Origin of the sequence: Proteus sp. G2300, from assembly GCF_009915965.1 — a bacterium.
In the GTDB taxonomy this organism is placed as follows: Bacteria; Pseudomonadota; Gammaproteobacteria; order Enterobacterales; family Enterobacteriaceae; genus Proteus; species Proteus vulgaris.
Window position 1 is genome coordinate 57,672 of sequence record NZ_JAABNK010000006.1, and the last position, 57,671, is coordinate 115,342.

The following is a 57,671-nucleotide window of genomic DNA, read 5'->3' on the forward strand; positions in this document are numbered from 1 at the left end:
TTTGAGCAACGCCAGGGATAGCAAGTCCATGCTCATCTTCTATCGTCAACCCTTCAAATAAATCACGTTGCACCTGAGCTTCAGTTAAACCAACGGCATTAATAGGATCAAGCGACGCTGGTTCATCTTTTAAATGTCGAACCACTTCTTGTTTTTTATCGAGTATCGTTCCTGCGGGTACTACCGCTGCATTTACCTGCAATAGGAGTAATCCTTGAACGACAAGTGCACATGAGATGACGAATATTTTGCGCATGTCTGTTTCGTCCTGTAATCTGTATGAGAATGAACTGCATAATTATAAGAGCCTGATAAAAAGGCACAATCACTGTTTACAAATATTTTATAAATTTTTATGTTTTTCGTAGTTACTATGTCAATAGTGACAAATTTTAATAATGGTTAAGCATTAACAAGATTTTTCGTTAATAATTTAGTATTAATAACAATTAGTCTGACAACTAATAAAGGAGAACAACAATGGCACATCAAGTTACTTTACAAGGAAATGCAGTGACTCTAGCGGGTAAATTCCCAACAGTAGGTCAAAAAGCAGCTGATTTCTCTCTCGTTGGTAAAGATCTTAATGATGTTTCTTTAGCGAATTTTACAGGTAAACGTAAAGTTCTAAACATTTTCCCAAGCGTAGACACCGGTGTTTGTGCTGCGAGTGTTCGCCAATTTAATAAAGTTGCAAATGAATTAAATAACACGGTTGTTTTATGTATTTCAGCTGACTTGCCTTTTGCCCAAGCACGTTTTTGTGGCGCTGAGGGGTTAGATAATGTTGTCACATTATCTACAATGCGCGGTGCTGAATTCAAAGAAAACTATGGTGTTGCAATTACATCAGGTCCATTAGCAGGCTTAACTAGTCGTGCAGTGGTTGTTTTAGATGAAAATAACACCGTTATCTATACCCAATTAGTTGATGAAATAACAACTGAACCAAATTATGATAATGCATTAAATGCATTGAAATAATATTGAGCATAAAAAAATAGACGAGCATTACGCTCGTCTATTTTTTATGCGGCAAATTTGATGACCAAATTAATCATCCGGCTTTTCATTCTTTCTATTCGTGAGATTATATTCTCTTAGTTTATTAGCAATCGCTGTATGTGAAATTCCTAAACGTTTTGCGAGTTTACGTGTGCTTGGATAATCACGATATAAACGCGTCAAAATTGAAGCTTCAAAACGTTTCGTCATTTCATCTAATGAACCTTCTAATAGATTTTCATCAAATAGTGTTTCATCTGTATGCTCAGGTAGCGTAATATCTTGAATTCGTAGTGTATTTCCTACTAATTGCGCCATAGCTTGATAAACTGTATTTCTTAATTGCCGAACATTACCAGGCCATCCATATTGAGTTAAATAAACGGACAATTCAGGTGATATTATTGGCTTGGTTGTTTGTTGTTCAATACAATATTGATTAATAAAATGCATCGCCAACGGCATAATATCAGCTTTTCTTTCACGTAATGGCGGTAATGTCAGTGTTAATACATTCAGCCGATAATAAAGATCTTCTCTAAATAATCCTTTTTGAACGAGTTCCCATAAATTCTTTTGTGTCGCACAAATAATACGAACATCAACATTAACTTCACGCTCTTCACCCACTCGACGAAACGTGCCATCATTTAAAAACCGTAAGAGTTTTATTTGCATTTGTGGAGACATTTCACCAATTTCATCAAGTAAAACGGTTCCTCTATTAGCCTGCTCGAAAAAGCCTTTTTTTCCTTCGATTGCATTAGGATAAGCGCCAGCAGCATAGCCAAATAATTCACTTTCGACTACATCATCAGGCATTGAAGCACAATTTAACCCTAAAAAAGGGTTTCTAGCACGAGAACTAAGGAAATGACAAGCTTTAGCAAATAAATCTTTCCCTGTACCTGTATCACCTACTAATAACAATGGTGCATCCATTTTTGCCATTTTTTTTGCACGTTCAACTAACTGCTTCATTTGAGAACTAACAGCAATAATTTTCTCAAATTCATGATTATCACTGACAATTAATTTTGAATGGTCATGAACAACATCACGATATTTCAATAAAATAAGCGCACCAACACAATGATTTGACTGATTATCATCAGCAAGTTTTATTGGCACTATTTCCATATCAAAATTTTGTTTTTTTAAATTAATGGGAATAATTTCAGCAATAGGATCTTTTTGTTCTAACCAACGATGAATATTGAAATTAGGAATAAGTTGATTGAATGATTTTTCACTATTATCGTTATCATCTAATTCAAATAAATGACGAGTTGCCGGATTTTGTAACTTTATTTGGCCTTTAATATTAATAGAAAAAACAGGTACTGGCACAGATTCCAGCAGTGTCCACATTGCTTTATGCTCTTGCTCTGATGGCATAAACGCAACAGTACGTACATCAATAACACCATGTATTCGACGTATTTCAGCCATTAATGGCTGAAAGATATCAAAATCAATCTGTGAAAAATTCAGGTAAATAAGACCTATTGGGAATATCTCAATTCCACGTAAATCAATATTTTTTAATACTAGCAGATCTAATAATTCACGGGTTAACCCGATGCGATCTTCACAAGTGATCTCTAAACGCATTATAAACCTTCTTAATACTGAGTGACCCTGAACTAATTCTAGATATTATACATAAATATCAACGAAATAAAGGGTCTTGTCAGCAAAGGTTGACAGTATTAACATTTATTTTTACACAGATGAATTAATTTCCTGAACGATAACTAAAATTATTTATGCTTTAAAAAAGTCCAATAACGAAAATGAAGAGGTTTTTATTATTTTTTTCAATTCAAAATCGATAAGATATTCGATGTCTTTTATCAAAGGACTTAATTCTTGGCTAATCATTTTTTTGATGGTTTTACACCCGTTATCAAAACAAAAAAGTAGATATTCTAATGCGTTTATTGCCTTTTCTTTCTTGTCTAACTCAGTGAGATACTCAAAAAATTGTGATACCTCCTTTATTTGAAATCGCTTAGGCTGTTTTTGATGTTGCCTCTTTTTAATCTCATCTATCGTTTCACTAAGTATAGGAATTAAAATACTTATTTGGTTATCAATATTTGAGACACTAAATGCAGAATTCAGATAGAGTTTACGTCTTTGTTTAGAAAGTTTCTTTATTACTGACATTTGTATTTCTTTCATTTTTTAACCTTTTTAGAAGAATTATTTATTACCTATTTTTCTATTTTTTATAAATAAAAAATCGTCTCTATTTATTAAATAACGAATAACTTACAAATTAGATATTTGAAAAGTATTGATAGAATAGATCTGAGATACTCTTTATACAGTGACATTTAACGCTATTTATCATAATAAACTCAATACTATTTTCTTTCAAAAAAGAAATATTATCATTAAAATTACAAATATACCACTGGAAATGCAGTAATTAACCTTTAAATACAATTAGTTACAAATCATCTTTTTTCCATAAGAACTTACTCTTTTTAAAATTTTTTATCACAATAGTTTCTTATTAAAACAATCACCTCATTACCAATAAAATAATAAAAACACTTTATATTATTTTATGCCTTATTTTAAAATAATATCTTATTACTTCCTTCATTATGGTTATTTTATATAAACAATACTTTTGCCAATTTTTTATACAAAAAAACCGCAGAAAAGCTTCTACGGTTTTATTTAAAATTGCTAAAAGGTAAGAATAATAATTTATTCCTTTTTCTTACCACCAATTGTAGTTTTTAATTTTCCTATTAGCTCTTTTCTAAAGTCGCCTAGCTTAGGTTTATTATCATCAATCCATGGTAAAGGGCGACATAATTCCATTGCCTTTATTCCTAAGCGTGCCGTTAATAATCCCGCCCCAATACCTTGAGCTGCTCTTGTTGATAATCGTGCTGCAAGATCTTGAGAAAGCCAATCCATTCCTACTTCTCTGACTAATTCAGTTGCCCCTGCAAATGCAATATTGACTAAAACAAGACGAAAGAGTTTTAGACGGCTATAGTAACCCAACTCTATACCATAAATTTCAGCAATACGATTAATTAAACGAATATTACGCCAACCAATAAAAGCCATATCAACCATCGCTAGCGGGCTAACAGCGATCATTAAAGTTGATTCAGCAGCAGAACGGCTAATTTCAGCTCTTGCTTGTTTATCTAAAATAGGTTGAACAAGTTGGCTATAAAGTTCTAATACTTCTTTATCATTGTGCGTATCATGTAATGCACTTTGCCAACGAATTAATGCTGGATGCTGTGGGCTAATACCGGCTTGTTTCGCGAGTTTTTCGCAAAATGGTCGGCCATTTCCCATCGCATGGCTATAAAGTAATTCTTTTGCTTTATCTCTTTCATCTGCACGTTGACGTAAACGATAAATACGACGCCACTCTGTTATAACTGATCCTATTCCAGCAACAACAATTAAGCCACCTGCACTGGCTGCACCCAACGCAATCCAGTCAGAATTTATCCATGAGTCATAAATCCATTGTCCAGTTTGGGCAATAACACTAATCCCTAAAATAGTACTCGCAATCGTTAATAAACGTTTCCAGACACTTTTTTTAGGTTTTAAAATTGATTGAACATCGCCTTCTAATTGCCCTTCATTTTCTTCATCTAATCGAGGATCAATAGGTAGAAATTGTTCACTCTCTTGAAAATCAATCCCTTTTTTTAAGTTAACTTCATCTTGAACTATGGGTTCTTGAAAATCAATTCGTGATTTTAATGGTTCATTCATTTTAATTTATCCCCTAACAAGAACTCCATGGCACTATCCATGCGAATATGAGGTACTGCACTATCTCTTGATATTTGTTGTGGTCTAAAAGACTCAAAACTAAATCCTTGTTTTTCCCAAAATTCTTTTTCAGGTAAGCGCTTAGGCACTTCACCTGGGAAATACACCAAAGGCTTATTATCACTTAAACGAAAACCTTTTAATGCTGGAATTTTTTCACCATGATGATCAACAATGCCACTTTCCGTTGCTGCAATAGAGGCAAGGCCCATGCAATCAATACTGATCCCTTCAAAAATAGCATTTTGTTTAGCATCTTGAATAAGCTGTTGAAGCAATGAAACTAAATTTTCGTGTTGATCAACTGTAATATGATCAGCTTTAGTGGCCGCAAATAACAACTTATCAATACAAGGTGAAAATAAACGTCTGAGTAATGTTCTTTTACCATAATGAAAACTGCGCATTAATTGTGTTAAAGCCTGTCGCATATCATTAAAAACATCTGCACCTTGATTAAGGGGTTGCAAACAATCCACTAAAACAATTTGTCTATCAAAGCCTTGGAAATGATCCCGATAAAACCCTTTTACCACATGCTGACCATAATATTCATAACGTTGCTTTAACATGCCAATATTTGTACGTTTATCGGCATTCTTTAGTTTAGCGATATCGTGCTGTTGTAAATCAGGCCATGGAAAAAATTGCAAAACAGGCGCACCGGCTAATTCACCAGGCAAAACAAAACGACCCGGTTGAATAAAATGCAGTCCTTCTTTTTTACATGCTAATAAATATTCTGTATAAGCTGAGGCTATATCCGCTAATAATGTTTCATCAGCCGGAGCAAAAGGATCGCATTTTTTAAATTGTGTTTGCCAATGTTGTTCTGGCAATATTCTTTGTCGATTTACCTTATTCATTTGCTCTGACCATTCAAAATAGTCTTGCTCAAGCATAGGTAAATCCAATAACCATTCACCAGGGTAATCCACAATTTCTAAATACAGAGACGATGTTTCTTTGATAAAACGTGTTAATGACTCATTTGAGCGATAACGCAGTTGTAAACGAATTTCACTTACCCCTTTAGTCGGAACAGGCCAACTTGGGGGAGTATGATAAAGTGACTCCATTCCTTCATCATAAGTAAAACGGGGGATATTTAAATTATGTTGAGGAATGCGTTTTACACCCAATAATTGTTTATTTCGTGCAGCTGAAAATAACGGTAAACGCGCCCCTGTATGCACATTAATAAGTTGATTAACTAAAGAGGTAATAAATGCCGTTTTACCACTTCGACTTAATCCAGTGACCGCTAAGCGAAGATGCCTATCAACACCACGATTAATAAAAGCTGTAAGTTCATTTTGTAGGCGTTTCATGTTTCTCCCAAGACATTTGACGCGATAGCTTATTTAAGCCTGCCTTGATAACAGGCTCCGCTATCAATAGAACCAACCAACGTAACGGTTTACTGCTTACACGTTTTAATATACCGCCAGTGATTGCGGCTGGCCCAAATAAAGTCAATAACATTAACCCAAATGTTAACCCTTTTTTGGCAAATTGGGTGAGTTTATTTGTTTTTAAAGAAACGAATACTTGATTGGAATTCACAATACACTCCTCAATCAGTAATTGAACTTTTTCACTATACTGGCGTTGAAAAAGATAAAGATGCTTAACGAAAGACGCTCCTAAATCGGAGCGTCTTATCGGACTAAATGGCGAAAATATTACAAATCGCGAAAACGTTTATTTAACTGATAACTAGAAGAGGTAATATAACGTTCCATTTGTTGTAAACGTTTTTCACCTTGCATTAATTGATTATCAACACCGCTTAAAATTTCTTTTAAACTTTCTTGTTGCTTGTCACCTTGTTGGTAATTAGCAGGCGCGGGTTCCATAAAGAAACTTAAAACAAGATAAGCAACAATCGTTAAGCCAAAAAATCCCGCAAAGAGTGCAATCACCGCAATAACCCTGACAAGTAAAACAGGAATATTAAAATAATGGGCAAGGCCTGCACATACGCCACGGATCACGCCCTCTTGTGGCAAGCGATACAATTGTTTGCTTTGCACCGTCATTATGATTGCCTCCAGTTAGGATGTTCTGCATCAAGTATTTGTTCTAGCGTCTTAATGCGCTCCTGCATTTGCTGAGCTTTATCCACCAGCGCGCTCAGTCGCTGCATTTCTTGTTGGGTTAACTGAACATTCCCACCACCTTTCTGATTGCTGTAATGCAACCACAGCCAGATAGGGAGAACAAATAAAATAAAAATGGTCAGTGGTATTCCCAGAAATATATAGCCCATTACATATCCTTTATAAGATGGTTATTACGCTTGCTGTTACTCTTTATTGATATTGATTTTAGCTTTTAATGCAGCTAATTGCGCGCTAATTTCATCATCCGCTTTCAATTCAGCAAACTGTTGGTCTAATGATTTCTCTTTACCTAACCCGTAGCTTTGCGCTTCACCTTCCATATGATCAATACGGCGTTCAAATTGTTCAAAGCGTGCCATTGCTGCATCCATTTTACCGCTGTCTAATTGGCGACGAACTTGACGAGATGAATTTGCCGCTTGATGACGAACAACTAAAGATTGTTGTTTAGCGCGAGTTTCTGTCAATTTATTTTCTAATTCACTGATTTCACCTTTCAAACGAGTCAAGGTTTCATCAATGATGATCAACTCATGTTTTAACGTATCATTGACTGAAGCAACACGTTGTTTTTCAATTAATGCCGCACGCGCTAAATCTTCTTTGTCTTTAATCAGCGCTAACTCAGCTTTATCTTGCCAATCTTTAATCTGTTTTTCCGCTTGTTCGATACGACGCTCCAATCCTTTCTTTTCCGCTAAAGTGCGTGCAGACGTTGTACGGATCTCAACTAACATATCTTCCATTTCTTGGATCATTAAACGGATCATTTTTTCAGGATCTTCCGCTTTATCTAATAAAGAAGCAATGTTGGCATTAATAATGTCAGCAAAACGTGAAAATATACCCATGATGTTATCCTTAATAGCTATGCTAATTAGTAACGTTAAATATTAATGGCGTCATCAGTCATAACGCCTGGCTTACTTTAGTTAATACAACTTTTGTGCCAACTTTGATTATTTACATAACTTATTAATAATAAACATTTTTATTTTATTCACTCATTTTTCGCCCATCTGATAAAATGGTAAAAAATACCTCAATATGGTGAATTTGACCAATGAATGAGAATTTAGAAACAATAATTGGTGTTGATAATCAATTTATTGATGTCTTAGAACAAACTTCAGCACTTGCCCAATTAAAAAAACCCGTGCTAATTATTGGCGAGCGAGGGACTGGGAAAGAGCTTATTGCGCATCGATTACATTACCTTGCACCTTGGTGGCAAGGCCCTTTTATTTCCATCAACTGCTCCGCGCTTAATGATAACCTACTTGATTCTGAACTTTTTGGTCATGAAGCGGGAGCTTTTACAGGTGCTAAAAATCGTCATCAAGGGCGTTTTGAACGAGCGGATGGAGGCTCTCTTTTTCTTGATGAGCTGGCAACAGCACCAATGCTTGTACAAGAAAAATTACTGCGTGTTATTGAGTATGGTCATTTAGAACGTGTTGGTGGCAGTCAATCCCTGCATGTTGATGTCAGACTTATCTGTGCTACAAACGCAGATTTGCCTGCAATGGCTGAAGAAGGTAAATTTCGTGCTGATTTGCTAGATAGATTAGCTTTTGATGTCATTAGATTGCCCTCATTAAGAGAACGTCGTGCAGATATTATGTTACTTGCTGAGAACTTTGCGATTTCGATGTGCCAAGAATTAGGACTGCCTTTTTTCCCCGGATTTAGTGATAATGCACGCCAAATTCTTTTAAGCTATTCATGGCCGGGTAATATCCGTGAGCTAAAAAATGTTGTAGAACGTTCAGTCTATCGCCACGGGACTAGCGATAGTTCGTTAGATAATATTATTATTAATCCTTTTGCGGGCCTGCAAACATCAATATCAAAAAAATCATCTCTAGAAAAAAAGATTTCTTCTTTTTCACCACCCGATTTACCTCTCGATTTACGACAATGGCAAAATGAAATAGAAAAAATATTAGTCAATAATGCATTAAAAGAGAGTTTGTATAATCAAAAAGAGGCTGCTGAAAAACTGAAGTTAAGTTACGATCAATTTAGAGGACTAATTAAAAAACATCAGATTACAACATAACTTTATGATGATGAATAATTTTTGAGTTATCGAGTGATGGCTTTGGAGAAGAAATAAAAAAAAAGCCAGCACCCGAGCTGGCTAGTAAAAAATACTGGAAGCAATGTGAGCAATGTCGTGCCCTCTGCGGAAAACCTCTTACCGCTGAAGGACAATACGGATGATAATCTTTATCATTAGCATTTGTAAAGCTTTTTATTGAGAATTTTTCTCACTTTGCTTTTTGACTATTTGGGGATAGAAAGTTTTTTAAGTTACAATAGCAAAATCGTTTCTCTAAAAGACATTATTATGCGCCTTATTTTACTTATTAGTACTTTGCTACTGAGCTTAACAAGTGTAACTTGTATCGCAAATGTAGCGCCACAAACACAAGCGCTATCTAAAATACTTGAGCCAACTCCAATTAATCAAAATGGCTTTGTTTATTGTGTTGATGGCAGTGTAAATACTTTTAATCCGCAATTATCAAGCAGTGGATTAATTATCGATCCCCTTGCTGCACAACTTTATGATCGTCTTTTAGATGTTGATCCTTACACTTATCGGCTTATCCCAGAAATAGCTGCACGATGGGAATCGCTAGATAATGGTGCAACATATCGCTTTTATTTACGTAAAAATGTCTCTTTCCAGCAAACATCTTGGTTTACACCTACGCGAAAACTTACAGCAGATGATGTGATTTTTAGTTTTGAACGGATGATCAACCCGAAAAATCCTTACAATCAAATTAATGGAGGGAAATATCCTTATTTTGATAGCTTAAGTTTTGCTGACAATATCCAATCAATTAAAAAACTGGGCCAATATACGGTAGAATTTAGCTTAAAAGAGCCTGACGCCTCTTTTCTATGGCATTTAGCAACACATTACGCCCCTGTTCTTTCCGCTGAATATGCACAAAACTTAGAGAAATCAGGTAATCAGACACAGCTTGATTGGAAACCTGTAGGCACAGGGCCTTTCTACCTTGATGAATATCAACCAGGCCAATTTGTTCGCTTATTTAGAAATGAAAATTATTGGAAAGGCCAGCCTAAAATGCAACAAGTTGTTATTGATATGGGTGCCGGAGGTACGGGCCGTATATCTAAATTATTAACGGGTGAATGTGATGTTTTGGCCTACCCTGCAGCGAGCCAATTAAAAGTTTTACGTGATGACCCTCGGCTAAGACTAACGCTTCGTTCAGGTATGAATATCGCTTATTTAGCCTTTAATACGAGCAAACCTCCCTTAAATGACCTTAAAGTGCGCCAAGCCATCGCGTATGCCATAAACAATGAACGTTTGATGGAATCGATTTATTACGGTACTGCTGAAACAGCGGCGTCAGTACTTCCTCGCGCATCTTGGGCCTATGATAATCGTGCAAAAATTACAGAATACAATCCTGAAAAATCAAAACAAATTCTAAAAGAGCTTGGACTTGATGGCCTTAATTTAAATCTTTGGGTCCCTAGCGCATCGCAATCTTACAACCCTAGCCCATTGAAAATGGCCGAGCTCATTCAAGCAGACTTAGCCCAAGTGGGTATTCAAATGAACATTCGTCCAATTGAGGGGCGATACCAAGAAAAAAGTCTGATGGATCGGACTCATGATATGACACTATCAGGCTGGTCAACAGACAGTAATGATCCTGATAGTTTTTTCCGTCCACTCTTTAGTTGTGCGGCAATCGGCTCTCAAACTAACTTGAGCCATTGGTGCTTACCTAACTTTGATGAAATATTGAAAAAGGCGCTTTATAGTCAACAGCTTGCTTCAAGAATGGACTATTATCATGAAGCACAAAATATTCTTGCTCAAGAATTACCCGTACTGCCTCTAGCTAACTCTTTACGTATGCAAGCATATCGCTATGATATTAAAGGGCTAGTATTAAGTACCTTCGGTAATGCGTCTTTTGCTGGTGTTTATCGAGAAACAGAAGTGGAAGAACACAATCACAAGAAAGAGGCTATCAAATAATCTATGATTATTTATTCAATACGTCGATTACTTTTATTACTTGTGACACTGTTCTTTTTGTCACTAGTGAGTTTTAGCTTGAGCTATTACACACCAAATGGCCCATTAAGTGGGGCATCACTAACCGATGCCTACTTTTTTTATGCCCACAATATGATCCATTTCGATTTTGGCATTTCCTCTATTAATGGAGAACCTATTAAAACGCAATTAATCGAAGCTCTGCCGGCCACAATGGAACTTTGCACATTAGCTTTTCTTTTCGCTCTAATAGTGGGCATTCCCGCGGGGATTATTGCGGGTGTTTGGCGTAATAAATCCGCTGATATTATTATCAGCAACTTTGCTCTATTAGGCTTTTCTGTGCCAGTGTTTGGACTTGCGTTATTATTAACACTTTTCTTCTCGTTAAAATTAGGTTGGCTTCCTGTTTCAGGTCGTATTGATTTACTTTATAACTTGCAGCCTATTACGGGTATTGCATTAGTTGATGCTTGGCTATCTGATTCACCTTATCGCCAACAAATGATAATGAATGTATTACACCATCTGATTTTACCTGTAACAACACTTGCTATTGCCCCCACAACCGAAGTTATTCGATTAATGCGCAATAGTACGGAAGAAATTATGTCAGAAAACTACGTAAAGGCAGCCGCAACTCGAGGCCTCTCACGTTTTACAATTATTCGTCGTCATATTCTTCATAATGCTTTACCCCCCATCATCCCTAAATTAGGCTTACAATTCTCCACCATGCTTACACTGACCATGGTGACAGAAATCGTATTTAACTGGCCGGGACTCGGTCGCTGGTTAGTCACTGCAATCCGCCAACAAGACTACTCTGCTATTTCTGCAGGTGTAATGTTAGTGGGTTCAATGGTTATTATTGTCAACGTCTTATCAGATATTGTAGGCGCAATGAGTAACCCAATGAAACACAAGGTGGGATATGCCTTTAGATAGCCAATTTTATAAAGAGAAAAAAACACCGACACCCGCGGCTGTGATTTGGCAGTGTTTTTCTAAAGATGTTATCTCAATGGTAGGGTTTTATGGTGTTCTTTTTCTCTTAATATTAAGTATCGTAGGCCCTTATATTGCGCCTTATGCTCTTGACCAACAGTTTTTTGGTCATCAATTAACACCACCATCTTGGTATCAAAATGGGAACGTTTCTTATTTTTTTGGTACAGACGACTTAGGCCGAGATGTTTTTAGTCGAATTTTAATTGGGACAAGTATGACCTTTGGCGGTGCATTTATTGTCACCTTTGCTGCAACGTTAATGGGATTAATCATCGGCTGTTTTGCGGGAATGACCCATGGTTTAAAATCAGCCATTCTCAATCATATATTAGATACATTATTATCGATTCCATCACTACTTCTGGCTATTATTGTTGTCGCTTTTGTGGGAACAAGCCTTGGTCATGCCATGATAGCAATTTGGTTAGCATTGTTGCCGCGCTTAGTTAGAATGATTTATTCTGCGGTTAATGATGAATTAAATAAAGAATATGTCATTGCATCTCGCCTTGATGGTGCATCAAATATTTCAATTTTATGGTATACCGTACTACCTAATATTACGCCTGTATTGGTTTCTGAATTAACACGTGCTTTCTCGATTGCTATTCTTGATATTACCGCATTAGGCTTCCTCAATTTAGGTGCTCAGCTCCCTTCTCCTGAATGGGGCGCAATGTTAGGTGATTCATTAGAGTTAATTTATGTCGCGCCTTGGACAGTCTTAATTCCAGGCGCCACTATTATGATAAGCGTTTTACTGGTGAACCTTTTAGGTGATGGTTTACAGCGTGCAATAAATGAGGGAGTTGAATAATGCCTTTATTAGATATACGCAATTTAACCATTGAATTTATGACGCCTGATGGCCCAGTAAAAGCCGTAGACCGTGTTTCTATTACCTTAAATGAAAGTGAAGTCAGAGGGCTTGTTGGCGAGTCTGGATCGGGTAAAAGCTTAATTGCGAAAGCTATTTGCGGTGTTACGAAGGATAATATCAGTGTAACAGCAGACCGCTTCCGCTTTGATGATATTGATTTACTTAAATTATCGCCAAGAGCTCGACGCCGTGTCATCGGTCATAATATTTCAATGATTTTCCAAGAGCCACAATCCTGTCTTGATCCGGCGACGAAGATTGAACAACAACTAATACAAGCCATTCCTGGTTGGACATTTAAGGGGCATTGGTGGCAACGCTTTCATTGGCGAAAACGTCGTGCAATTGAACTATTGCATCGTGTGGGTATTAAAGATCACAAAGATATTATGCGCAGTTACCCTTATGAATTGACAGAAGGTGAATGCCAAAAAGTAATGATTGCTATTGCCATTGCAAATCAGCCTCGATTGCTGATTGCCGATGAACCCACTAACGCAATGGAACCCGCAACACAAACACAAATCTTTCGTTTACTCACTCGACTCAATCAAAATAATAATATGACTATTCTTTTGATTAGTCATGATTTGCAATGGATGAGTAAATTAGCGAACAAAATTACAGTTATGTATTGTGGTCAAACTGTTGAAACAGCCTCTCCTGATGAGCTATTAGTGACACCTTATCACCCTTATACTCAAGCATTGATACGCTCTATTCCCGATTTTACCAATTCATTGGCACATAAGAGCCGTTTAAATACATTACCTGGAGCAATACCTTCGCTTGAACATCTGCCTGTAGGTTGTCGTTTAGGCCCTCGTTGCCCATATGCACAGCGCCAATGCATTGAAGCACCTCGGTTACGTTTATTTAAAAACCATGCCGTGGCTTGTCATTTCCCGTTAAATGTGGAGCCAACAGATGTTCGATAAACTACTTGAGGTAAAAAATCTTTCAAAAACATTTCGCTATCGCACGGGATTGTTTCGACGACAGCAATTAGAAGCCGTAAAACCTGTTAGTTTTACACTTGAACCCAAACAAACTTTAGCCATTATTGGTGCGAATGGTTCAGGAAAATCTACATTAGCAAGAATGTTGTCGGGTGTGACAGAACCTACAGGCGGGGATATTTTTATTAATGGCCATCAACTGCATTTTGGTGATTATCCTTATCGTAGTCAACGAATTAGAATGATATTTCAAGATCCCACTAATTCATTAAATCCTCGGCAACGTATAGGTCAAACATTAGATATCCCTTTACGACTGAATACCAACTTAAGTGCAATTGAACGTGAAAAACGCATTTATCAAACATTACGACAAGTGGGGCTTTTACCTGAACATGCAAACTATTATCCCCATATGTTTGCATCCGGTCAGCGTCAACGAATTGCGCTTGCAAGAGCATTAATTTTACAACCTCAAGTGATTATTGCAGATGAAGCAATAGCATCACTAGATATGTCTTTGCGCTCACAAATTATAAACTTAATGTTAGAACTGCAAGAGACACATGATATTGCCTATATTTATGTAACACAAAATTTAGGTATGACTAAACATATTAGCGATAAAGTTATTGTGATGGATAATGGTGAAGTCGTTGAACGTGGTAACACAGCAGAAGTCCTCGCATCACCTTTGCATGAAGTCACGCGAAGATTGGTTGCAAGTCATTTTGGTGAAGCCTTAACAGCCGAAGCTTGGCGTCAAGATTTGACTTAAGTATAAACAATATAATCCTAATATTAATTGAACATTATTTCGCCCTTTCCCTTAACTCCTCGGAGGTGCTAGGGAAATTAAACAAATTTACAAATGTCGTGGTAGAATCAGCCACGTTTATTAACAATAAGCGTGATAACCTAACAGATAAATAAAACTGTGAATGATGTTATTATCGCGATTTACGAAAAAACAAGGATACAGCTATGGGCTTTATGACCGGCAAACGCATTCTTATTACTGGTGTTGCTAGTAAATTATCAATTGCTTATGGTATTGCCAAAGCTATGCGTGACCAAGGTGCAGAACTTGCATTTACTTACCAAAATGAAAAACTGAAACCACGCGTTGAAGAATTTGCAGCATCATTAGACTCCAATATTGTATTAGAGTGTGATGTGTCAAAAGACGAAAGCATCGATACCATGTATGCAGAACTTGCAAAAGTTTGGCCGAAATACGATGGTTTTGTTCACTCTATCGGTTTTGCTCCTGCTGACCAATTAGATGGCGACTATGTTAATGCTGTAACTCGTGAAGGTTTTAAAATTGCTCACGATATTAGTGCATATAGCTTTGTTGCGATGGCAAAAGCAAGCCGTGAAATGCTAAATCCAAACTCTGCACTGTTAACTCTGACTTATTTAGGCGCTGAACGTGCAATTCCTAACTATAACGTTATGGGTCTGGCGAAAGCGTCTTTAGAAGCTAACGTACGTTACATGGCAAACGCCATGGGGCCTGAAGGTATTCGTGTTAACGGTATCTCTGCTGGTCCAATCCGTACATTAGCGGCATCTGGTATCAAAGACTTCCGTAAAATGTTAAGCCATTGCGAATCAGTAACCCCTCTGCGTCGCACTGTAACAACCGAAGATGTAGGTAATACTGCAGCATTCTTATGCTCTGACTTATCAGGCGGTATTACGGGTGAAATCGTCCACGTTGATGGTGGCTTTAGCATCGCAGCAATGAATGAATTAGAACTAAAATAATTCTATCGTTTAAATAATAAAAGCCAGCCTAAAATCATTAAGGCTGGCTTTTTTATGAGAATAACATTCCTGCGTATATTCATTTCATCCTCCTTGTTAGATCTTTTTTAAGCTTTTTCTATATTTAATTATTTTGCTCTTTTATTGATGAATACCCACATTTCATCTTGTTTTCACTCTTTTTGAATTTTATATTTAGATCAATTACTTTTTAGATAAATTTAACTTTTGTTTTTTAGTTAATTCCTATAATCTTCTTTCTCATTACAGATACAATAATCACATATTAATAAAAGGATTTAATGTATGAAGAAATTTAAATTCCTATTTTATCTTTTTGCCATTATTGGCGTGGTTATTTTTGTCGTCGCTTTATTTGTTATTAAATCAGAATTACATTTAGTAAGAAATGGGATAGAAACAACGGGCGTTGTTATTGAGCTAAGTATTAATAAATCTTCCAATGATAGAAGCATTTATCATCCTATTATTCAATTTACTACTAAGGATAATAGAGAAATCATCTTTCGTTCACTAGAAGGAAGTAATCCATCACGTTTTCATCTTGGTGAAAACATTAGTATTATTTATCTTCCTGATGATCCTCAAAAGGCAACAATTAACAACTTTTTAGGCTTATATGGCGCAGGCACTATATTAGGTGTTTTTGGACTGATATTTGCCACAATAGGTCTTATCCCTTTGTATTTTATGCGAAGAAGAGCCAATAGAGATCAACGATTGATACGTGATGGTATGCCCATTAATGTGAAAATATCTGAGATTATTATTAATAATAATATTCGTATTAATCACCGTTCTCCTTATCAAATCATTGCAGATTACCATGATACATTAAACAATCGTTTAATTCGTTATAAAAGTGGCTATCTCTTTTTTGATCCCACGCCTTATATTAATAAAGAGCTGATTACAGTCTATGTAGACAAAAGAAACCCCAAGATTTATTACCTTGATATTTCTTTTCTACCATCATTTGAAGAATGATAATTAAATAAGCTTATATAGACTTAATATAAAGAAAAATTATTTTCTGATAATTTCATCAATTATCAGCCTTGTTCACAGATTTACAAAAGCCTTTTCCATTCGCATCATTTGAGTTTGCTAATTTCTTAGAACACCTTATTATCTTATTTTAATGAAGATATTTATTGATATCCGTAAGTCATTATCACCACTCATTGATAGGGAGCTATTCAATATGAAATTGTACTACGCGCCGGGTAGTTGCTCACTTTCCCCTCATATCGTTTTACGTGAAACGGGCCTAGATTTCTCTATTGAGCGCATCGATTTACGTGCAAAAAAAACAGAGTCAGGTAAAGATTTTCTAACCATCAACCCTAAAGGACAGGTCCCTGTTCTTCAGTTAGATAATGGTGATATTCTGACTGAAGGTGTTGCTATTGTTCAATACCTTGCAGATTTAAAGCCAGATAGAAATTTAATTGCAGCGCCAAAAACGTTAGAACGTTATCACCAAATAGAATGGTTAAACTTTCTTGCAAGTGAAGTTCATAAAGGCTATAGCCCACTATTTTCACCTGATACACCTGAAAACTACGTGCCCGTGGTTAAAACCAAATTAAAAAGTAAATTTGCTTATATTAATGATGTATTGAGCAAACAGAAATGTGCATGTGGTGAGTATTTTACTGTTGTTGATGCCTATTTATTTACATTAAGCCAATGGGCACCGCATGTCGGCTTAGATTTAACTGATTTAACACATCTGCAAGATTACCTAAAGCGTATTGCACAACGCCCTAATGTTCATAGCGCACTCGTCACTGAAGGTTTAATTAAAGAGTAATCCTTGATCCTTTTAAATTAAAATAGCTCAAGTAAAATCAATTTGCCTGAGCTATTTTCTTTTAAACACACAGAAAATAAATGTGGTTATCTAAAGTAATACACTTTCATATCTGTATCTAAAAAGTACTCAAGGAAATTACGTTACTGAATAATGGGATATTGCATGCTTCAAGTTTCAACTTACTTAAAAATAAAAGATAATTTTATTAATATCAATGAATATAATGGTTTATTAAAAGATAGTTTTTATATTGAAGGTGCCATAGAATTATCTATTTATAATACCAAAGTAATCGATATAGGCATGTGGGATTATGTTGACCAATTATGGAGCTATCTAATCGAAGGTTTAGTTAAAATAAATGAAAACAAAGAATTTAAAGCAAATTTTCCTGACCAACCTATTGAAATAAAATTTCAGCCTATCAATGACAATGTGCTGATTACTATCACCGCTAACGAACCCCAAAAAGCTTTTATTAAAAAAGAGCTGTTTATAAAGACAATGGCATTACATGCACAAGACTTCTTTAATAAGTTGGTAACCTTTAAAGGTATTGTGCTTAATGATTATGCTATTGATTTTCAAAATATAAAAAACTTACTAAAAAACGGAAACTATTAAGCCTCCGTTCTTATTCTAATCAAATGTGTTTTATTGCAATTAATCTATCTGTGTTGCGCAGAATCGATGTGTTGGATGTACCATTTGATCTTGAGCAGCAACGAGTTGCAGTTCGTACTCATTCATTTCTTTTGTTTTTAGCATCACTTCATAAACCGCTGCTGCAACATGCTCTAATGCGGTTTGTAACTCAACACCTTTAAGTAAATCCACCAACATTAAACCACTTGTTAAATCACCGACACCGACAGGCTGACGCTCACCAAAATCGACTAACGGACGACTAACATGCCAGCTATGTTCTGCAGTGACTAACAGCATTTCAAAACGATCATGTCGATAACCCGCTCGTGATAAATGTTTTACTAATACAATTTTAGGACCTTGATTACATAAACCACGAGCCGCATTTACACACTCATCAACGCTATTAAGTGTTTTACCACCACTCAAGGTTTCAAGCTCTAATAAATTAGGTGCAATGATATCACTAATAGGCAATGCTTCTTCACACAGTACACCGGAAACGGCAGGCGGTACAATACAACCTTTTTCAGGATGCCCCATTACAGGATCACAAAAATACCATGCGTCAGGATTAGCTTGTTTTACTTTTTTAACAATATCAACAATGCGTAAGCCTTGTTCGGCTGAACCTAAATAACCACTTAATACCGCATCACATTGTGAGAGTTTACCGATTGCAGCAATACCATCAACGATTTCAGTAATATGTTCTGCTGACATCACACAACCCGTCCATTTTTCTGGATATTGTGTGTGGTTTGAAAATTGCACAGTATTTAAAGGCCAAACGTTCACACCCATCCGACGCATTGGAAACTCAGAAGCACTGTTACCAGCATGACCGAATACAACATGTGATTGAATAGAGAGTATATTTTTCATGACATAAACCGATTATTGTGAATACACACAACACCCAAGCTTTATCATCATAGGCGAGGTATATACGTTATTTATTGTTATTAAGAAAAAGGGCAACTCACTGGCTGCCCTTTTTTACTGTCAATTATTTCCAGATAACAAGGCAGTAGTGTTTTTTACCGCGACGTAAAATAGAATAATGACCAAATAAGAAATCTTTTTCTTCAAAGACGTATTCAGGATTGTCTTGTTTTTCGCCGTTAATCGAAACAGCGTTAGAGCCAATCATTGTACGAGCCTGACCACGAGAAGGAACTAATTCTGCGTTAACCAGCGCTTGTTGCAAATCACTGCCTTTTTCTAACTCAATTGTTGGCATACCGTCTTGTGCTAATTGTTCAAGATCAGCTTGTGTTAAGTCAGCAATTGCACCAGAGAATAAGCTTTCTGTAATACGTTTAGCAGCAATTAAACCCTCTTCACCATGAACTAAGCGGGTTACTTGTTCTGCTAATACACGTTGCGCACGAGGTGCTTGACCGCTACTCTTATCTTCTTCTTCAAGCGCATTAATCTCTTCAATGCTCATGAATGTAAAGAATTTTAAGAAACGATAAACGTCAGCATCTGCGGTATTGATCCAGAACTGATAGAATTTGTATGGACTTGTTTTCTTAGGATCTAACCAAACCGCACCACCTTCTGTTTTACCAAATTTAGTTCCGTCAGACTTAGTAATTAAAGGTACGGTCATACCAAATACTTGTTTCTGATTGAAACGACGGGTTAAATCGATACCTGAAGTGATGTTACCCCATTGATCAGAACCACCGATCTGTAATTCAACACCTAAATGCGTATTTAATGACGCAAAGTCATAAGCTTGTAATAGGTTATAGGCGAATTCAGTAAAAGAGATACCCACATCGTCACGGTTTAAACGTTGTTTAACCGCTTCTTTGTTGATCATTTGGTTCACAGAGAAGTGTTTACCGATATCACGCAGGAATGTCAGCACATCCATTTGACCAAACCAGTCATAGTTGTTTGCTAATTCCGCACTGTTTTCACCACTGTCGAAATCTAAGAAAGGTGACACTTGTTTACGAATTTTTTCTACCCATTCGTGAACAGTATCTTGGGTATTCAGTTTGCGCTCGGTGGCTTTAAAACTAGGATCACCAATCAGACCCGTTGCACCACCCACCAACGCCACAGGCTTATGCCCGGCTAGTTGGAATCGTTTTAAACACAGCAAAGGAACCAAATGCCCCAAATGCAGGCTATCAGCGGTAGGATCGAAGCCACAATAGAGAGCGATAGGACCTTGCTCCAAACGCTCTACTAAAGCTGCCTCATCCGTGACCTGAGCGATTAGCCCACGCTCCTGCAATTGTGTGATTAGGTTCTTGCTAGACATCAATGACTCCATCGGTTTATTGTTTTTTGTCTATTTAAAATATAAGTTAAACATAAGTGGTATAGCATAAAGCGCCACTACATTAAGTACCAGTAGAAAAAGACTTTTTAGTGCAAAATTATCAGCGCATCATTAAGGCGCTAATCGCTCAATGTCCCATCCTTGTGGTGATTTTTGGTAGATAAAACGATCGTGTAGACGGTTTTCCCGTCCTTGCCAAAATTCAACAGACTCAAAGGTCACACGGTATCCCCCCCAGAAACTCGGTAATGGAACTTCCCCATTTTGAAATTTCTGCTTTAATTCCATAAATTTGCTTTCTAACACACCTCTTGCAGAGATGCGAGAAGACTGTTGAGAAGCCCAAGCCGCAATTTGACTGTCTTTAGGGCGACTATGGAAGTATTTCAGAACTTCAATAGGCGAAAGTTTTTCCGCTTTCCCTAAAAAACAGACTTGTCTTTCTAAGGGATACCAAGGGAATAATAAACTAACTCGTTGATTATGTTCTAAATGCGTTGCCTTACGACTGCCTAAGTTAGTGTAAAAGACTAATCCATGCTCATCAAAGTGTTTTAATAACACAATACGTTGATAAGGTTGTCCATTTTCATCGACAGTTGCAACACACATCGCTGTAGGATCACTTAAACGTGCTTCACAAGCCTGTTTTAGCCATTTTTCAAACAATACCAATGGCTGTTCTGTTAATTCATGACGTCGTAATCCACCTTTCATATATTCACGACGTAAATCAGCAACATCAATAAAATCAAGATCTGTCATTTTTCACTCTCTCTTTTGAGAAACTACGTTCAGCATATCACGCTTAACAAGGATTTGTAGGGTAAATCGCCCCTAAAACAGTTTCTCTTGATGCCCCTGTAACAGAAGGTAAATTTCCAGATTCATTTGCAATAGTTCTCGCAGCGAGCCAAGCAAAAGCAAGGGCTTCCATATCATCACCACTTAAACCATATTTATCTGTCGGTGCCACTTCTGTTCCCGGTAGTAATGACGCTAAACGATGCATAATTTGCCCGTTTCTAGCCCCACCGCCACAAACTAAAAGACGTTCGCATCCCCCATTTAATTGTATCTGTTGCACAATACTTATCGCGGTTAATTCAACTAAAGTGGCTTGTACATCTTCGGGAAAAACATTAGGTACTCTTGCTAAATGATAGTTTAGCCATTGTGTATTGAAATATTCCCGCCCTGTACTTTTAGGCGCTGAACGAGAAAAATAAGGATCAGACAGCATATCTTTTAATAATGCAGTATTCACTTTTCCTGTTGCTGCCCATTGTCCATTATCATCATAAGGCGTTTGATTATGTATCCAGTTCCAGCTATCTAACAACATATTGCCGGGACCTGTATCATAGCCTTTTACTGCAACACCCGGTAATAACAATGAAATATTGGCAATTCCACCAATATTTAAAATAATACGCTTCTCAATAGAATGTCCTAATACCGCAAGGTGAAAAGCAGGGACTAAAGGTGCACCTTGTCCACCATATGCAATATCTCGGCGACGGAAATCACCGACAGTGGTAATTCCTGTTAATGCAGCCACACGGTTGTTGTCGCCAATTTGCATAGTAAATGGCATATCACTTTCAGGTTCATGCCAGACCGTTTGTCCATGGCACCCTATTGCTGTAATGTCGCTTGCACTGAGTTTTACTTTTGCAAGTAATTCTCTAATTGCTTGAGCATAGAGTTCTCCTAGTTGTGCATCTAATAAGCCGAGTTCATGTAAAGTAGTCGGTTGTCCTTGGCAAACAGCTAGAATGCGTTGACGTAGAAGTTGTGGATAAGGCAGAAAATGAGTTTCTTGTTGTGCAACAAATTTATTGTTGATTGCAGCTAATACAACATCAACACCATCTAAGCTTGTGCCAGACATCACGCCAATGTACCGCCCTGCTCTCATGTTCTTTTCCTTATAATCAAGATGATGCAAATTTTTAACATATAATGTTATATTCTTTTTTTCAGAAAGCTCTTCTGTTTCTACTACCAGCCTTTACTATATAGTAAGCTATATATTATTAAAATCAGTGTCGACATAAGCAAAAAATAGTCTATAACTGATATTAGACAACATTGGTATAACCTGAACAATTTACCTCAGGTTTTCTTTAGGAGTAACTATGTTTAAGCATTTACTTATTGGTCTTTTTACAATGACTGTTCTTACTGGTTGTGTGAACACAAGCTCATTATCAGGTGACACTTACACTGCAAATCAAGCAAAACAAGCTCAAAATATTACATATGGTACGATTGTTTCAGTTCGTTCAGTTAATATTCAAGCAGGTAGCGATGAGAATATCTTAGGTGCCATTGGTGGTGCTGTTCTTGGTGGTATGTTAGGTAACACAATCGGGGGTGGTACAGGTCGTAACCTAGCAACAGCGGCTGGCGCAATCGCGGGAGGAATGGCTGGACAACAAGCACAAGGCGCATTAAACACAACGAAAGGTGTCCAAATCGAAGTTCGTTTAGATAGCGGTAAAACCGTCGCTATCGTTCAAAAAGCAGATAATACTGTTTATAGCCAAGGTCAACGTGTTGCTGTCATTGGTAATGGAAATAATTTAACTGTATCTCCTCGTTAATTGAGGATAAAAAACAGGCAACATTAGGTTGCCTGTTTTATTTCATGATCTAATAATAATGAATTTAAAGAGAGATTAAATATATAACCTACCTATTTATTATCACCATATGATAATTCATATAATAATTATTATTACAATAGTAATTAATCTTTATTTAAATAGATTATATATTAAATTTTAAATTATTAGTCATTTAATCTATTTATGTTTTTTTCCAATTTATGGATAGTGCCAATCAATGTTTCAATTTCATCTCGTCGAATATCACCCAATATTTCTCGTCTCGTTTGCTCTATAACAGCATAAACTTCACTAATAAAAGGTTCAGATTCTTTTGTTAATTTTATACGTTTTGCCCTACGATCATTTGCACATGTATGTCGACATATCAGTTTTTTTTCTTCCAGTTGATCTAATGTTCTCACTAACGAAGGTTGCTCTATTCCTATCGCCTTAGCCAATTGAATTTGTGACTGCTCTGGCGGTAATTGACTAATGTTATACAAGGTGACCCAATGAGTTTGGGTTAATTTTAATGGTTTGAGACGATGATCAATTAAAGCACGCCATAATCGAACTAAACGCGCTAAATCAGCTCCTAATGTTGATTCCACTTATCTCTCCTTAATTAGCATTTTCAGTCAACTCATTGCAAAGTTTAGATATTCATTTTTAATACAATATTTGCCTACTCTTTTTAATTGAAATATTTACCTTTAATAACTAATGTAGTTATATTCCTATTTATTAGATAAGTAATTATTTTCAAGACTTGATTAATCTATTTTCTTTCTGACAACGAAAGCCTATAAAGAATAACCTTGTTATAAAAACTAATCTATATTTTTTTACATAATAATTATTATTATTTCACAACGAATATCTCAAAAAGAAAAAATATTATTATTTTCATATAATTACAGGGAAATAATCATCAGATATCTTTTTAATCAATATAATTATATTAATAAAGAAAAAATAATAAACCAACTAACTATAATAAATAACAAAAATGAATAAAAATAATATTTAATTATTACTTTAATATTAAAAAATAAGTTGAATATTTAAAATAAATTAAGCTGTTCATTCTCTTTTTCTATTGTCAGTTTTGCCTTTTTTAACGTTCTTAAATAACGTTGTTGACAAAGGCGTAATATATTTCTTTTATCTTGTGCGCCCATTGTTGACCAATTAAATCGTTCTTGTCGATTACGATAACACCCTATGCAATAGCCTTGTGCATTCATTTCGCAACGTCCAATACAAGGGCTAGGAATATCAAAAAATTCTAATTGATCTTGCATTTGATTTTCCCCCCCTATTGTTTGTTACTATAGAGTATAGTTAATAGAGATATTATCTGCACAATACACCGATTGAACTGTTAACAGCGTAGTAAAATTGAACTTTAGGTCTCTAACGCGCTATAGTACTGCGCCATCAGTTTATCTGTGGGGTTTAATCATTAAAAAACACGAGAGGTTTATATGCGAGTACTTCATACCATGATTCGTGTAGGCGATTTACAGCGTTCTATCGATTTTTATACCAAAGTTTTAGGTATGCAACTTCTACGCACTAGCGAGAATGAGGAATATAAATACTCGTTAGCTTTTGTTGGTTATGGTGATGAGAGCACGGGTGCGGTTATTGAATTAACCTATAACTGGGGCGTAAATAGCTATGAAATGGGAACAGCTTTTGGGCACGTTGCACTTGGTGTTGATGATGTTGCTGCAACTTGTGAAGCTATTCGTCAAGCGGGCGGTAATGTTACCCGCGATGCAGGCCCAGTAAAAGGAGGTTCAACTATTATTGCCTTTGTTGAAGATCCTGATGGGTATAAAATCGAACTCATCGAAAATAAAAGTGCAAGTCACGCACTAGGTAACTAATTTTTATTTAAACCAGAGAGATAACTCATTTATCTTTCTGGTCCTTGCTTATTATTAATTTCCGATATTTTCTTTTTATCGGATAAGTACAATTTGATGCCTGAAATAAATAATCCCAATAAGCTTTGTAACCGTTTTCGAGGTTACTACCCTGTTGTTATTGATGTTGAGACAGGTGGATTTAATGCAAAAACAGATGGTTTACTTGAAATTGCCGCTATTACATTAAAAATGGATGAACAAGGTTGGTTAAAACCTGATAACACGCTACATTTTCATGTCGCTCCTTTTGATGGTGCTAATCTAGAACCTGCCGCCTTAGAATTTACAGGCATTGATCCAACAAATCCACTTCGTGGTGCAGTCAGTGAATATGAAGCCTTGCATGCAATTTTTAAGATGGTACGCAAAGGAATGAAAGATGCTGATTGCAACCGTGCTATTATTGTGGCGCATAATGCAAATTTTGATCACAGCTTTGTAATGGCCGCAGCAGAACGTGCAAAGTTGAAACGAAACCCTTTTCACCCTTTTGCCACTTTTGATACAGCAGCATTAAGTGGATTAGTATTAGGGCAAACTATTTTAGCTAAAGCATGCATCACCGCAGGAATACCTTTTGATAGCAAACTAGCACATGGTGCGCTGTATGATACTAATCGTACATCATTACTTTTTTGTGAATTAGTTAATCGCTGGAAAAAACTCGGTGGATGGCCACTTCCAACACCTTGAAACTTTCACAAATACCATATGAAGAACAGAAAAAAGCCAGTTCATTACTGAACTGGCTTTTCTTATTAAAACCTTAATAATTTTATACGTTCCACTAGGAAACAATAAAAATCAATTATTGTGCTTCTTCTTCACCACGGTATTTATCAGCAGTCTCTTTTAATAATTTTTGTAATTCACCACGCTGATACATTTCTAAAATGATGTCACATCCGCCGACTAATTCACCATCTACCCATAATTGTGGGAAGGTAGGCCAATGTGCATATTTAGGCAATTCTGCACGAATATCGGGATTTTGTAGGATATCAACATACGCAAAACGCTCACCACAAGCAGAGATAGCTTGAACTGCCTGAGCAGAAAAACCACAACTTGGTAATTTTGGTGAACCTTTCATGTATAAAATAATTGGGTTTTCATTGATCTGGCGTTCAATTTTTTCAATAGTCGTCATTCGTAAGTCCTTACAACCTTTTAAATTCGATATGCTTTATATGGGGAAAACATGGAAGAAGAATACCACTTTATATCGGAAAGCTCTATATAAGTTTAGTTATCAATATAAAACAATAGGTTGCTGTTAAATCACGATCCTGTTGATAAGAAAACATAAAATAAAACATAAAAAGCAAATTAATACGTTAAAGATATTTATGAATGTGTCTATCGCATAATTAATTCGATCATGCATAACAAAAATAAAAAGCTTCAGTGAAAAGGCTTTTTATTTCGATTGAGAAAATACTCAGTACTCGAATCGATGGTTTAATTACATGAATTGCTACCCTCCAAAAAGGATCTAATGTATATAAATGGGTTTGTTATAAATCCTAGTGAGTATTAATTATGGACATGATTTTGCTGTTTCTTTTAGTGGGTTGTATCACTGGCTTTTTTGCTGGACTACTTGGCATTGGAGGCGGTGCAATCATTGTTCCGGTGGTGATGTATGTGGTCAGTCAACAAGCTATCCCAACAGAGATGGTAATGAAAATTGCCTTATCTACCTCATTTTCTGTCATCATATTTTCCACAGCATCTTCTGCGTATTCTCATAACAAACACAAAGCTATTTTGTGGGAGCAATTTCCCTTATTATCTCTCGGCACGATCATAGGTATGCTTGCAGGCACTTTTCTGGTACAAAAAATGTCAAACACGCTCTTACAGATCGTGTTCTGTATTTTCATGATATATACCATTTATGGGTTATTAACTAAGAAGAAAGAATCTGAACGTATTGAAAATGTAAAAGATCCCATAGTTTCAAAACCAACCTTAACCCGTGGCGGCTCTTTAATTGGCTTTATATCCAGTTTTATTGGTATTGCTGGTGGCACGATTACCATTCCTCTTTTAAGCCATTGGGGATTTAATACACGTAAATGCATTGCAACTTCTTCTATGATTGGTGTCATTATTGCTTCAATAGGCACAACGATGGGGATTGTCTATGGCTGGAATAAAACAAATATTGATGATTATTACTTGGGTTTTATCTATTTACCTGCCTTTATCGGAATAAGCATTACTAGCGTACTCTTCGCACCAGTCGGTGTTAAAGTTGCTTATCGACTTCCCATACTAAGAGTTCGCCAAATATTTGCATTATTTCTATTTTTAGTCGTGGTGAAAATGATGTATACGCTTATTATAGAATAAGCAATTCAAAGAAATATTTTGAAAAAAGCAAAATTATTTTCTTTTATTACTGTCAATTTTTACTACTTTACGAGTCACCTCGCGGGATATACTCTTATGAGTATTACTAATCTATATGGCTTATAATTATAGATAAAAGATATTTAGCTGTTATTTCAGCAGATTTTTGTTAAAATAATTAGCAAAATAGTAACAACTTAGTAATTCATTTGCCTCATTTTATCAATTCAGATGATTATGATGAAATGATTTCAGGCACAAAACCCGAAATAGATAGTATAAAGGAGTACGCAATGTCTTTCGAATTACCAAAATTACCTTATGCGTTAGATGCTCTTGAGCCACACATCTCTAAAGAAACATTAGAATACCACTATGGTAAACATCACCAAACCTATGTAACCAACTTAAACAACTTGGTTAAAGGCACTGATTTAGAAAACAAATCTTTAGAAGAAATTATCAAATCTACAGATGGCGGGATCTTCAATAACGCAGCCCAAGTATGGAATCACACTTTCTATTGGAACTGTTTAGCACCAAATGCAGGTGGCGCACCAACAGGTAAAATTGCTGATGCTATCAACAAAGCATTTGGCTCTTTCGAAGAGTTCAAAAAGCAATTTAACGATGCAGCGGCGAAAAACTTCGGTTCTGGTTGGACTTGGTTAGTTAAAAAAGCTGACGGCTCTGTCGCTATTGTTAACACATCTAATGCAGCAACCCCCGTTTCAGGTGCAGATAAACCACTGTTAACTGTAGACGTATGGGAACATGCTTACTACATCGACTACCGCAATGCGCGTGTTAAATACTTAGAAGAGTTCTGGGCTCTGGTTAACTGGTCATTTGTTGAAGCTAACCTAGCTTAATTGAGCTTGATTATCAAAGGTGGGTGATTGCAATTCATTTTTGGTGACAAAATAACAAAGGGCCTTGGGCCCTTTGTTATATTCAGATATTCGATAATCTATTATTTAAATTGATCGGATATTTTATAAAACAGTGATTAGAACAACATAGTTGAAAATAAAACGATCATAACAAGCGCTGCGACTGCTGTGCTCAAACCAAATTTCAGATCCGTATCCATCTATATCTCCCTCAATATGATTATAATACACGTTATTAACCATAACCTTACCATGGTTAAATATTATCACATATCAAAATTTGCTAAAATAGCGACCAGTGCACAATTTATAACATTGATTAATACTTTCACTTTTGAGCTAGATCATACAAAATTCATAGCTAATCGCTAAATTATTGCCAGTGTTTGCCCTATGTATGACTATACTGGCAGTTAAACCACAAAATTAGATAAAAGAGACCAATGAAGGTCAGGAGTTTTCCACACCATGGCAACAATAAAAGACGTGGCAAAACGCGCAGGCGTATCAACCACGACTGTTTCTCATGTGATCAACAAAACACGTTTTGTTGCTGAGAACACACGGGCAGCAGTTTGGGCCGCTATAAAAGAATTAAATTATTCGCCTAGTGCCGTTGCGCGTAGTTTGAAAGTTAATCACACCAAATCCATTGGCCTGTTAGCCACGTCCAGTGAAGCTCCTTACTTTGCTGAGGTGATTGAAGCAGTTGAAAACAGTTGTTATAGCAAAGGCTATACACTGATTTTATGTAATTCACATAATAATCTTGATAAACAAAAAGCCTATTTAGCGATGTTGGCACAAAAACGCGTTGATGGATTATTAGTGATGTGTTCTGAATATCCCGATCACCTTCTGACTCTTTTAGAAGGCTATCGTAATATTCCCATGGTTGTCATGGATTGGGGTAAAGCTCGTGGCGACTTTACAGACACCATTATCGATAACGCTTTTCATGGTGGTTATATCGCAGGCCGTTACCTTATCGAACGAGGTCATCGTGATATTGGTATTATTCCTGGGCCATTAGAACGCAATACTGGTGGTGGTCGTCTACAAGGCTTTTTAAAAGCGATGGAAGAAGCCAAGATCACAGTAAAAGATGAATGGATTGTACAAGGTGACTTTGAGCCTGAGTCAGGTTATAAAGCGATGTATCAAATGTTAAATCAAAAACAACGCCCTACTGCTGTTTTTTGTGGCGGTGATGTTATGGCAATGGGCGCAATCTGTGCGGCTGATGAGCTAGGTTTACGTGTTCCTTTCGATATTTCAATTGTGGGTTACGATAATATTCGTAATGCACGTTATTTTACCCCAGCATTAACCACAGTCCACCAGCCCAAAGAACGCTTAGGTCAGATGGCCTTATCAATGTTACTTGATCGCATTGTTAACAAACGCGAAGACGCTCAAACAATCGAAGTACACCCTCGATTAGTCGAGCGCCGTTCAGTTGCTGATGGTCCTTTTATCGACTATCGTCGCTAAGACTTATTCAGAACGCCGATTTCTAGCGAAGCCATTCCTCATTTAAGGTTTGGCTATCTCCAAGATAATCTAACAGCCACGTTAAAGCGGGCGATTCACTCTTATCGACCCACGTCAGACAGCATGGGCTGTCTGGCAATGGCTGTGCGAGGGTTAAAGTAACTAGCTTACCCTGGGCTATCAATGGTTCAGCACGATGCCAAGGCACCATCCCTACACATAATCCCGCTAATAAACATTCAAGCCCCATATCCCAGGTTGGTACAACCATTCTACGTTGATTATTTAATGCCCAAGTATCCCGCTTGGGTAAACTGCGTGATGTATCCTCTAAACATAAACTAGGATAAGGTCGCATTTCGTCATCCGTTAATGGATGTTGTGCTTTAGCTAAAGGGTGATCAACGTGGCAAACACAGCGCCAAGGCATAAATCCCATATCCCTAAAACTATAACGTTCACCAATCGGTGAAGCTCTTGTCGCACCAATAGCTAAATCAACACGACCATTCACTAAAGAGTCCCACACTCCATTAAATACTTCTGGGTAGACATACAACTCAATATCAGGAAAATGGCGATAGAAATCGAGAATAAGTTGTTGTGTTCTTTCAGGTTTAACAATGCCATCAACTGCTATACTAAATTGACCGCGCCACCCATTAGAAACTTGTTGACAAAGATGTCGAGTGTCATTCATTTTTTTGATAACAGATCGCGCTTCTTTGATAAAAATTTTACCTGCATCAGTTAATTCCACATCACGATGACGACGCTCAAACAAAGGAACAGCAAGCCATTCCTCTAATTGTCGAACAGTGTAACTAACAGCGGAGGGCACTCTGTGCAATTCTTGAGCAGCGGAGCTAAAACTTCCCGTTCTGGCGACTGCATCAACAACTTCTAAAGAGTATTCTGACCACATAGCATTTATTCCTTTGAAAATTTTTCACAGCATTAACCAAATATTCCCGTTTCACAAGTAAAATAAGTCTTCGTTACAATACCTAAAATGTTCTACATCACATAGCATAGAAAACAAAATGAATTCTAAAACATCCACACAATCAAAAACACCTATGAGCTTTATGGTGTACCTAGCAGGTTTGAGTATGTTAGGTTACTTAGCTATTGATATGTATTTACCTGCATTTGGTATGATGCAACGTGAACTCTCTATCAGTGAAGGTGCTATTAGTAATAGCTTAAGTATCTTCTTATTTGGTTTTGCTGTTGCTCAATTACTTTGGGGACCACTTTCTGACAAAGTGGGTCGTAAACCTATTCTTCTTATCGGTTTAGGTCTTTTCGCTTTAGGCTGTCTTGGCATGCTGTGGGTTGAAAGTGCAACCGGCTTGCTTGCTATGCGCTTCCTACAAGCTTTCGGTGTCTGTTCTGCTGCTGTTATTTGGCAAGCACTTGTTATTGACCGTTTTGATGAATCTCGCGCTCAGCACGTTTTTGCTCTAATAATGCCACTCGTTGCATTATCACCAGCATTGGCGCCTTTAATCGGTGCATCGTTGTTAAATCATGGTGGCTGGCGCATGATTTTTATGCTGTTAATGGCGGTGACGCTGGTATTAATGCTACCTACATTAATGTTAAAAAACATTAAACAAAAATCAGTCACAGAAGCAAATCAATCTTCTGCTTCATTTATAACTTTACTAAAATCTCCGCTCTACACAGGTAACGTATTAGTTTACGCTTCTTGTAGTGCTGGTTTCTTTGCTTGGTTAGCTGGCTCACCAATCATTCTTGAGAAGATGGGTTATTCACCACAGGATATCGGTTTAAGCTATATTCCACAAACTATTGCATTTATGGTCGGCGGTTATGGTTGTCGTATTTTACTGTCAAAAATAACGGGTAAGACATTATTACCGCTTCTGTTAATAGGTTATGCCGTTAGCATGACTGCGTTATATCTTGTTGCTAAATTTACTGAGCCAACACTAACCACGATCTTAATTCCATTCTGTATTATGGCTGCAATGAATGGTGCATCTTATCCGATTGCCGTCTCTAATGCTTTATCGGCTTATCCTGAAATCAGTGGTAAAGCTGCCGCATTACAAAATGCGCTTCAACTGGGTCTTTGTAGCTTAGCAAGTTTTATCGTGTCTGCATTTATCAGCCAGCAACCTCTGATTAACACCACCGCAATTATGGCGTTAACGGCACTCCCAATGGCAGTTGGTTACTTTATTCAGCGTAATAAATCCGTTACCAAACACACAGTTCAAACAGTAGAATAATTACCTTCTCTATTTTAAGAATTATCTTAAAAGGGCCTTTTTATAAAAAATGGCCCTTTTATTTTCTAGAGAAAAACAATTCACATCTCTATACTTACCTGTACGTTGTAATAGCGTTTTATTTATTTTTCTTTCGGATTTTGAGGCATTAAACAGATTATTAGCTGATTATGTCAGATTAGTCGTCTTATTAATTCTATTCGTTCAATCACTATTGAACACAATATCATTTTAATACTGTCAATCTGTGCACATCCTTTCTTAACTTTATGCCTCAAAACCCGCTTAGTTTACGCCGGAGAGTATATGAGTACATCTTGTGTAGAAGAAGGCCGAAAGACCTCCAATGATCCTTACGAAAGGATCGCTATAGAACTATTAACTCACGCAGATATTCGAGTCAATGGCTCAGAACCTTATGATATTCAGGTTCACAATCAAAATTTTTATAAAAGAGTATTGCAACAAGGCTCATTAGGTCTCGGTGAAAGCTATATGGACGGCTGGTGGGATTGTGAACGACTTGATATATTCTTTCATAAAGTATTACGTGCAGGTCTTGAAAATAAACTTCCGCAAAACCTGCGTGATATCTTAAAAATTGCAACAGCCCGCCTTTTTAATTTACAAACACAAAAACGTGCATGGATGGTTGGTAAAGAGCATTACGATCTCGGTAATGATTTATTTACAGCTATGCTTGATCCAAATATGCAATATTCCTGTGGTTACTGGAAAGATGCAGATAACTTAGCGCAAGCTCAAGAACATAAATTAGATCTTATTTGCCGAAAATTAGATTTAAAACCTGGTATGACTTTACTCGATATCGGTTGTGGTTGGGGTGGACTTGCTGCTTACGCAGCAAAACATTTTGGTGTTTCTGTTACTGGTGTCACTATCTCTGTTGAACAACAGAAATTAGCGCAAGCACGATGTGAAGGACTTGATGTTAATATCATTTTAGAAGACTACCGCGATTTACATGAACAATTTGATCGCATCGTTTCTGTCGGCATGTTTGAACACGTTGGCCCCAAAAATTATGCAACTTACTTTGATGTCGTTCGTCGGAATTTAAAAGAAGATGGTCTGTTTTTACTCCATACCATTGGATCTAATCGCGATAAAGTGAATGTAGATAGTTGGATAAGTAAATATATCTTTCCTAATGGTTGCTTGCCGTCAATTCAAAAAATTGCACATGCCATGGAAAGTAAGTTTGTGATGGAAGATTGGCACAATTTTGGTGCGGATTACGATAAAACGTTAATGGCATGGTATCAGCGTTTTTTAGCCTGTTGGCCAGATATTGAATCAAATTACACACCGCGTTTTAAACGTATGTTTAGTTATTATCTGAATGCCTGTGCGGGTGCATTTCGAGCCAGAGATATTCAATTATGGCAAATCATGTTAAGCCCTAAAGGGCAAATTGGTGGTTTACAGATCCCTCGTTGATTTTTCTTAAAGACAAAAAAAGCCAGTTTAATAAATCAACTGGCTTTTTCTTTAATCTGAGTTAATGCAAATAATACTAATAATTAATAATGTGATTATTGCTCTTCATTTTCACTTTGCTGTGCTGCTAATAAAGCTTGTTGCTCTGCTTGTTGTGCCATAACACGCTCTACGGTATCCACAATCGCTTGAGTTTGAGGATCAAGTTCAATATTCACTTTATCGCCAAGACGTTTACGACCCAGTGTCGTTCTATCGCGAGTTTCTGGAATGAGGTGAACACAGAATCGATTATTAACAACATCACCAATAGTCAAACTAATGCCATCAATACCGATAAAGCCTTTATGCAAAATGTATTTCATCAACGATTTATCAAAGATACGAAACCAAATCTGTAAGTTATTTTCTGATGTAATAATTTTGGCAACTTCAGCGGTTGTGACGATATGACCAGACATCACATGTCCACCGATTTCATCACCGTACTTAGCTGCGCGTTCAATATTAACTTCAGAACCTACGTTTAATTCACCAAGGTTAGTAAGACGCAATGTCTCTTTCACTAAATCAAAGCTAATGTGCGTACCTTCAATTTTAGTGACCGTTAAACAGCAACCATTATTCGCAACAGAGGCACCTGTTTCTAAGTTACCGACTAACTCTTTCGGTAATTCAATGATATGGGTACGAAAATCGCCTTTATCTTCTATAGCAATAACTCGCCCTTTTCCCTGAACAATACCTGTAAACATCTTACATCTCCTTGGGTAGATAAACTGGTAAACTCAATTTAGGCTTATGCTAATTAGAATAACATAGCTCTTATTAATACAAAGGAACAATTATCGTGTTTATTCCTTGTTGATTATCGCCATTAAATATAACGTAAAAACACCTAATAAATTATCAAAATCCTGTGTTTAAAAAGCGAAGCTTCTTTCGTTGCTAATTAAACTTTTATCATTAGAATATGCGTTCTTGAGGATCTCTTTACGTCATTTAAACAATACGGCGTTTGTTCTCTTCCTTTCCTTCCTTTTTCTTATAATAAATAAAGGTGTATGCGTGCAGAAGTACATAAAAGAAGCGCGTAGCTTACTTGCTTTAGGTATCCCCGTGATCATCGCGCAATTTTCCCAAACGGCAATGGGTGTGGTTGATACTGTTATGGCGGGTGCGGTAAATGCGACAGAAATGTCCGCAGTAGCAGTAGGCACGTCTATTTGGTTACCAACGATTTTATTAGGTCAAGGAATATTAATGGCATTGACGCCAATCGTTGCACAATTAAATGGCTCTGGACAGCGAAAACATATTGCTAATCGTACTCAGCAAGGTTTTTGGCTCGCGACGTTCTTATCAATTATGGTTATAGCCATACTTTATAACAGTCGATTTATTATTGAAGCACAGCATGATATTGAACCAGAATTGGCGGAAAAAGCCATTGGCTTTATCCACGCCATTATGTGGGGTGCTCCAGGCTGTCTTTATTATCAAGTTTTACGAAGTCAATGTGAGGGATTATCCAAAACAAAACCGGGTATGATCATTGGTTTTATTGGCTTATTAATTAATATTCCTGTTAATTACGCCTTTATTTACGGTAAATTTGGGGCACCGCAATTAGGTGGTATTGGTTGTGGTGTTGCAACTGCCTCTGTTTTCTGGGCTATGTTCTTGATGATGCGTTATTACGTGCGCAGAGCACCAACACAGCGAGATGTAATGCCAGTAAAACGTATCGTGCTTCCAGAGTTTCATACGATAAAACGGATTACCTTTTTAGGTCTACCTGTTGGTTTGGCATTATTCTTTGAGGTAACACTATTCGCCGTTGTTGCATTATTAGTATCACCTTTAGGCGTTACTGCCGTTGCAAGTCATCAAATTGCACTAAACTTTAGTTCCTTGATGTTTATGTTCCCTCTCTCATTGGGAATTGCGGCAACTATCCGTGTCGGTTATAACTTAGGACAGCGCTCTACTGAACAGGCTCGTATTTCGGCGATTACTGCTCTTACGGTTGGTTTAATGCTGGCAAGTTGTACCGCCGTTTTCTCTATTATCTTTAGAGAAAAAATAGCCTTAATGTATAACGATAATATTGAAGTGGTAACATTGGCCTCTCACCTTATGTTATTTGCTGCGCTTTATCAGCTATCAGATTCAGTGCAAGTTATTGGTTCAGGTATATTACGAGGTTATAAAGACACTCGCTCTATCTTCTTTATTACCTTTATTGCCTACTGGGTCATTGGCCTACCCTCGGGTTATATATTGGGTCGTACGGATTACTTTGTTGAAGCAATGGGACCTGCTGGTTTTTGGATTGGCTTTATTCTTGGCTTAACTGCATCTGCAATTATGATGGGTTCTCGCATTTGGTGGATCCAACGCCAATCTGATGAAGTGGTGTTATTACGCTCAGAGCGTTAAACAAAACGGTTAATTTGGCAAGAGAATGACACAAATATCAACAAATAGCTTTAAATACGAGCAGTTGAATATAAATTTGTGTTTTTCCTCTTGCCAGAATGGAATCATCTCGTTAATATTCGTCCCCGTTGTTACCCAGAATAGATATTGCGTCCATAGCTCAGTTGGTTAGAGCACCACCTTGACATGGTGGGGGTCGGTGGTTCGAGTCCACTTGGACGCACCATTTATTTTCAACAACATCTCAATACAGTGCGTCCATAGCTCAGTTGGTTAGAGCACCACCTTGACATGGTGGGGGTCGGTGGTTCGAGTCCACTTGGACGCACCATTTCTCTATATTCCCTATTTTTTACTCATTTTACCTACCCTACAAAATAATTAATTCAACTTGCAAAAATTTATTGCGCAACAAAACGTTTAAAAAACAAGCAGTCAGTGCTGTATTTTGATCACATCACTTAAATTTACCTTTTTTCGATTTTCTTCATAGAAATTAACCTCTATAATACGCAACATAATTTTGTTGAAAGGTTTCAGCGTATTGATTTACGGGCATCTTTAGAAAACAGAACAAATGAATTGTGATAGACTATAATGTAAGATGTCTACCAACCTTTGATACAAAATAGTGACAAGATTTTTATGATGTTGCTGAACTATTAACATGTTGCGCAACTTATCTATTCGCGATGAGTTGGTATATTCCGTTTTGTGCCATTGATACTGTTATAGGAAACAGCGACATTTATCCTTATTCATCCATTACAAGACAACCATTAAATAGACTGCCATGAAAAAGACAAAAATTGTTTGCACCATCGGGCCAAAAACCGAATCTGAAGAAAAACTGAATCAATTACTGGACGCAGGCATGAATGTTATGCGTCTAAACTTCTCTCACGGTGACTATGAAGAGCATGGCAACCGTATCAAAAATCTGCGTAATGTTTGTGCCAAAACAGGCAAAAAAGCGGCTATCTTATTAGATACTAAAGGTCCTGAAATCCGTACCATCAAATTAGAAGGTGGCAACGATGTTTCTTTAGTTGCAGGTCAAACTTTTACTTTTACTACAGACAAAACTGTTGTAGGTAACAAAGATCGCGTAGCTGTAACTTATGAAGGTTTCGCAAAAGACTTAACCGTAGGTAACACCGTCTTAGTTGATGATGGTCTTATCGGTATGAAAGTCACTAAAGTGACTGATACTGAAGTTGTTTGTGAAGTCTTAAACAACGGTGACTTAGGTGAAAATAAAGGTGTTAACTTACCAGGCGTTTCTATCGGTTTACCTGCATTAGCAGAAAAAGATAAACAAGATCTTATCTTTGGTTGCGAACAAGGTGTTGACTTTGTTGCGGCCTCATTTATTCGTAAACGTTCTGATGTTGAAGAGATGCGTGCGCACTTAAATGCACACGGTGGCAAAAACATCATGATCATCTCAAAAATTGAGAACCAAGAAGGCTTAAATAATTTCGATGAGATTTTAGAAGCCTCTGACGGTATTATGGTTGCTCGTGGTGACTTAGGGGTTGAAATCCCGGTTGAAGAAGTTATCTTTGCACAAAAAATGATGATCGAAAAATGTAACGCTGCGCGTAAAGTGGTTATCACTGCAACGCAAATGTTAGACTCAATGATCAAAAACCCACGCCCGACTCGTGCTGAAGCAGGTGACGTTGCGAATGCTATCTTAGATGGTACTGATGCTGTTATGTTGTCAGGTGAAAGTGCGAAAGGTAAATATCCTGTAGAAGCAGTATCTATCATGGCAACAATCTGTGATCGTACAGATCGTATCATGCAATCTCGTCTTGATTACAAACAAACTGGCGCTAAATTACGCGTAACAGAAGCTGTTTGTCGTGGCGCTGTTGAAATGGCTGAAAATTTAGATGCGCCTCTGATTGTTGTTGCTACTTTCGGTGGTAAATCGGCCCGTTCTATCCGTAAATATTTCCCAACAGCACCAATCTTAGCACTAACAAACAACGAAGAAACTGCACGTCAGTTGCTGTTAGTTAAAGGTGTTACCACTCAGTTAGTTAATGAAATCGCGTCTACTGATGACTTCTACCGTATTGGTAAAGAAGCTGCATTAGCAAGTGGTTTAGCTCACGCTGGCGAGCGCGTTGTTATGGTAACCGGTGCTCTAGTTGATAGTGGTACAACAAACACTTCATCTGTTCACGTTCTGTAATTAATCGCTTTACAACTGAAAACACCACTTCACTATTTGAAGTGGTGTTTTTTTAATGCATTATTGATTAATGGCAATTCCCTTTGCCTATTATTTTTTGGTTACACGTTATTCTTATCTGTCTCTTCCCTATTTTTTAATAATAAATAATGTGTTGCACGAGCACGAGGATGAATAAAAAAATGCCCTGCTGGTGCATTGTGACTTTTGATATGAACTAAAGATATATTGTTAGCTGGTTTACCTTGTTTAGAACGACACGCATAAACAATAAATGGTAAAGCAAAGATAATAAGAAAGCCGACTATCAGCAACGTAACGTAAGTTTCATCACTTTTTGAGTTCGGTAAAGAGCTTGGTGGGAAAAAAGAAACCACAAACGCAATAATAGAGAGCAATAAACCCGCCATTGCAACAAGAAGTTTAACGTTTTTACCACCAGGAATACGAAACGCTCGCTTTTTATCGGCTTGTTTACAAGTAAGTTGCATATAACCTAAGAAAAGCATGAAATAACTACACAGATAAATAACGACCGTTAAGGCTAAAGCAATTAAGAACGACATATTACCGCCACCACCGGTATTAGTCAGAATAATGATCGCAATACTTGTTATCAATAATTGAGAAATCACTAAAGCAACAGGTACCCCATTTTTATTCACCTTCGCTAACGACTTCGGTAAAATACCTTTTTCAGCAGCAACATACATACCTCGAGAAGGTCCTACAATCCAAGACGCTATCTCTGCTAATACCCCTAACAATAATAAAGCAGCAATAATCCTAACGGCCCAATCAAGTGTATTACTGAAGTGAGAGACTAAAACACTGAACGTTTGTACGACACCTGCTGATAAGTTAATTTCATTATTAGGTATCACCGCAGCAACAGATAATCCCCCAATAGAACTTAAACAAATCGCCACTATCATTAGTAAGAACATGGCAATTGGATAATCTCGTCCCGGGTTTTTCATCTCGTTAACATGGGTTGCTGAAGCTTCTACGCCCATATAGCTTAAAATGAACGCAACAAAAACAACTAATGTCCCTATTTGGGTAAAATCAGGGAAAAAAGTTTTTGTGCTTATTTCAATCGCTAATGGCGCTCCGCTCATCAAATAACTGACAGCTAAAATAATTAAAATTAAAGCAGGTAATAAAATGCCAGCAAAAAAACCAAGTTTGGCAATAGATGCCGTGTATTTGGTGCCGCCAAATTGGGTAAATGCTAATACCCAAAGAATGATTAAAGCTGCAACGGTTTTAATTACTGGATCGGTATTTAATTCAGGCCAATTAAGAATATAAGAAAGTGCACCTAATACGAAGTAAAGCATCGGAATAAACCCAATAGCAATTTGCAGATAACCAAAAGAAATAGCTGCAAATCCCCAACGCTCACCTAATGTATTTGATACCCAAGCGAATACCCCTCCTTCTTGCCAACCTTCTACTGTCGCCATTTCAGCTGCACATAATGCAACAGGAATAAACCATAATAATCCACCTAAAAGTAAGAAGAAAACAAGACTAAAACCAGATGTTGCAAAAGTTGGATATTCATATACCGCCATTACCATCGAAGCGGTAATAGCAAAAAAACCGACTAATGTAAGTTGTTTGGGTGCTGAGTTTGTTGATGATGTAACCATACAATCCTCCTGAAATTTATTCAGAAAAATAATTACACTGTAATTATTATCTAGAAGGAGGTTGAGAATGGATAACGATCCTCAACCTCAAAATGAACAGAATTAACTATGGTTAAAACCACTACCATCTTCTGCTGATAAAGGATTGCTTACCGGGTGTTTATCAAAGTATTCTAGCGTACGTTTGAAATCATCAATTAATAATGAGGCAAGATCTAGGCTGACACCATGACGAACTAAAATACGTTGGATCACTAAATCTTCACGATTGGCAGGCATGGAATAAGCAGGAACTTGCCAACCGCGACTACGTAATTTATCTGCAATATCGTATAAAGAATAAGTGACTTTAGCGTCTTTTTTTAGTTTCCATGCTAATGCTGGGATACCTTCTTTACAATCACCACTAAATATCATTTCAAAAGGACCTAACTTTTCAATTTCCCTTGCTAAATATTGTGCTGTTGAGTAGCAAGCGTTATGAATTTTTGTATAACCTTCTCGGCCTAAACGTAAGAAGTTATAGTATTGAGCAATAATTTGCCCGCCAGGGCGTGAGAAATTCAGCGCAAAAGTAGGCATGTTACCGCCTAAGTAGTTCACATTAAAGATAAGCTCTTCAGGCAGATCTTTTGCTTCACGCCAAACAACCCAACCTGCACCTAATGGCGCCAAACCAAATTTATGCCCTGAAGCATTAATAGATTTTACTCGTGGTAAACGGAAATCCCATTCAATATCGGGTGCACAAAAAGGAGCCAAAAAGCCACCACTTGCGCCATCAACGTGAATTGGTATATCTAAACCTGTTTCTTTTTGCAGTTTATCTAATGCGTCATGAACCGCTTTAACAGGCTCATAGGTACAGGTAAAAGTAACTCCTAAAGTTGGTACAACCCCAATAGTATTTTCATCCACACGTTTAATGACCTCTTCTGGACTCATCATTAAACGATCTCCCTCTAAAGGGATCTCTCTTAATTCCACATCAAAATAACGAGCGAATTTATGCCAACAAATTTGAACAGGACCACAAATCAAGTTCGGTTTATCTGTTGGTTTTCCTTGTGCAATACGTTTTTTACGCCATTGCCATTTTAATGCTAGACCACCTAACATTGCAGCTTCTGATGAACCAATAGTAGAACAACCTAGCGTATTTAATGCATCAGGCGAAGACCACAAATCAGCTAACATATGAACACAACGATTTTCAATTTCAGCTGTTTGCGGATATTCATCTTTATCTATCATATTTTTATCAATAGAAAGATCCATTAAATCGCGTATTTCATCGTCAACCCAAGTTTGGCAAAATGTCGCTAAATTTTGTCTTGAGTTGCCATCTAACATTAATTCATCACGGACAGCATTAAAAACGTTACGTGGATTATTTTCTTTCTGCGGGATTTTTGTTTTAGGTAAGGATTGAGAAAGGTTGAGAGATGCATATATATCATCTAGTTCATTATAATTTGATGATTTGTTTTTCATATTAATACCCTACTAAAATAAATATAATAAGAAATGAATAGGTGTAACGCTTATTTATTAAAGATAGTCAACAATATAAAAAGTGAGAAATGAAATTCAAATTTAATTTTAGATCTGATAATTCACATGATACTTTGTTTCAATTTAAATCATTTTTTGGTACAATATGTTACCATAATGAAAATTATTGATATTAAAAATCAACACAAAAACACTTCATTATCATAAAAAAAACATTTACATAATAAAAAAACTCACCTTACTGAGCCAAAAAGATTCATTTTGTATTTACCTATTTTTCCTAAGATATTGATGTTTGGTTAAATATAAAAGTGACAATATATTAAAAAAATATTTTATGGAAATGGCTGTAATCAATAATCTGTATTATAACTGTATTTATACATGGATCTCATTTGTATCATACATACTGAATTAATTTATTAGGAATAAACTATGCCAGAAAATAACATTGATAATCGAGTATTCGCTTGTACCACGCTCGCGATTAAAGATAAGAAAAATCGCATTTATCACGGTAGAACAATGGAGTTTTCAGCAGATAAACCTGCTTCAATATTTGCATATTATCCTAAAGCTCACACATTCCAACAAAATGCTCCTGATGGTACACCAGGATTAAAATATGCCGTCAAATACCCTTTTATCGCCATTACAGCACCAATTAATTTAGAAGGAACAAAAGACGTGCTTGAGGGAGTCAATACACAAGGGCTCTCTTTTAGCTTGAATATGCTTCCTGATTCAAAGCTAGATGATATTCCTCCGCAAGATTACGCAACGTCCGTACCTATTGCGGCAATCGGTGAATGGGCTTTAGCACAATATGCAACCGTTGAAGAGTTAAGACAAGCCATTCCGAAAACAGCTTTTTGGTCACAAAAACTATTACTTTTACGCAATTTGCCCAGCCCTTTCCATTACGCTTTTTATGATAAAACGGGAGCGTGCATTGTTGTTGAGATTTCAAAAGGCACATTGCATATTTATGATAATCCAACTTATTGCATGACCAATGGTCCAATATTTCCATGGCATCTTACTAACTTAAATAATTATACTCACCTTTCTAATGTTAATATTTCCACCAACACATTGGGAAATATAAAGGTCAAACAACCAGATAGTGGGATTGCTTTAGCTTCCTTACCAAGCTCTGATACTTCTGTCGATAGATTTATTCGTGCGGTTTACTATACAACATATTATCACCAAGTTGCTGATCCAGACACACAACTTGTTGAATTAGCTCATATCATGAACCGTTTCGATCGCCCTAAAAATTCCACAATCGATCCATTACTAGGCCATGACACGTTGAAAGCGCTTCATACCAGTGAATTTTCAGTGTGGACAACGCTCACCGATTTAGAACGAGGAATACTCTTTTTTAGAGGGTATAACAATCTCAACTTCCGAAAATTTACGCTTGAAGCATTTAAAAATGAAGCAGAGCCCGTTTTCATAAAAGTAAATTTAGAAGGTGATTTATAGCTATAAACATGAGCAAGAATAAAACAGTACAGATAAAATGTTTTTCTATCAGACTTTTATGAATAAAAATCTTTTGTGAAATAACACGCATTTTTTGTACTGAATATTTGCCTTTTAGGTGTTATTTTTTCTATTGTTCAGTTAATGAGTAAGTAGAGTATGGTAAATAAATCCAGCATTTTCTTATATCTGTGCCATACTTATTAATGGCTTCATATAAATGCTACTTGTTCCTTTACACAAATTAATAATAGAGGTTGTAACTATGAAAGCGAAACTTGTACTAGGTGCAGTAATTCTGGCTTCAGGCTTATTAGCAGGTTGTTCTTCTAGTAATAATGCACAGTTAGATCAAATCTCTTCTGATGTAAGTAGCCTGAATTCTCAAGTTCAACAACTAAGTAGTGATGTACAATCTGCTCGTGCTGAAGCGAAATCAGCTTACGACGAAGCAGCTCGTGCAAATCAGCGTTTAGATAACCAAGTTACTACTTATAAAAAGTAAGTTGACTCACCACCAGCCTATAAGCTAAAACGCTTTAGGTCAGCATTAATAGCAAAGCCCTAACATTATGTTAGGGCTTTGGTTTTTATAAGGTTATTGCTTATTGGTAAATTTATCGGTATTAAGGGCTTTTATATGAGCAATTAAATTATAATTCGTTGCTAGGCTTGAGCCAACTTTGATATTTTTATTAGCTTGAATAAATAATTCCTTAAATGTATCTATAATTTTATTAACATATTTTTTTTGAGCTAATGTCAGCACAGTATAATCCATACCACTTATTTTTTTGAGTTCATTTTCTAGGATATTAAACAGCTCTGTCACTGATTTTGAAGATTTTGTGTAGGATATTCTAGAACTAGCCATATCCGGCAAAGCCTCTATTTCAATTAACTCATATTCCCTAGTTCCCTCTTTGGGAATGAATCGTTGAAGGATCTCATCGCACATTGATTGAATATTTTTACTTTTTAGCTTTTCATCTCCAATTAAAAACGCTTTACAGCTATTTTTCACCTGAGATAAATTATTAAATAGTCCACTTAAACCATCTCCAATGCTAGGAGTGATATTACGATTTTCTTTTATTATGTGTTCATTATTAACTGAAACTTTCATTAAACTCCCTTATTATCAATAGAAAACATTTTGATGGTAAGGTATTTTTAGCACTATTGATTTTATAAAGAAGTCTTTTTTTATTTTTTTGAAACCTAAAACAAAACAGCCGCCTAAAGCACCTGTTTTGTTTTTAATAGTATCATCCTCACTGACTAGTAAGCAGTAACCTCTACCGGAATACCCGAGCGTCGAATAAGCTCTGCATCAGCTTTATCTTTATTAACCTTGTCACTCTCATACCAAGCATTAAATTGCTTTGTGAATGTAAGAGGCATGGTTTGCGGATCGTCATCTTCATTACGTGATAGTGGCTGATGAACTTCAATAAACTGTCTACCGTCTGCGGTTTCAGTAAATTTAATCGGTTTATTGATAACCTGGACTCGACTCCCTTTAGGTACCACGTTAAATAAGGTCTCAATATCATTTGGGCGTAAACGGATACAGCCTGAGCTCACTCTTAAACCAATACCAAAATCAGCGTTAGTTCCATGAATAAGGTATTCGCCTCGACTATGCGCCAACCTTAATGCATAAGCCCCCATAGGGTTTTCAGGACCAGCAGGAACAACAGCAGGCAATGTTATCCCTTTTGCCGCATAATTTTTACGAATATTAGCCGTTGGTGTCCAAGTGGGATCTTTAATTAATTGAGAAATCGATGTCACCATCTCAGGTGTTTCTCGCCCTAATTGGCCAATTCCAATCGGGTAAACATCAACGGTTCCACCCTCTTTTGGATAATAATAAAGGCGCAGTTCAGCAAGATTAATAACAATGCCTTTATGTATGGTATCAGGCAAAATCATCTGCAATGGGATTGTTAAGGTTTTACCTGCATCAGGCAAAAGAGGATCAATACCAGGATTCGCTTCCATCATATTGAGCAATCCCACTTGGTATTCGGACGCAATAGCCTCTAATGAGCGTTTATCATCGGGAACTATATATGAAAAATTTTCACCAATAATACGCTGGCCATCAGCAGGTAGTAGATATTCTGTCGCATAAGATAAGTGACTACTCATCCCTAGTAGCGATGCACCCAAGAAAGTTAACCATTTTTTCATCGTTTATCCCGTGTGTTATAAATAAAATAAACTGACTATTATGATGATAACATTATCATTGTTATGTTATTCATATATCAGTCAGTTTAGATCATTAATCAGGATCCAGGTAATATTTACGCGACAGCGTATTCTGAAAAACGCTTAATCAACGTTGTTACCATCGCATGTAAACCTTGTGTTCGAGAAGGCGTTAAGTGACTATCCAGTGCTAAGGATGAGAAATAATGTTTTACATCTGTTGCTAACGCTTGCTCGATTGTTTTACCTTGAAATAGGATAATAACCAAAGCAACTAACCCTTTAACAATGCCAGCATCGCTATCACCAGCAAGAATAAGTTGCTTATTCTCATTAAGAGAAACTGCAATCCAAACTTGGCTTTGACAACCTTCAATAAAATTAGCTGAAATACGTTGTTCATCTGTTAAAGGAGGAAGGCGCTCACCTAGCTCCATCATATAAAGATAACGTTGTTCCCAATCCTGACAACGAGAGAAATTACGTAATAATTTTGCTTCATCTGGCAAATTAGCAACTGCCATGAATAACCTCTTTGTTTTAATCTTTAATCTAATAGCATTTCGACACGCAATAGCGCATTAACCAGTGCATCTATATCATTTTTATTGGTATATAACCCTAGAGATGCGCGACACATTGCAGGAACCTGATAATAATCCATAATTGGCATAGCACAATGATGCCCAGTACGGATAGCAATACCATAATTATCAAGAAAAGCCCCCACATCATAAGCGTGATGTTTCCCTAAATTAAAGGCTATTACACCTTGGCGAGAATCATTGCCATATAGCGTTAAGGACTTCACTTTTTGTAGCTGCTCTTGTGCATACTCCATTATACTATTTTCATATTCCGCAATATTTTTCATGCCCAAATTTGAAAGATAATCTAATGCTGCACCTAAGCCAATCATCCCCATAATGTTAGGCGTACCTGCTTCAAAACGCCAAGGCGCATCCGCATAGGTAATATCACCATTGATATGGACATGTTTTATCATTGCACCACCACCTTCCCAAGGTGGTAATTCATCGAGTACGGCTTTTTTACCGTATAACAAGCCAATTCCTGTGGGCCCATAAAGTTTATGTCCACTACAAACAAAGAAGTCACAATCAAGTTGTGAAACATTGATGGATTGATGCATTGCACTTTGCGCACCATCAAGCAATATATGTAATTCACCACCTTGCTCAATTGCATATTGACGAGCATCACGAATAATTTGAGCGACTGGATTCACTGTGCCCAATACATTTGATTGATGAGTTAGGCTGAGTAATTTGGTTCGCTCATCAATTAAGTGAGGCAATTGAGCAAAATCGAGCGTGCCGTCTTGCAACAACGGTAACACACGAACATTAAAGCCATACTGTTTTGCTAACATATACCACGGAACAATATTTGCGTGATGTTCCATTTCTGTGATGATGATATTATCACCATCATTCAAAAATCGTTGACTATAAACGTTCGCAATTAGGTTGATCCCTTCCGTTGTGCCTTTAACAAAGACTATCTCTTCTTCACTATTGGCACCTAAAAAATCACAGGCTTTTTTACGGACATTTTCAACTAACGTTGTCGCATTTGCACTTAATGTGTGAATGCCACGGTGAACCGCGGCATATTGTGTTAAGGCAAATTGTTTTTCATGTTCAATGACGCAAGCCGGTTTCTGAGCACTTGCGGCACTATCGAGATAAACCAAAGGTTTTCCTTTCACTTGTTGTGAAAGAATTGGAAAATCATCTCGCGCTTTTTCAATGGAATGCGTCATAATGCCTTATTTTACACCTCTAATAAGCGCTGATTAATCCTGTCTAATACAAGGGATTTAATCACGCTATTTTCTAGTGATTCAGTTAATTCGGCCGCAAACGCATGAATGATCATTTTACGGGCATCACTTAAAGAAATGCCACGCGAGCGCAGATAGAACAACTGTTCATCATCAATTCGACCTACAGTAGCACCATGGCTACATTTCACATCATCAGCATAAATTTCAAGTTGAGGTTTAGTATCGATTTGTGCTTTTTCGCCCAGCAACAGATTGTTATTAGTCATTTGACCATCTGTTTTTAATGCTTGAGGTGTTACCGTGATCATCCCGTTAAATACGGCTTTTCCTGCATCCATTGCAATGCTTTTATGCAGTTGGCGACTTTGGCAATTTTTCTCACCATGAACCAACCATGTACGGGTATCAGCAATTTCATCGGCTTTAGGTAATACAACACTATTCATCGAAAGCGCTGTATTTTCACCTTTTAGCGCAGAGCTAGTATGATGACGACTAAGTTTAGCCCCCAATAAGAAAGCATAACTATTAACTCGAGCATCACGACCTATTGTGAGATCGTTGTGTGCAAAGTGCTGACTTTCTGCATTTTCAAAACTTAATTTGATATGGTTAAAAGAGGCATTATCGCCGATCGTTGCCGTTAATCTTGCTCCTGTAAAATGACGGTTTTCACTCTCACTGCTAATATAGTGCTCTACCACTTGCATCTGGGTATTTGCACCAACATCAAGATGAAAACGATAATTTGCACTATTTACCTCAGCACTTTGATCCCCCTGAGTAATATTGAGGATATAAAGCGGTTTATCCGCAATAACACCGTTTTTCAGGGTAATAAGCAAAGGATGTGGCGCTAAACTTTCAACTAAATGCAGGAAGATTTCACTATTTACCGCTTTAGGTAATTCACTTTGGTTATCAAGTAAAGTGACTTGATAAGGACCAAAATCTTTACTGCTTTCTATTGGTGAAAATGTACCATTCACCATAACAATACGGTAGCAATCAAAAGATAATGCGTGTTTAGCTATTAAACTTTGCACCTCAAAAGGTGGCAACTGTTGATAGCGTTGGCTTAGCGTTTCTTCTAAAGGCGTATAATGCCAATCTTCATGGCGATAAGCAGGGAAACCTATTTTCTCAACTTGCAACCAATGATTACGAGCGTTGAGATTATCGTCACCTTTACGTTGATGATATAAAGACGAAAATACTTTTAATGCTTGTTGATTACGCTGTTCAACTTGACGCTGTTTTTCACGCTTTTCATTGAGGGTCAATAAGCCAGCCATAACCTTGTTCCTCCAATTTTTGCGCCAATGAAAAATCACCTGATTTAATGATTTTTCCCTGATAAAGCACATGCACAAAATCAGGTTTAATATAATCAAGAATACGTTGGTAGTGTGTTACAACGATAAATGCACGTTTACCATCACGCAGGCTGTTAACACCTTGAGACACGATTTTTAATGCGTCGATATCAAGGCCTGAGTCGGTTTCATCTAAAATACATAGTTCAGGCTCTAACGCAGCCATTTGCAAAATATCGTTACGTTTTTTCTCACCACCAGAAAATCCCACATTGACTGAGCGTGTTAATAAATCTTGTGGCATATCCAGCAACTTGATTTTATCTTCAATAAAATCTTCAAAATCAAAGCGATCTAATGGTTCTTGCCCACGATATTCTCTTACCGCATTCACTGAAGATTGCAAGAAAAACTGATTGCTAACACCGGGAATTTCAACAGGGTATTGAAACGCCATAAAAATACCTTCACCCGCACGATCTTCAGGTTCTAACTCTAATAAATCTTTATTTTTAAAAGTGATAGAACCTTCATCGACTTCATATTCTTCACGGCCAGCAAGTGTTGCTGATAAGGTGCTTTTACCTGAACCATTGGGTCCCATAATCGCATGAACCTCACCTGCACGCACTTGCAAATCTAGTCCTTTGAGGATTTTATTGCCTTCAACACTGACATGTAAATTTTTAATATCTAACATAATATATGCCTTCGGTATCTTTATACCCAGAATTTGGTTAATGCTTAACCAACGCTATGTTCTAAGCTGATTGCTAATAATTTTTGTGCTTCTACAGCAAATTCCAGCGGTAATTCTGAGAATACATCTTTACAAAATCCGTTTACAATCATTGAGATTGCATCATCTTCACTTAATCCACGCTGACGACAATAAAACAGTTGATCTTCACCAATGCGTGACGTTGTCGCTTCGTGTTCAAGCTGGGCAGAGTTATTCATTACCTCAACATATGGGAAGGTATGTGCACCACACTGCGTACCAATTAACATGGAATCACATTGTGTGAAGTTACGGGCATTTTTAGCACCAGGGAGCACTTTTACAAGTCCACGGTAACTATTTTGACTTTTACCCGCTGAGATACCTTTAGAGATAATGGTTGATTTGGTATTTTTACCAATATGGATCATTTTAGTGCCGGTATCTGCTTGTTGATTACCGTTAGTTAAGGCAACCGAGAAAAATTCAGCAGTAGAATTATCCCCTTTTAAAATTACACTTGGGTATTTCCATGTGATTGCAGAACCTGTTTCTGATTGCGTCCATGACATTTTGGCGTTTTCACCTTCGCAGATAGCACGCTTAGTCACAAAGTTAAGGATCCCCCCTTCACTATCGCCACCAGAGAACCAGTTTTGTACCGTAGAATATTTTACTTCGGCATCTTTATGGATAATGACTTCAACTACAGCGGCGTGAAGTTGATAACTGTCGCGAACGGGAGCTGAACAACCTTCGATATAACTGACATAACTGCCTTCATCAGCGACCAGAATAGTTCGTTCAAATTGACCTGTTTGTGCCGCATTGATACGGAAATAAGTCGATAACTCCATAGGGCAACGTACCCCTTTGGGAATATAGACAAAAGTACCATCAGACGCGACCGCGGCATTCAGTGCGGCAAAATAGTTATCATGACTTGAAACAACAGTCCCTAAATATTGGCGCACTAAATCAGGATATTCTTGAATAGCTTCACTAAATGAGCAGAAAATAATGCCATGTTCAGCAAGTTCTTCACGATATGTCGTTGAAACAGAAACCGAGTCAAAAATCGCATCAACGGCAACCGCTTGCCCTTCTCTTACAGGCACGCCTAGTTGATTGAAGGCATCTTCGACTTCTTTGGTTAAATAATCTTGTGCAACTTGTTTATCATCCGCCACCGCTTCATTTGTATCACTAGCACAACTACCATTAGCACAACATGAACTACAAGATGGTGCTGAATAATAACTATAATCCTGATAATTAAGTGCTGGATAATCCGCTTTTAACCAATGCGGTTCTTCCATTTCTAACCAATGGCGATAAGCATCTAAACGAAATTCCAGCATCCATTCTGGTTCATTTCTTTTTGCCGATATTGCACGCACAACCGCTTCATTTAACCCTTTTTCTAAGGCATCGGTTGAGATATCGGTATAAAAACCTTCTTTATAGTGATGATCACTTAGCCATCCCTGAACTTCATCACCAATTTCAACATTGCTCTGAGACATAATCTAACTTCACTATGTTATACCCCAAAGCTCTCACCACATCCGCAGACGTTTTGAGCTTTAGGATTATTAAATTTAAACATTTGATTAAGTCCTTCACGAACATAATCAACAACAAGCCCATCGATGAATGGCATTGCTTTCAATGAAACAAACAATTTTGCGCCATTATGTTCATAAACAATGTCGTCTTCACTGGGACCTGTAGCGAGTTCAATAACATAACCATACCCAGTACAACCAGAGGGTTTGATATTTAAGGAAAGCCCCTGTTTTTCAGGATTTTTCTCAACTAAATGACAAATATGTTTTGCTGCGTTATCTGTTAGTACAATACCTTGCCAAGCAGTCTCATTAAGAGAAAATGTTTCAACGTTGTTTGTCATTACTAACCTCATTTCGAAAGGAGATTGATATCTTTCCTGACACTAATGGTAATGATAACCCTTATCACTTCAACCATGTCTTTTGAAAGGATATTCTGTAAATGTGTATTTTTTGTTCTATTTTTGCACTTATTTTGTTAACAACATATGTTAACGCAATGTAATATAACACTTTTATATTTTTTCATTCTAAAAAATAAAACTTTTAATTTTTCTTATATTTCGCACAATACGCATATAAGTTGCAAAATAAATACACTTTATATGTTATCACTGAAATTTAGAGAAAAAAGCATAAAAGTGTGTTTTTACAACTAGCTTATTGAGCCTACTCACATTCATTTTTATGCTTTGATGAGGGATAAGATAGCACCACTTATGTGATGACCTCTTATTGGTTTGTGTGCTCTTCGATGTTATTTATTAATAGTGATAGTTTGAATATATTTGTCTGTACATTCAAGAGTTTGAATGTTTTTTTGTTTGTTCGATTGGCTATTGAAATTACTAATTAATTGCAGTTGCCATACTCGATTCGTTTTAAGATCTGCCGCTAAAATACCTTCATAGCTCACATTCTCTTTTGCATATTTTCCTTCAAAAAGGACATGTCGACTTTCAACATTTGAAATCGTTAATGGTTTTATTGATGTTAAAATTTCATTCATGCCATCTATTGCCGCAATATTATCAATGATGCCTTGTGCGCCAGCATCAACATCATAAGTCATTGCATCGATCATTTTAAAATAAACCAGACGAACCTCTGATAGATCACAAATAGGTTGTGATTTATAAACTATCATTTCTGTTGTAACGTCCTGCACATTATCAGGCAACATCTTAAAATAGTTTTCAGTATCTTCTCTGCTCATTGAAAATACTGTGGGATACGTCATATTAAAACCAGAAACAGTTTGTACAGGAATATTACTTATATTATTAGTTTCAGAGGCAGAATTATTATCACATCCGGTGAGTACTAAACCTGCGATTAATAATATTGTGGTGTTGAATTTTGAAATAGTTAACATTGTGAACATCTTTTCTTTTATTATGAAGATAATGATTATCATTAAAAATAAAATTTAAATAAAGAATAATTTTTATTTTCGTTCTCTATTTTTGTTCTTTTTTTTCACATTACCTATAAATACAAAAAACGCACAAAGCGAGTATTTCACTTTGTGCGTTTGACTTTTTACTTTCTTAAGAAATAACCGATGTGGTTAATCTTGAAATACATACTTGACGATTTTCATCATCAAATATTTCTATTGACCAAACTTGATGAGAACGACCTAAATGAATAGGTTTACATACTCCTCTCACCTTGCCTTCTCTGGCTGAACGAATATGGTTAGCATTAATTTCTAAACCCACAATTTTCTGTTCGCCTTCAGTACAAAGATACCCAGCAACTGATCCCAGTGTTTCAGCTAAAACAACGGAAGCACCACCATGTAAAAGCCCTAAAGGTTGTTTTGTACGATGATCAACTGGCATGGTACCTTCAAGATAATCATCACCAAGACATGTTAATTCAATACCTAAATAGCTCATCATATTGTTTTGCCCAATATGATTAAGATGCTCGATAGTCGTTTCACGTTTCCATATCATGGCATGATCTCCAAAAGTGCTTGTAATGGGTGTTTTAGCTCAATATTATCAATACGTTTTACCTGGCTACGACATGAATACCCGGTGCTTAAACAACGCATTGTTGGCAATGTTTTTAATGCATTACCCCATGAGAGTTGGTAAATACCCAACGAGTTTTCATAATTGTTCAGTTCATGTCCATAAGTACCCGCCATTCCACAACATCCCGTACTCACAAATTCGAGTTGTTGCCCATAACGTTGAAAAATAGCCTGCCACTGTTTCATGCTTTGTGGTAGAGCTGTCACTTCTGTACAGTGTCCGAAAAGATACCATTTTTCAGCATCATCACGAACTGATATTGGCTCAGAAACTAATTTACTTAACCATTCATGAACAAGTTGAACATTAAAATCACCACGCTTATCACCCAGTATTTCTCGATATTCATCGCGATAGCAAAGTACTAATGCGGGATCAACGCCCACCATTGGAATGCCTAGTTTTGCAATCCGATTAAGCATAGTTGACGTTTTTTGCGCTGTTTTACTAAATTTCTGTAAAAAACCTTTAATATGTTGTGCCTTACCATTAGGGGAAAATGGCAGTAAAACAGGTTTAAATCCAATCTTTTCAATTAGTTTAATAAAATCTGCAACCACTTTTGCATCGTAATAACTGGTAAAGGGATCTTGCACCACCAACACATAATGACTCCGTTGCTTATCCGATAAGCATTCTAAATCTTCTAACGTCATATCTAGAGCATGATGCCCAGCTAATAGCTGTTTTAATGTTGGCGATGACAGCAACGGTAAATCAATCATGCCTATCGTATGTTTACTCAATGACTGTACCAATGGTTGCTTCATAAAAAAGTTAAAGAACCCCGGCGCTTTAGCCATAATGGGTGTTGTTAGCTCAACATTCGCAACAATATGATCTTTTAATGGCCTTAAATAGCGCTGGTGATAAAGTTCAGTAAACTTAGAACGAAACGAGGGTACATCAATTTTAATCGGGCACTGAGTCGAACACGCTTTACAAGCCAAACAACCGTTCATTGCTGCTTTCACTTCATGTGAAAAATCATATTCCCCGCGTTTTGCTTTCCATGTATTACGTGTTTTCTCTATCAAACTTCTTAAACTAGATTTATTGTTCTCAAAACTAGATTCAAGTTGTTTTGGGCTAACACCTTGCTCGGTTAATAATCGTAACCATTCTCGTACAAGTGTGGCTCGCCCTTTAGGTGAATGAATGCGTTGTCCGCTAATTTTCATTGAAGGACACATAGGGCTCTTCGCATCAAAATTAAAACAAAGCCCATTGCCATTACAGTCTAAAGCTCCTTTAAAATCTTGACGGACAGATAAAGGGATAGTGCGATCAAACGTGCCTCGTTTAACAGTATCGACTTGTTTCATTGGTTCATCGACCTCTAACGGAGGGCAGATTTTTCCAGGATTAAGCCTATTTCGAGGATCGAACACCGTTTTTATTTGACGAAGTTCGTGATAGAGCGTTTCACCAAAAAATTCGGGGCTGTATTGCGCTCTAAAGCCTTTCCCGTGTTCACCCCAAAGCAAACCGCCATATTTAGCGGTTAACGTGACAATGTCATCTGAGATAGATTTCATCAATAATTCTTGTTGTGGATCGCACATATCAAGTGCAGGTCTTACGTGCAATACACCTGCATCAACGTGGCCAAACATGCCATAATGAAGCTGGTGCCTATCGAGCAATGCCCTAAACTCTGTAATATAATCAGCCAGATGTTCTGGTGGTACACAGGTATCTTCCACAAAAGGAATAGGTTTGGCTTGTCCTTTGGCATTACCTAATAAACCCACAGCCTTTTTACGCATGGCATAAATACGGTTAATATCCGCTAACTCATGACACACTTGATAACCAATAACTCCCCCTTGCCCTTCTTTCATTAATGAGTCTAATCGTTGGCATAATGATGTGACTTGAGAATGAATCAATACTTCATCGTCACCCGCAAATTCAACAATATTAAGCCCTTGCATATCTTTATTAGGTATATCGGTGATCAATTCTTTGACGGAGTGCCACACAATATCTTCACGAGCAAGATTTAATACTTTAGAATCAACGGTTTCAACAGAAAGTGCGTTGGCTTTAACTAAAAAAGGGGCATTACGCAATGCAGAATCAAAAGAGTCATATTTTACATTGACTAAACTACGCTGTTTAGGGATAGGTGTAATATCTAAAGTTGCTTCTGTAATAAACGCCAGTGTACCTTCTGACCCCGTTAAGATCCGTGTTAAATCAAAACGTTTCATGTCATCACTAAAAACATGGCGCAGATCGTAACCCGTTAAAAACCGATTCAATTTAGGGAACTTTTCAAGAATAAGTTTCCGTTGCGCTTTGCAACGGGATAAAACCGTTCGATAAACTTTACCGATAGCAGAGCTTTCTTGTGCAATGTTCTCGGCTAATGCAGTATCCATGGCTCGTGTTTCAAGGAGTTCTCCTCCTAGCAATACAGCTCTAACGCCAAGAACGTGGTCAGAGGTTTTACCGTAAACCATAGAACCTTGCCCTGACGCATCCGTATTAATCATCCCACCTAATGTGGCACGGTTACTAGTAGAAAGTTCTGGTGCAAAAAAGAAACCATAGGGTTTTAAAAAAAGGTTTAGTTCATCTTTTATTACACCTGCTTCAACTTTAACCCAGCGTTCTTCTGGGTTTATCTCGATAATTCGTTTCATATAACGAGATAAATCGACCACGATACCATCAGTCAATGCCTGCCCATTGGTTCCGGTACCTCCACCTCTCGGTGTCAAAGAAAGCGAGTGAAATTTGGATTCATCAACCAGGCGAGCAACAATAGTGACGTCAGCCGTTGAGCGAGGAAAAACCACCGCCTGTGGCAATAACTGGTAAATACTATTATCTGTTGCCATAGTGAGTCTGTCAGCATAACTGCTGGAGATATCACCGGTGAAGCCATTTTTTCGAAGAGTATCAAGAAATTCTGTTGTGAGTTCACTAACTTGCGGTGCTTGCGATATACGTGGGATCATTTGTTATAGCTCTTTAATCTAATAGTCCACATTGCTTAATTTTTGATGTTGAAAGGGATACTGAAAGGTACTTTTCCTCATTTTGTACTTTCAGACCGATACCTGTTCACCTTATCATACAATTCTGGCAAATTGCGTAGTGATATAAACAACGTGATATTTGCAATGTTTATTCATCTGCTTCTAGCATTTTTATTCGTGTAGGGATTTAAAACCATGGAAAAACCGCAGATCCATACAGATATACCCAAAGTTTTATTCACTGTTCTTTTTATTTCTTTTTTTATTATCGCCAGTTTTTGGATACTTACCCCTTTTATTGTAGGTTTTATTTGGGCTGGAATGATTGTTGTTGCTACATGGCCTTTACTATTGATTATTGAAAAACGGGTAAAATATCGTTGGCTATCTACCATGATAATGATGATCTTGATATTACTGATCTTTGTTATCCCTATTATTTTATTAATTAGTAGTGTTATTGATAATAGTGCGCCATTGATTGAGTTAGCTAAATCACCTTCGAATATTCAACCACCTCAATTATTATGGCTTAATGATATCCCGATGATTGGGAGCAAACTTTATGATACATGGCACTCTATTCTCGTTTCTGGCGGTAATGCGTTAATCACAAAAATCCAACCTTATGTTGGACAAGCCGCAAATTGGTTTTTTGCTCAAGCCTTAAATATTGGTCGATTTGCCCTGCATTTGGGGGTGATGTTGCTATTTTCAGGCTTGCTATTTTTACAAGGTGAAAATGTAGTATCTTGGTTGCGCCACTTTGCTATTCGTTTGGCAGGCCAACGAGGTGATGCTGCTATTTTATTGGCATCAATGTCTATTCGCGCAGTAGCGCTAGGTGTAGTTTTAACTGCCTTAATTCAAGCTATTGTCGGTGGTATTGGTCTTGCTGTATCTGGAGTCCCTTATGCTACAGTATTAACCGTTATTATGTTTATTTGTTGCCTTGCTCAAATAGGCCCTTTATTAGTACTCGTCCCCTCCGTTTTATGGTTATTTTGGACGGGTGATACGACTTGGGGCATTGTTATGGTGATTTGGGGCGGTGCGGTTGCAACCATGGATGGCGTATTACGACCTTATTTAATCAAAATGGGGGCCGATTTACCGATGGTATTAATTCTAACGGGAGTTATTGGTGGCATTTTGACATTAGGAATGATTGGATTATTTATTGGCCCGGTTGTTCTTGCTGTTGCACATAGTTTATTAAACGCATGGATTAATGAAGTACCAAAACCTAATCCTGATCTCACTGAAACAGTAGAATTTATGAATAAAAATTTTATTGAGAAAGAATAAATAATAATGGAGCATGTAAGTGTAGCTACTTACATGCTCTAAAAATAATAGACTAAAGTTTAATAAAGATTATCAATTTAGGAATGAATTATTATATTTTTATATTCAAACTTACAATTTGAAACAAATTACATTTTTTTAAACCCTTTTGTTACCAGCAAGTTATATTCACTTTGAAATAGGCCAATATTATTTTTATTGAGATAATTCTTAGAGCATAATTAACGCATTTCTCTTAATATAAATATCAACGAAACAAATGTTTCAACGAATTAATGATTTCGCCTTTCATATTTATAGATTAATTGGCGGAATTAAAGAATATAAAATATTGCTGTGTGTAGTCTTTGCCTGTCAGCCCATGATAGGCTTTTTTTTTACCTATTATTTAATAATTGTATAAAAAAAGCTCACATTATTTTGTGAGCTTTTTATTTATAATGATATTAATTTTATTGTGCTAATTTTACCCACGTTTTAATTACGGTATCTGGATTTAAAGATAAACTATCAATTCCCTCTTCCATTAACCACTGTGCAAAGTCTTCATGATCAGAAGGCCCTTGACCACAAATACCCACATATTTACCATTACGTTTAGCCGCTTGAATTGCCATTGATAATAATGCTTTCACTGCATCATTACGCTCATCAAACAGTGAAGATACCACCCCCGAATCTCGATCAAGACCTAATGTTAATTGGGTCATGTCGTTAGAGCCGATAGAGAAACCGTCAAAATGTTCTAAGAATTTATCCGCTAGTAAAGCATTTGATGGAATTTCACACATCATAATCACTTTTAAGCCATTCTCACCACGTTTCAAACCGTTAGTCGCTAATTCTTCAATAACTTCTTCAGCTTGGCGTACAGTACGAACAAATGGGATCATCACCTCAACATTATCTAAGCCCATA

Annotated in this window: 57 protein-coding genes and 2 tRNA genes (2 of these 59 cut by a window edge); 26 read left to right on the forward strand and 33 right to left on the reverse strand. The window is 36.9% G+C overall.

Annotation, left to right across the window (positions count from 1 at the left end; genetic code table 11):
- Positions 1-256, reverse strand: the 5' end (the start) of a protein-coding gene (locus GWI97_RS04555) for a peptide ABC transporter substrate-binding protein (protein WP_036937190.1). 1,364 nt of this gene lie to the left of the window's left edge; only the first 256 of its 1,620 coding nucleotides appear in the window; it begins with the start codon at positions 254-256; the stop codon falls past the left edge of the window.
- A gap of 224 nt (positions 257-480) precedes the next feature.
- On the opposite strand from GWI97_RS04555, the gene tpx reads away from it, so the two are divergent.
- Positions 481-984 (forward strand): thiol peroxidase, encoded by a 504-nt coding sequence (gene tpx / locus GWI97_RS04560; protein WP_036937193.1) that lies wholly within the window; start codon positions 481-483, stop codon positions 982-984.
- Positions 985-1,053: 69 nt separating this feature from the next.
- Here the strand turns inward: tpx and tyrR are convergent, their stop codons facing one another.
- The 8 genes from tyrR to pspA all read right to left on the reverse strand — a co-directional run bounded on the left by tyrR (position 1,054) and on the right by pspA (position 7,810).
- Positions 1,054-2,619: a transcriptional regulator TyrR gene (tyrR, locus tag GWI97_RS04565; protein WP_036937196.1), complete on the reverse strand. Its 1,566-nt coding sequence runs from the start codon at positions 2,617-2,619 to the stop codon at positions 1,054-1,056.
- A 153-nt stretch (positions 2,620-2,772) separates the two neighbouring features.
- Complete coding sequence (locus tag GWI97_RS04570; RefSeq protein WP_052038509.1) at positions 2,773-3,192, reverse strand: hypothetical protein; 420 nt, start codon at positions 3,190-3,192, stop codon at positions 2,773-2,775.
- Positions 3,193-3,729: 537 nt separating this feature from the next.
- Positions 3,730-4,773 (reverse strand): YcjF family protein, encoded by a 1,044-nt coding sequence (locus tag GWI97_RS04575; protein WP_087802510.1) that lies wholly within the window; start codon positions 4,771-4,773, stop codon positions 3,730-3,732.
- Entirely contained in the window at positions 4,770-6,164 is a 1,395-nt protein-coding gene (locus tag GWI97_RS04580) for a YcjX family protein (protein WP_036937202.1), read from the reverse strand. Before GWI97_RS04580 ends, GWI97_RS04575 begins: the two co-directional genes overlap by 4 nt.
- Entirely contained in the window at positions 6,145-6,399 is a 255-nt protein-coding gene (locus tag GWI97_RS04585; protein ID WP_224215468.1) for a phage shock protein PspD, read from the reverse strand. The genes GWI97_RS04580 and GWI97_RS04585 overlap by 20 nt, the downstream gene beginning before the upstream one ends.
- A 119-nt stretch (positions 6,400-6,518) precedes the next feature.
- On the reverse strand, positions 6,519-6,875 hold the full coding sequence (gene pspC, locus GWI97_RS04590; RefSeq protein WP_036937207.1) for an envelope stress response membrane protein PspC: 357 nt from the start codon (positions 6,873-6,875) through the stop codon (positions 6,519-6,521).
- The gene (pspB, locus tag GWI97_RS04595; RefSeq protein ID WP_036937208.1) at positions 6,875-7,105 is read right to left on the reverse strand and encodes an envelope stress response membrane protein PspB; all 231 of its coding nucleotides are present in this window, start codon (positions 7,103-7,105) and stop codon (positions 6,875-6,877) included. Before pspB ends, pspC begins: the two co-directional genes overlap by 1 nt.
- 36 nt (positions 7,106-7,141) lie before the next feature.
- Positions 7,142-7,810 carry a phage shock protein PspA gene (pspA, locus tag GWI97_RS04600; protein ID WP_072067962.1) on the reverse strand — a complete coding sequence of 223 codons (669 nt, stop codon included), beginning with the start codon at positions 7,808-7,810 and terminating at the stop codon, positions 7,142-7,144.
- 212 nt (positions 7,811-8,022) lie between these two features.
- On the opposite strand from pspA, the gene pspF reads away from it, so the two are divergent.
- From pspF to GWI97_RS04650, 10 genes are all read left to right on the forward strand, one after another.
- Positions 8,023-9,021, forward strand: a complete 999-nt coding sequence (gene pspF / locus GWI97_RS04605; RefSeq protein ID WP_103004762.1) for a phage shock protein operon transcriptional activator — start codon at positions 8,023-8,025, stop codon at positions 9,019-9,021.
- Positions 9,022-9,312: 291 nt separating this feature from the next.
- Positions 9,313-10,998, forward strand: coding sequence for an ABC transporter substrate-binding protein SapA (gene sapA, locus GWI97_RS04610; protein ID WP_036937214.1), 1,686 nt, complete (start codon positions 9,313-9,315; stop codon positions 10,996-10,998).
- Between the two features lie 3 nt (positions 10,999-11,001).
- The gene (sapB, locus tag GWI97_RS04615; protein WP_036937216.1) at positions 11,002-11,967 is read left to right on the forward strand and encodes a putrescine export ABC transporter permease SapB; all 966 of its coding nucleotides are present in this window, start codon (positions 11,002-11,004) and stop codon (positions 11,965-11,967) included.
- Positions 11,954-12,847: a putrescine export ABC transporter permease SapC gene (gene sapC, locus GWI97_RS04620; protein ID WP_036937218.1), complete on the forward strand. Its 894-nt coding sequence runs from the start codon at positions 11,954-11,956 to the stop codon at positions 12,845-12,847. Before sapB ends, sapC begins: the two co-directional genes overlap by 14 nt.
- Positions 12,847-13,848: a putrescine export ABC transporter ATP-binding protein SapD gene (gene sapD / locus GWI97_RS04625; RefSeq protein ID WP_036937220.1), complete on the forward strand. Its 1,002-nt coding sequence runs from the start codon at positions 12,847-12,849 to the stop codon at positions 13,846-13,848. Before sapC ends, sapD begins: the two co-directional genes overlap by 1 nt.
- Positions 13,838-14,647 carry a putrescine export ABC transporter ATP-binding protein SapF gene (sapF, locus tag GWI97_RS04630; protein WP_036937222.1) on the forward strand — a complete coding sequence of 270 codons (810 nt, stop codon included), beginning with the start codon at positions 13,838-13,840 and terminating at the stop codon, positions 14,645-14,647. The genes sapD and sapF overlap by 11 nt, the downstream gene beginning before the upstream one ends.
- A 206-nt stretch (positions 14,648-14,853) precedes the next feature.
- Positions 14,854-15,642, forward strand: a complete 789-nt coding sequence (fabI, locus tag GWI97_RS04635; RefSeq protein WP_006537026.1) for an enoyl-ACP reductase FabI — start codon at positions 14,854-14,856, stop codon at positions 15,640-15,642.
- Positions 15,643-15,948: 306 nt separating this feature from the next.
- Positions 15,949-16,650: a DUF3592 domain-containing protein gene (locus GWI97_RS04640; RefSeq protein ID WP_036937225.1), complete on the forward strand. Its 702-nt coding sequence runs from the start codon at positions 15,949-15,951 to the stop codon at positions 16,648-16,650.
- A 217-nt stretch (positions 16,651-16,867) separates the two neighbouring features.
- Positions 16,868-17,479, forward strand: coding sequence for a glutathione transferase GstA (gstA, locus tag GWI97_RS04645; protein ID WP_036937227.1), 612 nt, complete (start codon positions 16,868-16,870; stop codon positions 17,477-17,479).
- A gap of 165 nt (positions 17,480-17,644) precedes the next feature.
- Entirely contained in the window at positions 17,645-18,106 is a 462-nt protein-coding gene (locus tag GWI97_RS04650) for a hypothetical protein (RefSeq protein ID WP_036937229.1), read from the forward strand.
- Positions 18,107-18,145: 39 nt separating this feature from the next.
- On the opposite strand, the gene pdxY is transcribed toward GWI97_RS04650, so the two are convergent.
- The 4 genes from pdxY to anmK form a co-directional block, all read right to left on the reverse strand.
- Positions 18,146-19,015, reverse strand: coding sequence for a pyridoxal kinase PdxY (gene pdxY, locus GWI97_RS04655; protein ID WP_036937232.1), 870 nt, complete (start codon positions 19,013-19,015; stop codon positions 18,146-18,148).
- 124 nt (positions 19,016-19,139) lie between these two features.
- A complete protein-coding gene (tyrS, locus tag GWI97_RS04660) occupies positions 19,140-20,414 on the reverse strand; it encodes a tyrosine--tRNA ligase (RefSeq protein WP_036937235.1) in 1,275 nt (424 codons plus the stop codon).
- 132 nt (positions 20,415-20,546) lie between these two features.
- Complete coding sequence (pdxH, locus tag GWI97_RS04665) at positions 20,547-21,200, reverse strand: pyridoxamine 5'-phosphate oxidase (RefSeq protein ID WP_036937237.1); 654 nt, start codon at positions 21,198-21,200, stop codon at positions 20,547-20,549.
- A gap of 43 nt (positions 21,201-21,243) precedes the next feature.
- The gene (anmK, locus tag GWI97_RS04670; protein ID WP_036937239.1) at positions 21,244-22,356 is read right to left on the reverse strand and encodes an anhydro-N-acetylmuramic acid kinase; all 1,113 of its coding nucleotides are present in this window, start codon (positions 22,354-22,356) and stop codon (positions 21,244-21,246) included.
- A gap of 220 nt (positions 22,357-22,576) precedes the next feature.
- On the opposite strand from anmK, the gene GWI97_RS04675 reads away from it, so the two are divergent.
- Positions 22,577-23,044 carry a glycine zipper 2TM domain-containing protein gene (locus GWI97_RS04675; RefSeq protein WP_036937241.1) on the forward strand — a complete coding sequence of 156 codons (468 nt, stop codon included), beginning with the start codon at positions 22,577-22,579 and terminating at the stop codon, positions 23,042-23,044.
- 188 nt (positions 23,045-23,232) lie between these two features.
- On the opposite strand, the gene slyA is transcribed toward GWI97_RS04675, so the two are convergent.
- Together slyA and GWI97_RS04685 are read right to left on the reverse strand one after the other, a co-directional pair.
- A complete protein-coding gene (gene slyA, locus GWI97_RS04680; RefSeq protein ID WP_036937243.1) occupies positions 23,233-23,661 on the reverse strand; it encodes a transcriptional regulator SlyA in 429 nt (142 codons plus the stop codon).
- Between the two features lie 453 nt (positions 23,662-24,114).
- The gene (locus GWI97_RS04685) at positions 24,115-24,354 is read right to left on the reverse strand and encodes a DUF1289 domain-containing protein (protein WP_036937245.1); all 240 of its coding nucleotides are present in this window, start codon (positions 24,352-24,354) and stop codon (positions 24,115-24,117) included.
- A gap of 183 nt (positions 24,355-24,537) precedes the next feature.
- Between GWI97_RS04685 and gloA the strand changes: the two genes are divergently transcribed.
- On the forward strand, positions 24,538-24,945 hold the full coding sequence (gene gloA, locus GWI97_RS04690) for a lactoylglutathione lyase (RefSeq protein ID WP_036937247.1): 408 nt from the start codon (positions 24,538-24,540) through the stop codon (positions 24,943-24,945).
- 96 nt (positions 24,946-25,041) lie between these two features.
- Complete coding sequence (rnt, locus tag GWI97_RS04695; protein ID WP_036937250.1) at positions 25,042-25,680, forward strand: ribonuclease T; 639 nt, start codon at positions 25,042-25,044, stop codon at positions 25,678-25,680.
- 115 nt (positions 25,681-25,795) lie between these two features.
- On the opposite strand, the gene GWI97_RS04700 is transcribed toward rnt, so the two are convergent.
- The gene (locus tag GWI97_RS04700; protein WP_006537039.1) at positions 25,796-26,137 is read right to left on the reverse strand and encodes a Grx4 family monothiol glutaredoxin; all 342 of its coding nucleotides are present in this window, start codon (positions 26,135-26,137) and stop codon (positions 25,796-25,798) included.
- 392 nt (positions 26,138-26,529) lie between these two features.
- Here GWI97_RS04700 and GWI97_RS04705 point away from each other — a divergent pair, with 392 nt between their 5' ends.
- A complete protein-coding gene (locus GWI97_RS04705) occupies positions 26,530-27,345 on the forward strand; it encodes a sulfite exporter TauE/SafE family protein (RefSeq protein WP_036937253.1) in 816 nt (271 codons plus the stop codon).
- 293 nt (positions 27,346-27,638) lie between these two features.
- The gene (gene sodB / locus GWI97_RS04710; protein ID WP_036913209.1) at positions 27,639-28,217 is read left to right on the forward strand and encodes a superoxide dismutase [Fe]; all 579 of its coding nucleotides are present in this window, start codon (positions 27,639-27,641) and stop codon (positions 28,215-28,217) included.
- Positions 28,218-28,354: 137 nt separating this feature from the next.
- On the opposite strand, the gene cydH is transcribed toward sodB, so the two are convergent.
- Positions 28,355-28,438 carry a cytochrome bd-I oxidase subunit CydH gene (gene cydH, locus GWI97_RS18570; RefSeq protein WP_103004765.1) on the reverse strand — a complete coding sequence of 28 codons (84 nt, stop codon included), beginning with the start codon at positions 28,436-28,438 and terminating at the stop codon, positions 28,355-28,357.
- Between the two features lie 268 nt (positions 28,439-28,706).
- Here cydH and purR point away from each other — a divergent pair, with 268 nt between their 5' ends.
- A complete protein-coding gene (gene purR, locus GWI97_RS04720) occupies positions 28,707-29,732 on the forward strand; it encodes an HTH-type transcriptional repressor PurR (RefSeq protein WP_036937255.1) in 1,026 nt (341 codons plus the stop codon).
- Positions 29,733-29,754: 22 nt separating this feature from the next.
- Here purR and punR read toward each other — a convergent pair whose 3' ends face one another.
- Positions 29,755-30,657 carry a DNA-binding transcriptional activator PunR gene (punR, locus tag GWI97_RS04725; RefSeq protein ID WP_036937258.1) on the reverse strand — a complete coding sequence of 301 codons (903 nt, stop codon included), beginning with the start codon at positions 30,655-30,657 and terminating at the stop codon, positions 29,755-29,757.
- A gap of 118 nt (positions 30,658-30,775) precedes the next feature.
- Between punR and punC the strand changes: the two genes are divergently transcribed.
- A complete protein-coding gene (punC, locus tag GWI97_RS04730) occupies positions 30,776-31,993 on the forward strand; it encodes a purine nucleoside transporter PunC (protein WP_036937260.1) in 1,218 nt (405 codons plus the stop codon).
- A gap of 306 nt (positions 31,994-32,299) precedes the next feature.
- Positions 32,300-33,454, forward strand: coding sequence for a cyclopropane fatty acyl phospholipid synthase (gene cfa / locus GWI97_RS04735; protein ID WP_036937262.1), 1,155 nt, complete (start codon positions 32,300-32,302; stop codon positions 33,452-33,454).
- A 95-nt stretch (positions 33,455-33,549) separates the two neighbouring features.
- Here cfa and GWI97_RS04740 read toward each other — a convergent pair whose 3' ends face one another.
- A complete protein-coding gene (locus tag GWI97_RS04740) occupies positions 33,550-34,209 on the reverse strand; it encodes a riboflavin synthase subunit alpha (RefSeq protein ID WP_087802516.1) in 660 nt (219 codons plus the stop codon).
- 313 nt (positions 34,210-34,522) lie between these two features.
- On the opposite strand from GWI97_RS04740, the gene GWI97_RS04745 reads away from it, so the two are divergent.
- The 4 genes from GWI97_RS04745 (at position 34,523) to pykF (ending at position 38,102) form a co-directional block, all read left to right on the forward strand.
- Positions 34,523-35,896 carry an MATE family efflux transporter gene (locus GWI97_RS04745; RefSeq protein ID WP_036937266.1) on the forward strand — a complete coding sequence of 458 codons (1,374 nt, stop codon included), beginning with the start codon at positions 34,523-34,525 and terminating at the stop codon, positions 35,894-35,896.
- A 149-nt stretch (positions 35,897-36,045) separates the two neighbouring features.
- A tRNA-Val gene (locus GWI97_RS04750) sits at positions 36,046-36,122 on the forward strand.
- Positions 36,123-36,150: 28 nt separating this feature from the next.
- A tRNA-Val gene (locus GWI97_RS04755) sits at positions 36,151-36,227 on the forward strand.
- Between the two features lie 462 nt (positions 36,228-36,689).
- Complete coding sequence (gene pykF / locus GWI97_RS04760) at positions 36,690-38,102, forward strand: pyruvate kinase PykF (protein WP_036937271.1); 1,413 nt, start codon at positions 36,690-36,692, stop codon at positions 38,100-38,102.
- Between the two features lie 101 nt (positions 38,103-38,203).
- Here pykF and gadC read toward each other — a convergent pair whose 3' ends face one another.
- Entirely contained in the window at positions 38,204-39,760 is a 1,557-nt protein-coding gene (gadC, locus tag GWI97_RS04765) for a glutamate:gamma-aminobutyrate antiporter (protein WP_036937273.1), read from the reverse strand.
- A 102-nt stretch (positions 39,761-39,862) separates the two neighbouring features.
- Positions 39,863-41,254 (reverse strand): glutamate decarboxylase, encoded by a 1,392-nt coding sequence (locus GWI97_RS04770; protein WP_036937275.1) that lies wholly within the window; start codon positions 41,252-41,254, stop codon positions 39,863-39,865.
- 456 nt (positions 41,255-41,710) lie between these two features.
- Here GWI97_RS04770 and GWI97_RS04775 point away from each other — a divergent pair, with 456 nt between their 5' ends.
- Together GWI97_RS04775 and GWI97_RS04780 are read left to right on the forward strand one after the other, a co-directional pair.
- Complete coding sequence (locus GWI97_RS04775) at positions 41,711-42,769, forward strand: linear amide C-N hydrolase (RefSeq protein WP_161751857.1); 1,059 nt, start codon at positions 41,711-41,713, stop codon at positions 42,767-42,769.
- Positions 42,770-43,034: 265 nt separating this feature from the next.
- Positions 43,035-43,274, forward strand: a complete 240-nt coding sequence (locus GWI97_RS04780; protein WP_036937280.1) for a major outer membrane lipoprotein — start codon at positions 43,035-43,037, stop codon at positions 43,272-43,274.
- Between the two features lie 93 nt (positions 43,275-43,367).
- Here the strand turns inward: GWI97_RS04780 and GWI97_RS04785 are convergent, their stop codons facing one another.
- The 11 genes from GWI97_RS04785 to ydiJ form a co-directional block, all read right to left on the reverse strand.
- Positions 43,368-43,895, reverse strand: a complete 528-nt coding sequence (locus tag GWI97_RS04785) for a hypothetical protein (protein WP_036937282.1) — start codon at positions 43,893-43,895, stop codon at positions 43,368-43,370.
- Between the two features lie 155 nt (positions 43,896-44,050).
- The gene (locus GWI97_RS04790) at positions 44,051-44,968 is read right to left on the reverse strand and encodes a L,D-transpeptidase family protein (protein WP_161751858.1); all 918 of its coding nucleotides are present in this window, start codon (positions 44,966-44,968) and stop codon (positions 44,051-44,053) included.
- A gap of 116 nt (positions 44,969-45,084) precedes the next feature.
- Entirely contained in the window at positions 45,085-45,513 is a 429-nt protein-coding gene (gene sufE / locus GWI97_RS04795; RefSeq protein WP_036937287.1) for a cysteine desulfuration protein SufE, read from the reverse strand.
- A gap of 23 nt (positions 45,514-45,536) precedes the next feature.
- Positions 45,537-46,775: a cysteine desulfurase SufS gene (gene sufS / locus GWI97_RS04800; RefSeq protein WP_036937289.1), complete on the reverse strand. Its 1,239-nt coding sequence runs from the start codon at positions 46,773-46,775 to the stop codon at positions 45,537-45,539.
- Between the two features lie 11 nt (positions 46,776-46,786).
- On the reverse strand, positions 46,787-48,094 hold the full coding sequence (gene sufD, locus GWI97_RS04805) for a Fe-S cluster assembly protein SufD (RefSeq protein ID WP_036937292.1): 1,308 nt from the start codon (positions 48,092-48,094) through the stop codon (positions 46,787-46,789).
- Complete coding sequence (sufC, locus tag GWI97_RS04810; protein ID WP_161751859.1) at positions 48,069-48,815, reverse strand: Fe-S cluster assembly ATPase SufC; 747 nt, start codon at positions 48,813-48,815, stop codon at positions 48,069-48,071. The genes sufD and sufC overlap by 26 nt, the downstream gene beginning before the upstream one ends.
- Before the next feature lie 44 nt (positions 48,816-48,859).
- A complete protein-coding gene (gene sufB / locus GWI97_RS04815; protein WP_036937296.1) occupies positions 48,860-50,362 on the reverse strand; it encodes a Fe-S cluster assembly protein SufB in 1,503 nt (500 codons plus the stop codon).
- Positions 50,363-50,379: 17 nt separating this feature from the next.
- The gene (gene sufA / locus GWI97_RS04820; protein WP_036937298.1) at positions 50,380-50,748 is read right to left on the reverse strand and encodes a Fe-S cluster assembly scaffold SufA; all 369 of its coding nucleotides are present in this window, start codon (positions 50,746-50,748) and stop codon (positions 50,380-50,382) included.
- Positions 50,749-51,164: 416 nt separating this feature from the next.
- Positions 51,165-51,782 (reverse strand): hypothetical protein, encoded by a 618-nt coding sequence (locus tag GWI97_RS04825; RefSeq protein WP_161751860.1) that lies wholly within the window; start codon positions 51,780-51,782, stop codon positions 51,165-51,167.
- A 175-nt stretch (positions 51,783-51,957) separates the two neighbouring features.
- Positions 51,958-52,371 carry a 1,4-dihydroxy-2-naphthoyl-CoA hydrolase gene (gene menI / locus GWI97_RS04830; RefSeq protein WP_036937311.1) on the reverse strand — a complete coding sequence of 138 codons (414 nt, stop codon included), beginning with the start codon at positions 52,369-52,371 and terminating at the stop codon, positions 51,958-51,960.
- A complete protein-coding gene (gene ydiJ / locus GWI97_RS04835; RefSeq protein WP_087802525.1) occupies positions 52,368-55,424 on the reverse strand; it encodes a D-2-hydroxyglutarate dehydrogenase YdiJ in 3,057 nt (1,018 codons plus the stop codon). The genes menI and ydiJ overlap by 4 nt, the downstream gene beginning before the upstream one ends.
- Positions 55,425-55,640: 216 nt before the next feature.
- Here ydiJ and ydiK point away from each other — a divergent pair, with 216 nt between their 5' ends.
- Positions 55,641-56,753: an AI-2E family transporter YdiK gene (gene ydiK / locus GWI97_RS04840; RefSeq protein ID WP_036937316.1), complete on the forward strand. Its 1,113-nt coding sequence runs from the start codon at positions 55,641-55,643 to the stop codon at positions 56,751-56,753.
- A gap of 452 nt (positions 56,754-57,205) precedes the next feature.
- Here the strand turns inward: ydiK and ppsA are convergent, their stop codons facing one another.
- Positions 57,206-57,671 carry the 3' end of a phosphoenolpyruvate synthase gene (ppsA, locus tag GWI97_RS04845; protein ID WP_036937320.1) on the reverse strand. 1,907 nt of this gene lie beyond the right edge of the window, so only the last 466 of its 2,373 coding nucleotides appear in the window; the start codon falls outside the window, past its right edge; the stop codon is at positions 57,206-57,208.

What these genes read in the sequence shown, in the direction of transcription:
- rnt (WP_036937250.1), top strand. Translation starts at nt 25,042, where the DNA reads ATGCCTGAAATAAATAATCCCAATAAGCTTTGTAACCGTTTTCGAGGT.
- GWI97_RS04825 (WP_161751860.1), bottom strand. Translation starts at nt 51,782, where the DNA reads ATGTTAACTATTTCAAAATTCAACACCACAATATTATTAATCGCAGGT.
- GWI97_RS04780 (WP_036937280.1), top strand. Translation starts at nt 43,035, where the DNA reads ATGAAAGCGAAACTTGTACTAGGTGCAGTAATTCTGGCTTCAGGCTTA.
- GWI97_RS04775 (WP_161751857.1), top strand. Translation starts at nt 41,711, where the DNA reads ATGCCAGAAAATAACATTGATAATCGAGTATTCGCTTGTACCACGCTC.
- GWI97_RS04570 (WP_052038509.1), bottom strand. Translation starts at nt 3,192, where the DNA reads ATGAAAGAAATACAAATGTCAGTAATAAAGAAACTTTCTAAACAAAGA.
- sufS (WP_036937289.1), bottom strand. Translation starts at nt 46,775, where the DNA reads ATGACGCATTCCATTGAAAAAGCGCGAGATGATTTTCCAATTCTTTCA.
- GWI97_RS04675 (WP_036937241.1), top strand. Translation starts at nt 22,577, where the DNA reads ATGTTTAAGCATTTACTTATTGGTCTTTTTACAATGACTGTTCTTACT.
- sufD (WP_036937292.1), bottom strand. Translation starts at nt 48,094, where the DNA reads ATGGCTGGCTTATTGACCCTCAATGAAAAGCGTGAAAAACAGCGTCAA.
- punC (WP_036937260.1), top strand. Translation starts at nt 30,776, where the DNA reads ATGAATTCTAAAACATCCACACAATCAAAAACACCTATGAGCTTTATG.
- pdxY (WP_036937232.1), bottom strand. Translation starts at nt 19,015, where the DNA reads ATGAAAAATATACTCTCTATTCAATCACATGTTGTATTCGGTCATGCT.
- tyrS (WP_036937235.1), bottom strand. Translation starts at nt 20,414, where the DNA reads ATGTCTAGCAAGAACCTAATCACACAATTGCAGGAGCGTGGGCTAATC.
- GWI97_RS04740 (WP_087802516.1), bottom strand. Translation starts at nt 34,209, where the DNA reads ATGTTTACAGGTATTGTTCAGGGAAAAGGGCGAGTTATTGCTATAGAA.
- sapB (WP_036937216.1), top strand. Translation starts at nt 11,002, where the DNA reads ATGATTATTTATTCAATACGTCGATTACTTTTATTACTTGTGACACTG.
- sapC (WP_036937218.1), top strand. Translation starts at nt 11,954, where the DNA reads ATGCCTTTAGATAGCCAATTTTATAAAGAGAAAAAAACACCGACACCC.
- GWI97_RS04580 (WP_036937202.1), bottom strand. Translation starts at nt 6,164, where the DNA reads ATGAAACGCCTACAAAATGAACTTACAGCTTTTATTAATCGTGGTGTT.
- sapD (WP_036937220.1), top strand. Translation starts at nt 12,847, where the DNA reads ATGCCTTTATTAGATATACGCAATTTAACCATTGAATTTATGACGCCT.
- tpx (WP_036937193.1), top strand. Translation starts at nt 481, where the DNA reads ATGGCACATCAAGTTACTTTACAAGGAAATGCAGTGACTCTAGCGGGT.
- GWI97_RS04705 (WP_036937253.1), top strand. Translation starts at nt 26,530, where the DNA reads ATGGACATGATTTTGCTGTTTCTTTTAGTGGGTTGTATCACTGGCTTT.
- GWI97_RS04785 (WP_036937282.1), bottom strand. Translation starts at nt 43,895, where the DNA reads ATGAAAGTTTCAGTTAATAATGAACACATAATAAAAGAAAATCGTAAT.
- GWI97_RS04640 (WP_036937225.1), top strand. Translation starts at nt 15,949, where the DNA reads ATGAAGAAATTTAAATTCCTATTTTATCTTTTTGCCATTATTGGCGTG.
- sapA (WP_036937214.1), top strand. Translation starts at nt 9,313, where the DNA reads ATGCGCCTTATTTTACTTATTAGTACTTTGCTACTGAGCTTAACAAGT.
- sufA (WP_036937298.1), bottom strand. Translation starts at nt 50,748, where the DNA reads ATGACAAACAACGTTGAAACATTTTCTCTTAATGAGACTGCTTGGCAA.
- sufB (WP_036937296.1), bottom strand. Translation starts at nt 50,362, where the DNA reads ATGTCTCAGAGCAATGTTGAAATTGGTGATGAAGTTCAGGGATGGCTA.
- fabI (WP_006537026.1), top strand. Translation starts at nt 14,854, where the DNA reads ATGGGCTTTATGACCGGCAAACGCATTCTTATTACTGGTGTTGCTAGT.
- anmK (WP_036937239.1), bottom strand. Translation starts at nt 22,356, where the DNA reads ATGAGAGCAGGGCGGTACATTGGCGTGATGTCTGGCACAAGCTTAGAT.
- GWI97_RS04790 (WP_161751858.1), bottom strand. Translation starts at nt 44,968, where the DNA reads ATGAAAAAATGGTTAACTTTCTTGGGTGCATCGCTACTAGGGATGAGT.
- ydiJ (WP_087802525.1), bottom strand. Translation starts at nt 55,424, where the DNA reads ATGATCCCACGTATATCGCAAGCACCGCAAGTTAGTGAACTCACAACA.
- sodB (WP_036913209.1), top strand. Translation starts at nt 27,639, where the DNA reads ATGTCTTTCGAATTACCAAAATTACCTTATGCGTTAGATGCTCTTGAG.
- gadC (WP_036937273.1), bottom strand. Translation starts at nt 39,760, where the DNA reads ATGGTTACATCATCAACAAACTCAGCACCCAAACAACTTACATTAGTC.
- gloA (WP_036937247.1), top strand. Translation starts at nt 24,538, where the DNA reads ATGCGAGTACTTCATACCATGATTCGTGTAGGCGATTTACAGCGTTCT.
- gstA (WP_036937227.1), top strand. Translation starts at nt 16,868, where the DNA reads ATGAAATTGTACTACGCGCCGGGTAGTTGCTCACTTTCCCCTCATATC.
- cydH (WP_103004765.1), bottom strand. Translation starts at nt 28,438, where the DNA reads ATGGATACGGATCTGAAATTTGGTTTGAGCACAGCAGTCGCAGCGCTT.
- GWI97_RS04700 (WP_006537039.1), bottom strand. Translation starts at nt 26,137, where the DNA reads ATGACGACTATTGAAAAAATTGAACGCCAGATCAATGAAAACCCAATT.
- pspA (WP_072067962.1), bottom strand. Translation starts at nt 7,810, where the DNA reads ATGGGTATATTTTCACGTTTTGCTGACATTATTAATGCCAACATTGCT.
- GWI97_RS04770 (WP_036937275.1), bottom strand. Translation starts at nt 41,254, where the DNA reads ATGAAAAACAAATCATCAAATTATAATGAACTAGATGATATATATGCA.
- purR (WP_036937255.1), top strand. Translation starts at nt 28,707, where the DNA reads ATGGCAACAATAAAAGACGTGGCAAAACGCGCAGGCGTATCAACCACG.
- GWI97_RS04685 (WP_036937245.1), bottom strand. Translation starts at nt 24,354, where the DNA reads ATGCAAGATCAATTAGAATTTTTTGATATTCCTAGCCCTTGTATTGGA.
- cfa (WP_036937262.1), top strand. Translation starts at nt 32,300, where the DNA reads ATGAGTACATCTTGTGTAGAAGAAGGCCGAAAGACCTCCAATGATCCT.
- pspF (WP_103004762.1), top strand. Translation starts at nt 8,023, where the DNA reads ATGAATGAGAATTTAGAAACAATAATTGGTGTTGATAATCAATTTATT.
- sufC (WP_161751859.1), bottom strand. Translation starts at nt 48,815, where the DNA reads ATGTTAGATATTAAAAATTTACATGTCAGTGTTGAAGGCAATAAAATC.
- pspB (WP_036937208.1), bottom strand. Translation starts at nt 7,105, where the DNA reads ATGGGCTATATATTTCTGGGAATACCACTGACCATTTTTATTTTATTT.
- sapF (WP_036937222.1), top strand. Translation starts at nt 13,838, where the DNA reads ATGTTCGATAAACTACTTGAGGTAAAAAATCTTTCAAAAACATTTCGC.
- ydiK (WP_036937316.1), top strand. Translation starts at nt 55,641, where the DNA reads ATGGAAAAACCGCAGATCCATACAGATATACCCAAAGTTTTATTCACT.
- sufE (WP_036937287.1), bottom strand. Translation starts at nt 45,513, where the DNA reads ATGGCAGTTGCTAATTTGCCAGATGAAGCAAAATTATTACGTAATTTC.
- GWI97_RS04575 (WP_087802510.1), bottom strand. Translation starts at nt 4,773, where the DNA reads ATGAATGAACCATTAAAATCACGAATTGATTTTCAAGAACCCATAGTT.
- tyrR (WP_036937196.1), bottom strand. Translation starts at nt 2,619, where the DNA reads ATGCGTTTAGAGATCACTTGTGAAGATCGCATCGGGTTAACCCGTGAA.
- pspC (WP_036937207.1), bottom strand. Translation starts at nt 6,875, where the DNA reads ATGACGGTGCAAAGCAAACAATTGTATCGCTTGCCACAAGAGGGCGTG.
- pykF (WP_036937271.1), top strand. Translation starts at nt 36,690, where the DNA reads ATGAAAAAGACAAAAATTGTTTGCACCATCGGGCCAAAAACCGAATCT.
- GWI97_RS04650 (WP_036937229.1), top strand. Translation starts at nt 17,645, where the DNA reads ATGCTTCAAGTTTCAACTTACTTAAAAATAAAAGATAATTTTATTAAT.
- menI (WP_036937311.1), bottom strand. Translation starts at nt 52,371, where the DNA reads ATGATATGGAAACGTGAAACGACTATCGAGCATCTTAATCATATTGGG.
- pdxH (WP_036937237.1), bottom strand. Translation starts at nt 21,200, where the DNA reads ATGACAGATCTTGATTTTATTGATGTTGCTGATTTACGTCGTGAATAT.
- punR (WP_036937258.1), bottom strand. Translation starts at nt 30,657, where the DNA reads ATGTGGTCAGAATACTCTTTAGAAGTTGTTGATGCAGTCGCCAGAACG.